Source organism: Stappia sp. G46H5W (assembly GCF_058448995.1).
The window spans coordinates 507,179-563,917 of the sequence record NZ_JBZFLL010000003.1; the positions used below are offsets into that span (position 1 = coordinate 507,179).

General features: G+C 67.9%; 48 protein-coding genes (2 of these 48 only partly in view). 19 read left to right on the forward strand and 29 right to left on the reverse strand.

Annotation, left to right across the window (positions count from 1 at the left end; translation table 11 throughout):
* From ACVJ6E_RS12550 to ACVJ6E_RS12570, 5 genes are all read right to left on the reverse strand, one after another.
* Nucleotides 1-400, reverse strand: partial view of a cytochrome b gene (locus ACVJ6E_RS12550; protein ID WP_120267004.1) — the beginning only. Its footprint begins 863 nt before the window's first position; only the first 400 of its 1,263 coding nucleotides appear in the window; it begins with the start codon at nt 398-400; the stop codon falls past the left edge of the window.
* A gap of 28 nt (nt 401-428) precedes the next feature.
* A complete protein-coding gene (gene petA / locus ACVJ6E_RS12555) occupies nt 429-989 on the reverse strand; it encodes a ubiquinol-cytochrome c reductase iron-sulfur subunit (RefSeq protein WP_491676463.1) in 561 nt (186 codons plus the stop codon).
* Nucleotides 990-1,267: 278 nt separating this feature from the next.
* Nucleotides 1,268-3,109 (reverse strand): ABC transporter ATP-binding protein, encoded by a 1,842-nt coding sequence (locus ACVJ6E_RS12560; protein ID WP_120267002.1) that lies wholly within the window; start codon nt 3,107-3,109, stop codon nt 1,268-1,270.
* Nucleotides 3,093-3,539 (reverse strand): hypothetical protein, encoded by a 447-nt coding sequence (locus ACVJ6E_RS12565; protein WP_120267001.1) that lies wholly within the window; start codon nt 3,537-3,539, stop codon nt 3,093-3,095. Before ACVJ6E_RS12565 ends, ACVJ6E_RS12560 begins: the two co-directional genes overlap by 17 nt.
* Before the next feature lie 573 nt (nt 3,540-4,112).
* Nucleotides 4,113-5,978: an ABC transporter ATP-binding protein gene (locus ACVJ6E_RS12570; RefSeq protein WP_491676464.1), complete on the reverse strand. Its 1,866-nt coding sequence runs from the start codon at nt 5,976-5,978 to the stop codon at nt 4,113-4,115.
* Nucleotides 5,979-6,198: 220 nt separating this feature from the next.
* On the opposite strand from ACVJ6E_RS12570, the gene ACVJ6E_RS12575 reads away from it, so the two are divergent.
* From ACVJ6E_RS12575 to ACVJ6E_RS12585, 3 genes are read left to right on the forward strand one after another with little or no spacing between them, the layout of a single operon-like run.
* Entirely contained in the window at nt 6,199-6,690 is a 492-nt protein-coding gene (locus ACVJ6E_RS12575) for a tRNA (cytidine(34)-2'-O)-methyltransferase (RefSeq protein ID WP_120267000.1), read from the forward strand.
* Between the two features lie 51 nt (nt 6,691-6,741).
* Entirely contained in the window at nt 6,742-7,689 is a 948-nt protein-coding gene (gene hemF / locus ACVJ6E_RS12580) for an oxygen-dependent coproporphyrinogen oxidase (RefSeq protein ID WP_120266999.1), read from the forward strand.
* Between the two features lie 15 nt (nt 7,690-7,704).
* Nucleotides 7,705-8,826 carry an AAA family ATPase gene (locus ACVJ6E_RS12585; protein WP_120266998.1) on the forward strand — a complete coding sequence of 374 codons (1,122 nt, stop codon included), beginning with the start codon at nt 7,705-7,707 and terminating at the stop codon, nt 8,824-8,826.
* Between the two features lie 18 nt (nt 8,827-8,844).
* Here the strand turns inward: ACVJ6E_RS12585 and ACVJ6E_RS12590 are convergent, their stop codons facing one another.
* Genes ACVJ6E_RS12590 through ACVJ6E_RS12605 form a run of 4 tightly spaced genes read right to left on the reverse strand, consistent with a single transcriptional unit; the run spans nt 8,845 to nt 11,690 of the window.
* Nucleotides 8,845-10,089: a CCA tRNA nucleotidyltransferase gene (locus ACVJ6E_RS12590; protein WP_120266997.1), complete on the reverse strand. Its 1,245-nt coding sequence runs from the start codon at nt 10,087-10,089 to the stop codon at nt 8,845-8,847.
* A gap of 25 nt (nt 10,090-10,114) precedes the next feature.
* Entirely contained in the window at nt 10,115-10,375 is a 261-nt protein-coding gene (locus ACVJ6E_RS12595) for a DUF6111 family protein (protein WP_199680951.1), read from the reverse strand.
* Complete coding sequence (locus tag ACVJ6E_RS12600) at nt 10,375-11,034, reverse strand: CoA pyrophosphatase (protein WP_491676465.1); 660 nt, start codon at nt 11,032-11,034, stop codon at nt 10,375-10,377. The genes ACVJ6E_RS12595 and ACVJ6E_RS12600 overlap by 1 nt, the downstream gene beginning before the upstream one ends.
* A gap of 35 nt (nt 11,035-11,069) precedes the next feature.
* Nucleotides 11,070-11,690: a DUF1285 domain-containing protein gene (locus ACVJ6E_RS12605; protein WP_199680950.1), complete on the reverse strand. Its 621-nt coding sequence runs from the start codon at nt 11,688-11,690 to the stop codon at nt 11,070-11,072.
* Nucleotides 11,691-11,896: 206 nt separating this feature from the next.
* Here ACVJ6E_RS12605 and ACVJ6E_RS12610 point away from each other — a divergent pair, with 206 nt between their 5' ends.
* The 4 genes from ACVJ6E_RS12610 to ACVJ6E_RS12625 are packed head-to-tail and all read left to right on the forward strand — an operon-like array spanning nt 11,897 to nt 18,784.
* Complete coding sequence (locus tag ACVJ6E_RS12610) at nt 11,897-12,901, forward strand: AAA family ATPase (RefSeq protein WP_120266996.1); 1,005 nt, start codon at nt 11,897-11,899, stop codon at nt 12,899-12,901.
* Nucleotides 12,902-12,907: 6 nt separating this feature from the next.
* The gene (locus ACVJ6E_RS12615; RefSeq protein WP_120266995.1) at nt 12,908-13,864 is read left to right on the forward strand and encodes a DUF58 domain-containing protein; all 957 of its coding nucleotides are present in this window, start codon (nt 12,908-12,910) and stop codon (nt 13,862-13,864) included.
* A complete protein-coding gene (locus ACVJ6E_RS12620; RefSeq protein WP_120266994.1) occupies nt 13,861-16,695 on the forward strand; it encodes a DUF4159 domain-containing protein in 2,835 nt (944 codons plus the stop codon). Before ACVJ6E_RS12615 ends, ACVJ6E_RS12620 begins: the two co-directional genes overlap by 4 nt.
* Before the next feature lie 10 nt (nt 16,696-16,705).
* Entirely contained in the window at nt 16,706-18,784 is a 2,079-nt protein-coding gene (locus ACVJ6E_RS12625; protein ID WP_120266993.1) for a hypothetical protein, read from the forward strand.
* Nucleotides 18,785-18,875: 91 nt separating this feature from the next.
* On the opposite strand, the gene ACVJ6E_RS12630 is transcribed toward ACVJ6E_RS12625, so the two are convergent.
* Entirely contained in the window at nt 18,876-19,388 is a 513-nt protein-coding gene (locus ACVJ6E_RS12630) for a GNAT family N-acetyltransferase (protein WP_120266992.1), read from the reverse strand.
* Between the two features lie 419 nt (nt 19,389-19,807).
* Here ACVJ6E_RS12630 and ACVJ6E_RS12635 point away from each other — a divergent pair, with 419 nt between their 5' ends.
* Nucleotides 19,808-20,785 (forward strand): glutathione S-transferase family protein, encoded by a 978-nt coding sequence (locus tag ACVJ6E_RS12635; RefSeq protein ID WP_120266991.1) that lies wholly within the window; start codon nt 19,808-19,810, stop codon nt 20,783-20,785.
* Nucleotides 20,786-20,789: 4 nt separating this feature from the next.
* Here the strand turns inward: ACVJ6E_RS12635 and ACVJ6E_RS12640 are convergent, their stop codons facing one another.
* Nucleotides 20,790-21,263: an NUDIX domain-containing protein gene (locus ACVJ6E_RS12640; RefSeq protein WP_491676466.1), complete on the reverse strand. Its 474-nt coding sequence runs from the start codon at nt 21,261-21,263 to the stop codon at nt 20,790-20,792.
* A 488-nt stretch (nt 21,264-21,751) separates the two neighbouring features.
* On the opposite strand from ACVJ6E_RS12640, the gene ACVJ6E_RS12645 reads away from it, so the two are divergent.
* Complete coding sequence (locus ACVJ6E_RS12645; protein ID WP_120266990.1) at nt 21,752-22,663, forward strand: metallophosphoesterase family protein; 912 nt, start codon at nt 21,752-21,754, stop codon at nt 22,661-22,663.
* 55 nt (nt 22,664-22,718) lie between these two features.
* On the opposite strand, the gene ACVJ6E_RS12650 is transcribed toward ACVJ6E_RS12645, so the two are convergent.
* Nucleotides 22,719-23,339, reverse strand: a complete 621-nt coding sequence (locus ACVJ6E_RS12650) for a hypothetical protein (protein WP_120266989.1) — start codon at nt 23,337-23,339, stop codon at nt 22,719-22,721.
* A 146-nt stretch (nt 23,340-23,485) separates the two neighbouring features.
* On the opposite strand from ACVJ6E_RS12650, the gene ACVJ6E_RS12655 reads away from it, so the two are divergent.
* The gene (locus ACVJ6E_RS12655) at nt 23,486-23,959 is read left to right on the forward strand and encodes a YbaK/EbsC family protein (RefSeq protein WP_120266988.1); all 474 of its coding nucleotides are present in this window, start codon (nt 23,486-23,488) and stop codon (nt 23,957-23,959) included.
* 42 nt (nt 23,960-24,001) lie between these two features.
* On the opposite strand, the gene ACVJ6E_RS12660 is transcribed toward ACVJ6E_RS12655, so the two are convergent.
* Nucleotides 24,002-24,625, reverse strand: coding sequence for a GNAT family N-acetyltransferase (locus tag ACVJ6E_RS12660; protein ID WP_120266987.1), 624 nt, complete (start codon nt 24,623-24,625; stop codon nt 24,002-24,004).
* 139 nt (nt 24,626-24,764) lie between these two features.
* Between ACVJ6E_RS12660 and aguB the strand changes: the two genes are divergently transcribed.
* From aguB to ACVJ6E_RS12675, 3 genes are all read left to right on the forward strand, one after another.
* Nucleotides 24,765-25,655, forward strand: coding sequence for an N-carbamoylputrescine amidase (gene aguB / locus ACVJ6E_RS12665; protein ID WP_120266986.1), 891 nt, complete (start codon nt 24,765-24,767; stop codon nt 25,653-25,655).
* A complete protein-coding gene (aguA, locus tag ACVJ6E_RS12670) occupies nt 25,652-26,746 on the forward strand; it encodes an agmatine deiminase (protein WP_120266985.1) in 1,095 nt (364 codons plus the stop codon). The genes aguB and aguA overlap by 4 nt, the downstream gene beginning before the upstream one ends.
* 147 nt (nt 26,747-26,893) lie before the next feature.
* Nucleotides 26,894-27,238, forward strand: coding sequence for a hypothetical protein (locus tag ACVJ6E_RS12675; protein ID WP_120266984.1), 345 nt, complete (start codon nt 26,894-26,896; stop codon nt 27,236-27,238).
* A gap of 60 nt (nt 27,239-27,298) precedes the next feature.
* Here the strand turns inward: ACVJ6E_RS12675 and flhA are convergent, their stop codons facing one another.
* The 9 genes from flhA to ACVJ6E_RS12720 all read right to left on the reverse strand — a co-directional run bounded on the left by flhA (nt 27,299) and on the right by ACVJ6E_RS12720 (nt 39,479).
* Nucleotides 27,299-29,488, reverse strand: coding sequence for a flagellar biosynthesis protein FlhA (gene flhA, locus ACVJ6E_RS12680; RefSeq protein ID WP_120266983.1), 2,190 nt, complete (start codon nt 29,486-29,488; stop codon nt 27,299-27,301).
* A 65-nt stretch (nt 29,489-29,553) separates the two neighbouring features.
* Nucleotides 29,554-30,927 (reverse strand): sigma-54-dependent transcriptional regulator FlbD, encoded by a 1,374-nt coding sequence (gene flbD / locus ACVJ6E_RS12685; protein WP_120266982.1) that lies wholly within the window; start codon nt 30,925-30,927, stop codon nt 29,554-29,556.
* Between the two features lie 19 nt (nt 30,928-30,946).
* On the reverse strand, nt 30,947-31,294 hold the full coding sequence (gene fliN / locus ACVJ6E_RS12690; RefSeq protein ID WP_120266981.1) for a flagellar motor switch protein FliN: 348 nt from the start codon (nt 31,292-31,294) through the stop codon (nt 30,947-30,949).
* Nucleotides 31,291-32,010 (reverse strand): FliH/SctL family protein, encoded by a 720-nt coding sequence (locus ACVJ6E_RS12695; protein WP_208996590.1) that lies wholly within the window; start codon nt 32,008-32,010, stop codon nt 31,291-31,293. Before ACVJ6E_RS12695 ends, fliN begins: the two co-directional genes overlap by 4 nt.
* A 24-nt stretch (nt 32,011-32,034) precedes the next feature.
* Nucleotides 32,035-33,099, reverse strand: coding sequence for a flagellar motor switch protein FliG (fliG, locus tag ACVJ6E_RS12700; RefSeq protein ID WP_120266979.1), 1,065 nt, complete (start codon nt 33,097-33,099; stop codon nt 32,035-32,037).
* Nucleotides 33,096-34,724 carry a flagellar basal-body MS-ring/collar protein FliF gene (gene fliF / locus ACVJ6E_RS12705; RefSeq protein ID WP_120266978.1) on the reverse strand — a complete coding sequence of 543 codons (1,629 nt, stop codon included), beginning with the start codon at nt 34,722-34,724 and terminating at the stop codon, nt 33,096-33,098. Before fliF ends, fliG begins: the two co-directional genes overlap by 4 nt.
* 871 nt (nt 34,725-35,595) lie before the next feature.
* Nucleotides 35,596-35,871 (reverse strand): CtrA inhibitor SciP, encoded by a 276-nt coding sequence (gene sciP, locus ACVJ6E_RS12710; RefSeq protein WP_067217848.1) that lies wholly within the window; start codon nt 35,869-35,871, stop codon nt 35,596-35,598.
* 306 nt (nt 35,872-36,177) lie between these two features.
* A complete protein-coding gene (locus ACVJ6E_RS12715) occupies nt 36,178-36,843 on the reverse strand; it encodes a flagellar hook assembly protein FlgD (protein ID WP_120266977.1) in 666 nt (221 codons plus the stop codon).
* A gap of 59 nt (nt 36,844-36,902) precedes the next feature.
* Nucleotides 36,903-39,479, reverse strand: a complete 2,577-nt coding sequence (locus tag ACVJ6E_RS12720; RefSeq protein ID WP_158592599.1) for a flagellar hook-length control protein FliK — start codon at nt 39,477-39,479, stop codon at nt 36,903-36,905.
* A gap of 76 nt (nt 39,480-39,555) precedes the next feature.
* On the opposite strand from ACVJ6E_RS12720, the gene ACVJ6E_RS12725 reads away from it, so the two are divergent.
* The 3 genes from ACVJ6E_RS12725 (at nt 39,556) to ACVJ6E_RS12735 (ending at nt 41,771) form a co-directional block, all read left to right on the forward strand.
* Nucleotides 39,556-39,759: a hypothetical protein gene (locus ACVJ6E_RS12725; protein WP_158592598.1), complete on the forward strand. Its 204-nt coding sequence runs from the start codon at nt 39,556-39,558 to the stop codon at nt 39,757-39,759.
* Nucleotides 39,760-39,882: 123 nt separating this feature from the next.
* On the forward strand, nt 39,883-41,067 hold the full coding sequence (mnmA, locus tag ACVJ6E_RS12730) for a tRNA 2-thiouridine(34) synthase MnmA (protein ID WP_120266975.1): 1,185 nt from the start codon (nt 39,883-39,885) through the stop codon (nt 41,065-41,067).
* A complete protein-coding gene (locus tag ACVJ6E_RS12735) occupies nt 41,067-41,771 on the forward strand; it encodes a class I SAM-dependent methyltransferase (protein WP_208996589.1) in 705 nt (234 codons plus the stop codon). Before mnmA ends, ACVJ6E_RS12735 begins: the two co-directional genes overlap by 1 nt.
* A 93-nt stretch (nt 41,772-41,864) precedes the next feature.
* On the opposite strand, the gene ACVJ6E_RS12740 is transcribed toward ACVJ6E_RS12735, so the two are convergent.
* The 3 genes from ACVJ6E_RS12740 to ACVJ6E_RS12750 all read right to left on the reverse strand — a co-directional run bounded on the left by ACVJ6E_RS12740 (nt 41,865) and on the right by ACVJ6E_RS12750 (nt 45,835).
* Nucleotides 41,865-44,036 (reverse strand): esterase-like activity of phytase family protein, encoded by a 2,172-nt coding sequence (locus ACVJ6E_RS12740; RefSeq protein WP_120266974.1) that lies wholly within the window; start codon nt 44,034-44,036, stop codon nt 41,865-41,867.
* Nucleotides 44,037-44,141: 105 nt separating this feature from the next.
* On the reverse strand, nt 44,142-44,963 hold the full coding sequence (locus tag ACVJ6E_RS12745) for a class I SAM-dependent methyltransferase (protein ID WP_120266973.1): 822 nt from the start codon (nt 44,961-44,963) through the stop codon (nt 44,142-44,144).
* Nucleotides 44,963-45,835, reverse strand: coding sequence for a metal-dependent hydrolase (locus ACVJ6E_RS12750; protein ID WP_158592597.1), 873 nt, complete (start codon nt 45,833-45,835; stop codon nt 44,963-44,965). Before ACVJ6E_RS12750 ends, ACVJ6E_RS12745 begins: the two co-directional genes overlap by 1 nt.
* A 175-nt stretch (nt 45,836-46,010) precedes the next feature.
* On the opposite strand from ACVJ6E_RS12750, the gene ACVJ6E_RS12755 reads away from it, so the two are divergent.
* The 3 genes from ACVJ6E_RS12755 to yghX all read left to right on the forward strand — a co-directional run bounded on the left by ACVJ6E_RS12755 (nt 46,011) and on the right by yghX (nt 49,565).
* Nucleotides 46,011-47,918: a PhoX family protein gene (locus ACVJ6E_RS12755; RefSeq protein WP_120266971.1), complete on the forward strand. Its 1,908-nt coding sequence runs from the start codon at nt 46,011-46,013 to the stop codon at nt 47,916-47,918.
* A gap of 266 nt (nt 47,919-48,184) precedes the next feature.
* Nucleotides 48,185-48,484, forward strand: coding sequence for a GNAT family N-acetyltransferase (locus ACVJ6E_RS12760; RefSeq protein ID WP_120266970.1), 300 nt, complete (start codon nt 48,185-48,187; stop codon nt 48,482-48,484).
* Between the two features lie 160 nt (nt 48,485-48,644).
* The gene (gene yghX, locus ACVJ6E_RS12765) at nt 48,645-49,565 is read left to right on the forward strand and encodes a YghX family hydrolase (protein WP_120266969.1); all 921 of its coding nucleotides are present in this window, start codon (nt 48,645-48,647) and stop codon (nt 49,563-49,565) included.
* Nucleotides 49,566-49,661: 96 nt separating this feature from the next.
* Here yghX and ACVJ6E_RS12770 read toward each other — a convergent pair whose 3' ends face one another.
* The 4 genes in view from ACVJ6E_RS12770 to ACVJ6E_RS12785 are tightly spaced (at most 6 nt apart) and all read right to left on the reverse strand, a layout consistent with a single transcriptional unit that may run on beyond the window.
* Nucleotides 49,662-53,336 carry a hypothetical protein gene (locus tag ACVJ6E_RS12770; protein WP_120266968.1) on the reverse strand — a complete coding sequence of 1,225 codons (3,675 nt, stop codon included), beginning with the start codon at nt 53,334-53,336 and terminating at the stop codon, nt 49,662-49,664.
* Complete coding sequence (locus ACVJ6E_RS12775) at nt 53,305-54,252, reverse strand: hypothetical protein (protein WP_120266967.1); 948 nt, start codon at nt 54,250-54,252, stop codon at nt 53,305-53,307. Before ACVJ6E_RS12775 ends, ACVJ6E_RS12770 begins: the two co-directional genes overlap by 32 nt.
* Nucleotides 54,245-55,345, reverse strand: coding sequence for a hypothetical protein (locus ACVJ6E_RS12780; RefSeq protein WP_147421798.1), 1,101 nt, complete (start codon nt 55,343-55,345; stop codon nt 54,245-54,247). Before ACVJ6E_RS12780 ends, ACVJ6E_RS12775 begins: the two co-directional genes overlap by 8 nt.
* A gap of 6 nt (nt 55,346-55,351) precedes the next feature.
* Nucleotides 55,352-56,739: the 3' portion of a hypothetical protein gene (locus ACVJ6E_RS12785; RefSeq protein ID WP_120266965.1), read on the reverse strand. 961 nt of this gene lie beyond the right edge of the window; the window shows 1,388 of its 2,349 coding nt (coding positions 962-2,349); its start codon lies beyond the right edge, outside the window; the stop codon is at nt 55,352-55,354.

Here is a 56,739-nt window from a genome sequence, read left to right on the forward strand (position 1 = left end):
TCACGACGCCGAGGATCCACGAGATCTCGCGCGGCGCCTTGTAGGAGCCGTAATACATGCCGCGGAACATGTGGATGAACACGGCGATGAAGAACATCGACGCGCCGTTGGCGTGCAGATAGCGCAGCAGCCAGCCGAAGTTCACGTCGCGCATGATGTGCTCGACGGACGCGAAGGCCATCGCGGTGTTCGGCGTGTAGTGCATCACCAGCACGATGCCGGTGATGATCTGCGCGATCAGCACGAAGAACAGGATACCGCCGAAGGTCCACCAGTAGTTGAGGTTCTTCGGGGTGGGGAAGTCGACGAAGGAACCGCGAACGAGCGAAATAACCGGCAGGCGGCTCTCGAGCCACTTAGCCGCCGCGCTCTGCGGCACGTAATTGGAATGTCCAGCCATGGCTGCCTCTCCTGTGGATTGCCGCGTATCAACCGATCTGAATCACGTTGTCCGAGATGAACTCGAACGGCGGGATCAGGAGATTCTCGGGCGCGGGTCCCTTGCGGATGCGGCCGGCCGTATCGTAGTGCGAGCCGTGGCAGGGGCAGAACCAGCCGCCGAAATCACCGGACTGACCGAGCGGAATGCAGCCAAGATGGGTGCAGACGCCGACCATGACGATCAGCGCCTCGCGACCTTCGACGCCGCGGTTGGCATCGGTCGCCTGCGCGTCGGCGGCAAGGTTGGCATTGCGCGCGTTCGTGTCGGGAAGATCGGAAATCGGGACGGCGTTCGCCTCCTCGACTTCCTTGGCGCTGCGGTTGCGGATGAAAACCGGCTTGCCGCGCCACATCACCTTGATTTCCTGCCCCTCCTCGATCGCCGAGACGTCGACCTCGATGGAGGCCAGCGACAGGGCAGACGCATCCGGGTTCATCTGGTCGATGAAAGGCCATGCGAGCGCGGCTGCGCCAACCGCCCCCATCGCACCGGTCGCGATATAGAGGAAATCGCGGCGAGTGGGTTCGACCGTATCCTGCTGTGCCAAGGTCGCGTCCTCTTTTAACCTATTTGCCCGACGAGAACGGCAAACGCCGCCGTCCCTGGCCCGGCCGAAACGGGGACGAAGGTCGGCGGAGTGCGTCGTCTGGGCGGCAGATGCGGCTGTCCGCATCTTTCCAAGCGGGGCTGTTATTGGCACCCTTGCCCGCGCTTGTCCAGATGATCATCGGTGTAGACGACTCTTTGTCGCGGTTTTTTGCCCAATGATTGCAGCAATCACGCCCGATTTTAGCCATGCGGGCGCCGCGACGGCCGCGGGCGGTATCACACCGCCTCGCGACCGCTGTCGATGAAGCCTCCCGACTGCCGGCTCCACAGGCTGGCATAGAGCCCGCCGCGCGCCAGAAGGTCCTCGTGCCCGCCATCCTCGACGATCCGCCCGCGATCCATGACGATCAGGCGATCCATCGCCGCGATCGTCGATAGCCGGTGGGCGATGGCGATCACCGTCTTGCCGGCCATCAGCTCGTTCAGGCTCTCCTGGATCGCCGCCTCGACCTCCGAATCGAGCGCCGAGGTCGCCTCGTCCAGCACCAGGATCGGCGCGTTCTTCAGCAGGACCCGGGCAATGGCGATCCGCTGACGCTGGCCGCCGGACAGCTTCACGCCCCGCTCGCCGACATGCGCCATCAGCCCTTTGCGCCCTTCCGGGTCCTCCAGGCTGTTGATGAAGCCGGCCGCATGGGCCCGCCGCGCCGCCTCCATCGCCTCCTGCTCGCCCGCGCCGGGCTTGCCGTAGACGATGTTGTCGAGCACCGAGCGATGCAGCAGCGAAGTATCCTGCGTCACCATGCCGATCTGTGCGCGCAGGCTCGCCTGCGTCACCGAGGCAATGTCCTGCCCGTCGATCAGGATGCGCCCGCTTTCCACGTCATAGAAGCGCAGCAGCAGGTTCACCAGCGTCGACTTGCCCGCTCCCGAGCGCCCGACGACGCCGACCTTCTCGCCCGGACGGATCGTCAGGTCGAGTTGGTCGATGACGCCGGACTCCTTGCCGTAGTGGAAGCGCACGGCCTCGAACGCGATCGCACCCTTCGTCACGGCCAGCGCCGGAGCCTGCGGCCGGTCCGTCACCTCCCGCTCGCGCGAGATCGTGGTGATGCCGTCCTGCACCGTGCCGATATTCTCGAACAGGCCCGACACTTCCCACAAGATCCACTGCGACATGCCGTGCAGGCGCAGCACCAAGGCCACCGCCACCGCAACATCGCCGGTGGTTACCGCCCGGGCCTGCCACAGATAGATGGACACCGCGCCGATGCCGAACAGTAGCAGCACGTTGATCGTGTGCAGCACCGTGTTGAGCACCGTCACCAGCCGCATCTGCCGGTATACGGTCTTCAGGAAGTCCCACATGGACGAGCGGGCGTAGTCTTCCTCCCGGTCGGTGTGGGAGAACAGCTTCACCGTGGAGATGTTGGTATAGGCATCGACCACGCGTCCGGTCATCAGCGAGCGCGCGTCGGCCTGCACCTGCGACAGCTGCTTCAGCCGCGGCACGAAGAAGACCAGAACCGCCAGATAGGCGAGGAACCAGAGCATCAGCGGCACGGCCAGCCGCACATTCGACTCGCCGATCAGCAGCACCGCCGAGACGAAGTAGACCGACACATAGACCAGCACGTCGAGAACGCGGGTCACGACCTCGCGCACCGCCAGCGCCGTCTGCATCACCTTGGTAGCGATACGGCCGGCGAAGTCGTTCTGGTAGAAGCCGATGCTCTGGCGCAGCAGGTAGCGATGCACCTGCCAGCGGATCGCCATCGGATAGTTGCCGAGCAGCGTCTGGTGGAACACCAGTTCCCACGCCAGCGACAGCGCCGGCATGATCACCAGGATCACCACGCCCATCCAGACGAGCCGCCCGGCATTGTCCTCAAAGAAGGTCTCGCGATCCGCCGTCGACAGCCAGTTCACCAGGTCGCCGAGGAACGAGAAGACCATCACCTCGAAGATGGCGACGGCCGTGCCCAGCAGGCACACGCACAGCAGGATCGGCCAGATCGGCCGCGTGTAGTGCCAACAGAAGGCCAGCAGCCCGGCGGGAGGCGCCGTTACCGGCTGCTCCCGGAACGGGTCGATGAGTTTTTCAAACCGGTCGAACATTGGGAAGATCCTCGTGAGACCTGCGCGTGCGATCCGTCCGCCGCTTTACCGCGTGCCGTCCGGCTGGAAACACCGGACGCTCCGCTGCCGGTGTCATCAGCACCGACAGGATGAACGCGGACACGGCGGCGGCAAGCACCGTCAGTCCCAGAAACAGGGTGAACAGCCTTTCGGCGAACTCGGTTGCGGGCACGCTGACGCCGGCGGAGACGACCGCATCGAGGCGGTCGAACTCCTGCAGGGCCTGCGGCACGAAGAGCGCAAGCGACAACGACAAGGTCAGCCCGACCGTGGCGCCGACGACAAGCACGGCATCGGTCAGGCGCCCCTTGCCATGGCCGGGGCTCTGGTTGCGATCGCGGGCACCGCTGGCTTGCGACAGCGGGGTTTCGGGCCGCGCGAACGGATCGAGCGGAAAACGGGAGTCCATGGGTAAGCTCCTGCGGAACTCGGCATCGGACAGTCCCGCAACGGACACGGACGTAAAGACCAGTGCATTCGCCGCGGATCGGCGAATTGCGTGCGGGACGGGACAGGCAGGGAACCGGCCGGAGCCGGATCGAAGGGGAAAACTAGACTGGCTGGAAAAGCTGGCGGCCTAAGCGCCGCGCACCGCAGATCCGGTCATTGGTGCCCCGGCAACCGGAGCGAGGGCGCACATGGAGGTGCGGAAATTGACTGCGATAAATGCCATCATGCACTCCCTCCTTGCTGTTGCGACCTGGTATGACCTGCGGGCTCAAAGGCGAACGGGCGTCCGCCGGCCGGTGTGCCCGCGCATCCGCGTCATCGACGCTGAGGATGCCAGGAAACCGACACCGGCGACCATACACGATGACCGTCGGTTGCAAAGCGACAATTCGAACCCGAATGATTGAAGACGAGGCACTGTTGCGTTCATGCAACGTTCTCGCGCTGGTCTTGGCCAGCGCGGGGCAACGTTCTCGCACAGGCCCCGACCAGCACGGGGCAACATTCTCGCGCATGCCTGCAGGAGAGCGGCCTAAACCACCTCTTCCGTGCCCTCCTCGTCGACGGCCAGAAAGCCGCCGGACTGGCGTGCCCACAACTCGGCATAGAGCCCGCCGCGCGCGATGAGATCCTCGTGGCGCCCTTCCTCGGCGACCCGTCCCTCGTCCAGCACGATCAGGCGGTCCATCGCCGCGATCGTCGACAGCCGGTGCGCGATGGCGATCACCGTCTTGCCGGCCATCAGCTCGTTCAGGCTCTCCTGGATCGCCGCCTCAACCTCGGAATCGAGCGCCGAGGTCGCCTCGTCCAGCACCAGGATCGGTGCGTTCTTCAGCAGGACCCGCGCAATGGCGATGCGCTGGCGCTGACCGCCGGACAGCTTCACGCCCCGCTCGCCGACCCGCGCATCGAAGCCGGTGCGGCCGCGGCTGTCGGCCAGCGCCTCGATAAAGTCGAGCGCATGCGCACGCCGTGCCGCCTCGCGGATTGCCGTCTCGTCCGCGTACCTCGCTCCCAGGCCGATATTGTCGCGGATCGAGCGGTGCAGCAGCGATGTATCCTGCGTCACCATGCCGATCTGCGCGCGCAAGCTCGCCTGCGTCACCGCGGAAATATCCTGCCCGTCGATCAGGATGCGTCCGCTCTCCACGTCGTAGAAGCGCAGCAAGAGGTTCACCAGCGTCGACTTGCCCGCCCCCGAGCGTCCGACCAGCCCCACCCGCTCGCCCGGCCGGATCGTCGTCGTCAGGTCCTCGATCACCCCGCCCTTCTTGCCGTAGTGAAAGCGCACGCCCTCGAAATCGATCCGCCCGGCCTCCACCCGCAGCGCCGGTGCCTGCGGCCGGTCGGTCACGGTCACCGGCCGGGTGATCGTCTCGGCGCTGTCCTGCAGCGTGCCCAGCGCCCGGAACAGCCCGTTGAGCGTGCCGAGCAGCCGGCCCAGCAGCACGTTGAGCCGCAGCATCAGTCCCAGCACCAGCGCCACGTCGCCGGTGGTCACCCGGCCCGCCTCCCAGGCGAACACCGCCAGCACGCCGATGGCGGCGATCATCACGCCCGACAGCACGCTCATCACGCTGCGCACCGCCGTCAGCGTGCGGGTGAACCGGCGGATCGCGACAAGGAAGGTCTCGTAGCTCTCGCGGGTGCCGATCCCCTCGCGCTCGGTATCGCTGAACAGCTTGATCGTCTGGATGTTGCCGTAGGTGTCGACGAACCGCCCCGTCACCCCGGACGAGGCATGGGCGCTGTCCTTGGCGGACTTGCGGATGCGCGGCACATAGATCACGGCCAGCCCGGCAAAGCCGACCAGCCACAGCGCCACCACCAGGCCGAACCACGGATCGAGCGCGGTCACCAGCGCCAGCGTCGACACCGCGAAGACGACGATGAACCAGATGATCTGCAGCAGACTGACCATGAAGTCGCCGGCCGCCTGTCCCGACTGCCAGACCTTCTGCGAGATGCGCCCCGCGAACTCATCCTGGAAATAGGCCAGCGACTTGCCCACCACCTGCGCGTGGCCCTGCATGCGCACCAGGTTGAAGAAGCCGGGCACCACGACCTGCTCTTCCACCAGCGCGGTGAGCGCGGCGATGAGCGGGCGGACCACCAGCACGGTCAGGCCCATCAGGATCAGGATCGTCGCGTTCTCGGAAATAAAGTCGGCCCGCGTTCCGGCCTGCATCATGTCGACCAGGTCGCCGACGAAGACGTAGAGCGCCGCCTCGATCAAGGCGGTGATGCCGCCGAGCACCAGCATCACGAGAAAGGTCAGCCGCGCCTGCGAGACGAAGAACCACAGATAGCCGAAACCCGTGCTCGGCACCGGACGGTCGGGGAGCGGGGCCAGCGGGTCGAGCCGCCCTTCGAACCAGGCGTAAAGTCTTTCGAGCACGGAGGGCGGGTCCTTTGCTGTTGCCGGGAGGGCGAGGCGCGGGCAAGAAGGGGCGCAAGGGAGGTGCGCCCGAAAGCCTGCCCGGGAAACAGCCCCGGAAAACAGTCGGCAACCGATGGCGAAAGGCTACGGTCTGCGCCGGCAGGATGCAGGCGGATGGCGCTGCCCGCAACTGCATATGGGGCACCTCGCCCCGCTTCCAAGTCCGGACCTTACGCGCATGCCCGACCTTGTGCTTTTCCAGCCCGACATTCCGCAGAACACCGGCACGATCCTGCGGCTCGGGGCCTGTCTCGGGGTGACCGTGCATGTGATCGAGCCGGCCGGCTTCCCCCTGTCCGATCATGCCCTGCGCCGCGCCGGCATGGACTATCTGGAGCGCGCCGCCATGGTCCGCCATGTCGACTTTCCCGCCTTCGAGGCCTGGCGCAGGGAGCAAGACCGCCGGCTGGTGCTGCTGACCACTTCCGGGGCGACCTCGCATCTTTCCCATGCGTTCGAGGAGAGCGACCTGCTGATGTTCGGGCGCGAATCCTCCGGTGTTCCGCAAGACGTCCATGCCCTTGCCGATGCCCGTGTCACCGTGCCGATGGTCGCCGGCATGCGCTCGCTGAACGTGGCGATCACCGCCGCCATCGTGCTCGGCGAGGCGCTGCGTCAAACCGGCGCCTTTCCCCCTCTCTCCCCCGCCTCCCCTTCCACCGGGCAATGAGTTCTGCCATGAAGCGGGGACAGGACGCCCCATAGGACGAGGATTTCAGGAATGAGCGCAGCAACCACGGAAACCAGCGGCGAGACGCGCGGGGGCGCCATTCCGGACGGGATCGACGACAAGAAGGTCCAGGCCGAGACCTGGTTCCGCAGCCTGCGCGACCGCATCTGCGCTGCCTTCGAGGCGATCGAGGACGATGCCGCCGAGCACGCCGCCCTGCCGGGCGAGCTTGCCGATGAGCCGGCCGGCCGCTTCGAGCGCACGCCCTGGGAGCGCACCGATTCGACCGGGGCCAAGGGCGGCGGCGGCATCATGTCGATGATGAAGGGGCGGGTCTTCGAAAAGGTCGGCGTCCACATCTCCACCGTTCACGGCGAGTTCTCGCCCGAGTTCCGCGGCCAGATCCCCGGCGCCTCGGAGGATCCGCGCTTCTGGGCGTCCGGCATCTCGCTGATCGCCCACATGCACAATCCGCATGTGCCGGCGGTGCACATGAACACCCGCATGGTGGTCACCACCCGCCAGTGGTTCGGCGGCGGCGCCGACCTGACGCCGGTGCTGGATGCCCGCCGCACCCAGGAGGACGCCGACACGCTCGCCTTCCACGCAGCCATGCAGGGCGCCTGCGCGGCCCACGCGGTCGCCGACTATCCCCGCTACAAGAAGTGGTGCGACGAGTACTTCTTCCTCAAGCACCGCAACGAGGCGCGCGGCATCGGCGGCATCTTCTACGATTATCTCAACTCCGGCGACTGGGACGCGGATTTCGCCTTTACCCAGGATGTCGGCCACGCCTTCCTCGACATCTATCCCAAGCTCGTGCGCGCCAACTACCACAAGCCCTGGGGCGAGGCGGAGCGCGAGGAACAGCTGATCCGCCGCGGGCGCTACGTTGAGTACAACCTGCTCTACGACCGCGGCACGATCTTCGGCCTGAAGACCGGCGGCAACGTCGCCTCGATCCTCTCGTCCATGCCGCCCTTGGTGAAATGGCCCTGAGGCGAGGCTGATCCCATGTCCTTGCCGCCGCTGACATCCCTGTCCGTCACCGGCTACCGCTCCTTGCGCGCGCTGCACATGCCCGTCGGCGCGCTCAACGTCTTCGTCGGCCGCAACGGCACCGGCAAGACCAATCTCTACCGTGCCCTCTCCCTGCTGCAGCAGGCGGCCCTCGGCCGCATCACCCGCGCCATCGCCGAGGAAGGGGGCGTGGAGAGCGTGCTGTGGGCCGGCACCCGCAAGCGCGGCGCGCCGGTGCGGTTGATCCTCAAGGCCCGGCTCGGCGACATGACCTATTCCATCGAGGTCGGCCTGCCGAACAAGATCTCGGATGCGGCGCTGCCGCTGGAACCGCTGGTCAAGGAAGAGAGCCTGACGCTCGCCACCGGCGCCCGCGAGGTGACGTTGATGCAGCGCGGCGGCCCCACGGCCTGGCTGCGCGCCGCCGACGGCACGAGGCTGACCTACGAGAACGAGCTTCTCGGCTCGGAAACGGCGCTCGGTGCCTTTCGCGACGGCGCCCGCTTTCCCGAGCTCGACATCGTGCGGCGCACCTTCGCCGACTGGCGCTTCTATCACGGCTTTCGTACGGACGAGGCCTCGCCGCTGCGCCAGCCCGCCCTTGCCCTGACGACGCCGACCCTCTCGTCCGACGGCTCGGACCTTGCCGCCGTCCTTGCGACGCTGACCCTGGTGCGGGGCGATGCCCGCGACATGGAAACCGCCATCGACGATGCCTTTCCCGGCGCCCGCCTCGGGGTCGAGGTCGTAGAGGGAACGGCGCGCCTGTCGCTGCGCTTTGCCGACATGCCGCGCGACTTCTCTGCCCGCGAGCTGTCCGACGGCACGCTCAACTATCTGGCGCTGGCCGGCGCGCTGCTCGCCTACCGGCTGCCGGCTTTCATCGCGCTGAACGAGCCTGAGGCGAGCCTGCATCCCGAGCTCCTGGCCCCGCTCGCCCGTGTCGTGGCGCGGGCCTGCGAACGCACGCAGGTCTGGATCGTCACCCATTCGCAGGACTTCGCCGAGGCGCTGGCGCGCGAGGCGGGCGCCGTACCGCGCACGATCCTCAAGACCGAGGGCGCAACCAGCGTCGAGGGGCTGAAGATCACGGGCGAATTCGCCGACGACGACTGATTGTGTGCCCGAGCCGTCTCAGGCCCGGCCGAGCACCGCCGAAACCAGCGCCGCCCGGTCCAGCGAGAAGCCGCTGTCGATCCAGCGGCTCTCGGCCAGCCGCAATCCCTCGCCGACCTTCGGCCCCGGTGCGACGCCGGCCTTCGTCAGGTCGCCGCCCGTGACCGGCAGCCTTGGAACATCGAGTGCCGCCACCGCCTCCAGCAGCGCGCGAAGGCCCGCATCCTCCGCGGCCAGTCCCGCCTCGGCAGCGGCCAGCAGCACACCGTCGCCCGCCGCCTCGCGGCCATGGCGGTAGAGCAGCTCCAGTGCTGCAAGGCGCACGGCCTCAGGATCGGTGTTCCATGGCTTTGCGCGCGCCATGTCGGCCGCAAGTCGGGCCGCCTTCATCCGCCGCCGCTCGGCATTAGACAGCCGCAGCCGGTCGGCCAGCGCGTCCAGCTCCGCTTCACCTCCGTCGCTGAGGGCAGCAAGCGCCAGTGCCGGCTCGCGCGTGTTGGCGCCAAGCCCATCGAATGCCCGCAAGCCCCTGAACGGGGCGAGCCCGCCATGCGGCACCATCACCAGCGGCATGATGCCGGCGTCCGCCATCGCCTCCAGCGTCGCGACCGCGCCGCGCGCGCCGACCAGCTTGCGCATTTCCATGCCGATGCGCTCGGCCGAAAGGCCGGACAGCCCGTCCTTCAGCCTGGCACAGGCGGCCAGTCCCTTGGCATCGGGCGTGCCTTCGCCGTATTGGGCATGAAAGCGGAAGAAGCGCAGGATGCGCAGGTAGTCCTCGCCGATGCGCCGGTCCGCCTCGCCGATGAACCGCACCCGCCGCGCCGCAAGGTCGGGCAACCCGCCGACCGGATCGAACAGGGCGCCGTCGCGTGCGGCATAAAGCGCGTTCATGGTGAAGTCGCGCCGCTCGGCATCGTGCTGCCAGTTGCGGCCGAAGCGCACGGTGGCGTGCCGTCCATGCGTCTCCACGTCCTCGCGCAAGGTGGTGACCTCGAACGGGCGCCCGCCGCTGACCACCGTTACGGTGCCATGGTCGACGCCGGTCGGCACCGCCTTCAGCCCCGCCGCCTCGACCCGCCGGATGACGGTGGCAGGCTCGGCCGTGGTGGCGATGTCGATATCGCTGACGGGAACGCCGAGCAGCGTGTTGCGCACCGCTCCGCCGACCACCCGTGCCGCATCGCCCTCCTGCTCGAGCGCGTCAAACACGGCCTGCAGGTCGGGCGCGCCCAGCCAGTCGGCCTTGATCAAATCGTCCATGCCGCCTCCCAGCGACTGCTGCCGGCTATTCGTAGCGGCCGGGGATGAACTGGCCGTCGCGCATTTCCGCCGGCCGATAGCTCATCCCCTCCGGCAGGCCGCCATGCACCGTCAGCATCACCAGGCCGCCGATGACCAGCAGGCCGCCGGCAATGACCAGCCACAGCATCGGCCCATCGCGCCAGTTCTCGGAGGTCTGGGCCTTCTTGTTGAGGAACAGCCAGATCGCGAAACCGATGAAGGGCAGCGAAAACAGCAGGAGTTGAGTGAGAATGATACGCAGCATCAGCGGCACACCGTGTCATAGAGGAGACGGAGGATACCGGCGGTAACCCCCCAGATGTACCGTTCGCCATAGGGCATGGCATAGAAATAGCGGGGCTTTCCGGCGAAGATCCGGGACTGCCGGAGGTGGTTGACGTCGTTCATCAGGAAGCGCAGCGGGACCTCGAAGACCTCCGCCACCTCGTCCGGATTGGCGGAGATTGCCGCTTTCGGCGACACCAGGCCCAGCACCGGCGCCACCCGGTAGCCCGAGCCGGTCAGATAGGTCGGCAGCACGCCGATCGGCTGCACGGCCCGCGGCGCAAGGCCGATTTCCTCGTTCGCCTCGCGCAGGGCCGCATCGATGGGCCCGTTGTCCTCCGGGTCGATCTTGCCGCCGGGCAGCGAGATCTGCCCCGCATGGCTGGTCAGGTGATCGGTGCGCTGGGTGAGAATGATGGAGGCCCCGGCCGGCCGGTCGACCACCGGGATCAGCACCGCGGCATCGCGCGGCGGGCGCTTGGCGAAGGCGAACGGCCCCATGTCCGGATTGAGGATGTGGTCGCCCACCTCGTCCATCGCGGCAAGCGCAAGACGCAGCCGCGCCTGCTCGGCAAAGGCTTGGGCACTGTCCAGCACGGCGGCCATCTCCGGCGCCATGCTCGATGACAGGTCCGCCACTGCCCGCTCCTTGCGTTCCCGCTCGATATCCAGGCTCACCCTGCCCCGCCCGTTTCCATATTCGCCTCGCCGGCCGCAACCGCCGGAAAGAAGACGCCGCCGCTCCATACGCCGAGCATGGCGCGTCCATCGACGTTGTGTTCCTCGAAGAGTTCGGCCAGCTCATAAAGGAGCGGCCGCGCCATCAGCGCATCCAGCCCCCCACGCACCCTGATATAGGGTTTCAGGCCGTCGGTACCAACTTCCCGTTCGAAACGAAGGGGATGGTCGGCATCCGCCTTCACCACATCGCCGACATTGGTGCGCAGGGTCAACAGCCGGTCGCGCCCCTCGCCTTGCGCATGCATCTCCACCGCGATGAAGGGCGCATCCTCAACCGTGATGCCTACCCGCTCGACCGGCGTCACCAGATAATGCCGCCCGTCCTCGTCGCGCCGCAGCACGGAGGCGAACAGCCGCACCAGGGCCTCGCGCCCGATGGGCGAGCCCATGTAGTACCAGCGGCCGTCGCTTGCGATCCGCATGTCGATGTCGCCGCAGAAGGGAGGATTCCAGCGTTCGACCGGCGGCGTGCCTCGCGTTTTGCCGGCGCGGGCGACGAGATCGGCCAGTCCGGCGGGCATCGTGCTCGTGTCCTCCGCCTGCCTTCGCGTCATCCCTGTTACATCTCCCATTGTCGCCGCCATCATTTGGCCCATACCCTATCATGACATGGGTTACCATTGCCGCATGGCTGGGTGAGTCCCGGACCGTTTCCCGCCGCAAGACTGCAACGGGGAGACGGCGGATGGCAACCGCGGGCCGGCCCCGGCGGAACGAGCGATGTCGCAGCTGCCGCGTGATCAGGAGGTATGAATCGACCATGAGCGCCGTCACTTCACCGGAAGTTGATCACGAGCAGGTCGCCCGCGATGCGGAGGCTGCGATGGAAAAGATCACCGCCGCCCGCACCGAGATCGCCCGCATCATCTTCGGCCAGGAAAGCGTCGTCGAGCGCGCGCTGGTGACCTTGCTGGCCGGCGGCCACGGCCTGCTGGTCGGCGTGCCCGGCCTTGCCAAGACCAAGCTGGTGGAAACGCTCGGCACCGTGCTCGGGCTCGATGCCCGGCGCATCCAGTTCACGCCGGACCTGATGCCCTCCGACATTCTCGGCGCCGAGGTGATGGACCAGGGCCGCGACGGCAGCCGCGCCTTCCGCTTCATCAAGGGGCCGATCTTCTCGCAGGTCCTGATGGCCGACGAGATCAACCGCGCCAGCCCGCGCACCCAGTCGGCCCTGCTGCAGGCGATGCAGGAATATCATGTCACCGTCGCCGGCCAGAGCTACGACCTGCCGCGCCCCTTCCATGTGCTGGCGACCCAGAACCCGCTGGAGCAGGAAGGCACCTACCCCCTGCCCGAGGCGCAGCTCGACCGCTTCCTGATGCAGATCGACGTGCACTATCCCGACCGCGAGGCGGAACGGCGCATCCTCATGGAGACGACCGGCGCGCAGGACGCGAAGGCGACCGCCGTCATGTCGGCGGAGGATCTCGTCACCTGCCAGCAGCTCGTGCGCCGCATGCCGGTCGGCGAGAGCGTCGTCGAGGCGATCCTCGAGCTCGTCCGTTCCGCCCGGCCGGGCGAGAGCGACGACGAGATCACCAGCCAGATCGCCTGGGGTCCGGGGCCGCGCGCCAGCCAGGCATTGATGCTCACCGTGCGCGCCCGCGCCCTGGTCGACGGGCGCCTCGCTCCTTCCGTCGACGACGTGCTGGCGCTGGCCGAGCCGGTCCTGCAGCACCGCATGGCGCTGACCTTCGGCGCGCGTGCCGACGGGCAGACGATCCGCGGGCTGATCGGCCGCATCAAGAGCCGGATCGGATAACGGCTCATGAGCGGCCTTGGGCGCTTCTCGCTCTCCTCGCCAGGCTCCGCGGCGCAGGACGATCATCAGGGAGCCGCCTGGCCGCAGGTCGTGGCCGGGGCGCGCTCGCTCGCCGAGGCCCTGCCCGATCTGCTGGTCGAAGCCCGCCAGGTGGCCATGACGATCAATGCCGGCTGGCACGGCCGCCGCCGCTCCGGCACCGGCGAGAATTTCTGGCAGTTCCGTCCCTTCATCGCCGGCGAGCCGGTGCGCCGCATCGACTGGCGCCGCTCCGCACGCGACGATCATCTTTATGTCCGCGAGCGCGAATGGGAGGCCGCCCACACCGTCTGGCTCTGGGCGGATCTCTCGCCCTCCATGGGCTTTCGCTCGCATCTGTCGCAGGTCCTGAAGCGCGACCGCGCCCTCGTGCTGCTGCTGGCGCTTGCCGACCTTCTCGCCGATACCGGAGAGCGCATCGGCCTGCCCGGCCTGCGCCGCCCCGCCGCCGACCGTCACGCGGCCGAGCGCATCGCCGATTCCCTCGGGCATCTCGCCGACCCGGTCAGCCTGCCGCCGACGGAGGACATCCGCCGTTTTTCGGAAGTGGTGCTGATCGGCGACCTGCTCGATCCGGTCGAGGAGACGCTGACCTGGATGCGCAAGGTCGCCGCCACCGGTGCCCGCGCCCATGTGGTCATGGTCCTCGATCCGATCGAGGAGACCTTTCCCTTCACCGGCCGCACCGAGTTCCGCGATCCCGAAACCGGCTTCAAGCTGACCAGCGGCAAGGCCGAGCAGTGGCGGCGCGCCTATCGCGACCGGCTGGAGGCGCACCGGCAGGCGCTGTCGGATGCCGCACGCCGCGCCGGCTGGACCTTCGTCGTCCACCACACCGACCGCCCGGCATCCGAGCCGATGCTGCTGCTGCACAGCCGCCTCAGCGGCATTCCGATCCACGGACCGGGAGGCGCCGGCCGATGAGCTCCTTCCTGCCCCTCGGCTTCACCGCGCCGCTCGTGCTCGCCGCCCTGCTGCTGCTTCCGGTGATCTGGTGGCTGCTGCGGCTGATCCCGCCGAGCCCGCGCCGCGTCTCCTTTCCGCCCGCACGCCTCCTCGCCGATATCGACAAGCGCGAGGAGACGCCGGACAACAGCCCCTGGTGGCTGACCCTTTTGCGCCTGCTGCTGGCCGCCGCGATCATTCTTGCCCTTGCCGGGCCGATCTGGCGTCCGCTTGCCGATGCACCCTCCGGCTCTGGCCCCCTATGGATCGTCCTCGACAACGGCTGGGCGTCCTCCTCGGGCTGGGAAACCCGCCGCCGCACGGCAGAACGGCTTGTCGAGACCGCCGCCGACACCGGCCGCCCGGTCCTGCTCGCCGCAACCGCGGAAGGGGCCGACCAGCCCCTCGTGCCTCAGAACGCCCGCGTCGCGCTGGAGCGGCTGCGCGTGCTAGAGCCGCGCTCCTGGCCGGCCAACCGGGGCGAGCTGACCATCGGCCTGCGCAAGGCAGCGCAGGAAACCCGTCCCGGTTCCATCGTCTGGCTGGCCGAGGACGCGGCGAATGCCGGCACCGCGCGCTTCGTCGCGGATCTCGGCGCCCTTGCCGGCGAGAACGAGCTCACCGTCATGACCGGTCTCGGCCGGCCCACCGTGCTCGCCGATGCCCGCAACGACATCGAGGCGCTGACCGTCTCCGTGCGCGCGGACGCCCCGTCCTCCACGCCGCGCACGATCCGCGCGCTCGACATGCGCGGCCTCACCCTGGGTGAAACGGATGCCTCCTTCGACGAGGACGGCGTGACAGGATCGGCCCGGTTCGACTTCCCCGTCGAGCTGCGCAACGACGTCGCCCGGCTGGAGCTGGTCGGCGAGGACAGCGCCGCCGGTGTGCAGTTGCTCGACGACCGCTGGCAGCGCCGCACCGTCGGCATCGTCTCCGGCGCCTCCGCCGATCAGGCACAGCCGCTGCTGTCGCCGCTTTATTATCTGGAGCGTGCGCTCTCGCCCTTTGCCGAGTTGCGCCGCCCGCGCGAGGAGAACCTCGCCGAAGCCCTGCCGGACCTGATCGAGCAGGGCGTCTCCGTCATCGTGCTGGCCGATGTCGGCCGCCTGCCGGAAGGCGCGCTGGAGGCGGTCGCGGCCTGGGTCGAGCAAGGCGGTGTACTGGTCCGCTTCGCCGGCCCGCGCATGGCCGGCGGCACCGACGATCTGGTGCCCTCGCCCCTTCGCGCCGGCGACCGGACGCTGGGCGGCAGCCTGTCCTGGGAACAGCCTCAACCGCTGGCAAGCTTTTCGGACACCTCGCCCTTCGCCCGCCTTGCCGTTCCGGCCGACGTGACGGTCAACCGGCAGGTGCTGGCCGAGCCCGGCCCCGATCTTGCCGACCGCACCTGGGCCTCGCTGGCCGACGGCACGCCGCTCGTCACCGCGTCGGCGCGCGGACGCGGCACGCTGGTCCTCTTCCATGTCACCGCCGACACCGGCTGGTCGAACCTGCCGATCTCCGGCACCTTCGTCTCCATGCTGCGGCGGATCGTGGCGCTCTCCTCGGCCTCCGGCGCAAGGGGCGATGGCAACGGCACCGCCTCCGCCTCGGGCACCGTGCAGGAACCGGCAGAGGTGCTTCTGCCGCCCGTGCGCGTGCTCGACGGGCGCGGCCGTCTCGGCCCGCCGCCGGCCTCCGCCCTGCCCGTCTCCGCCCGCCAGGGTGAGGTCGAGGCCAGCCGCCGTCATCCTCCCGGCCTTTACGGCAGCGACGATGCGTTCCGCGCGATCAACCTCTTCACCTCCCTCGATCAGGTCATGCCGCTCGATCTTGCCCCGATCGAGGGCGCCGCGACGGTCGCGCGCTATCCCACGACAGAGGCAACGGACCTGCGCCCGCTGCTCTTCATCGCCGCGCTGCTTCTGCTCTTCGCCGACGCAATCGCGATGATGTGGCTGCGCGGCGATGCGCAGGGGCTGCGCAGCCGCCTGTCCCGCGGCGCGGCCGTGCTGCTTCTCGCCGGCATTGCCGCAGCGCTCGCCCAGCCGCAGACGGCAAGGGCGCAGGACACGTCCGACGATCTGGCAGCGCTGGAGGCGACGCTCGACACCCGCCTTGCCTATGTGCTCACCGGCCAGCCGGACCGCGACGCCACCAGCCGCCAGGGCCTGCTCGGCCTCACCCGCTACATCTCCACCCGCACGGCGCTGGAGCCCGAGGCGCCCGTCGGCGTGGACATTGCGACCGACGAGCTCGCCTTCTACCCCGTGCTTTACTGGCCGATTTCCGAGACGACGCCGGTACCCTCGCCCGAGGCGCTGGCACGCATCGACACCTATATGCGCAACGGCGGCACCATCCTGTTCGACACCGCCGACCAGCTTTCGGCCGGGATTTCCGGTTTCGGCACCTCGCCGTCGGTGCTGCGCCTGCGCCAGGTGCTCGACGGGCTCGACATTCCCCCGCTGGAGCCTGTGCCCGCCGACCACGTGCTGACCAAGGCCTTCTATCTGCTGGAGAGTTTCCCCGGCCGCTATGCCGACGGGCCGCTCTGGGTCGAGGCGACGGAAACCCAGACCGCCGGTGACCGCCCGGTGCGCGCCGGCGACGGCGTCTCCCCGCTCCTGATCACCGGCAACGACTTCGCCGCCGCCTGGGCCGTGGACGAGGCCGGCAACCCGCTGTTCCCGACCATTCCCAACGATGCCATGCAGCGCGAATACGCCTACCGCTCCGGCGTCAACATCGTCATGTACGCCCTGACCGGCAACTACAAGGCCGACCAGGTGCATGTTCCGGCATTGCTGGAACGGCTCGGCCAATAGGAGCGATCCATTGATCTGGTCCCTCTCCTTTGCCCCTCTCGTGCCGCTCTGGGCGCTCATTGCCGCCGCTGTGGCGGCCTTGCTGCTCGTCGTCGGCGCGCTGGTGCTGCGCCTGCCGGCCTGGCCGTTGCGGGCGCTCGCCATGGCCCTGCTGCTTCTCGCGCTGACCGGCCCGGCGCTCGAGCGCGAGGACCGCGAGCCGCTCTCCAGCGTCGTCTCCGTCATCGTCGACGAGAGCCAGAGCCAGCGCCTTGCCGACCGCACCAGCGCCGCCGCCGAGGCCCTGACCGCCCTGGAACAGCGCTTCGCCGGCCTGCCCGGCTACGAGGTCCGGGTGACGCGCGCCGGTCGCGGCGACGGCGCCACGGCCGATGGCACGGCCCTGTTCTCCGCGCTCGCCGACAGCCTGTCCGACGTCCCCCCGGATCGCATCGGCGGCGCGGTGATGATCACCGACGGCCAGGTGCACGACATTCCCGCCCGCGCGGCGGACCTTGGTTTCAACGCGCCGCTGCACGCGCTGATCACCGGCCATGAGGACGAGATCGACCGCCGCCTTGCCATTGGCCGCGCCCCGAAATTCGCGCTCGTCGGCTCGCAGCAAGTCGTCACGCTGCAGCTGCAGGATCGCGGCGTGACAGGCTCCGGCGGCCGGGTTCCCATCGTGGTGCGGCGCGACGGCGAGGTCGTGTCCCAGCAGATGGCCCAGCCCGGCGCGAGCATCGACATTCCCGTCACCATCGCCCATGGCGGCAACAACATCTTCGAGTTCTCCGCCGAGGTGCTGGACGGCGAGCTCACCGACATCAACAACCGGGTCGTCGTCACCATCGAGGGCATCCGCGAGAACCTGCGCGTCCTGCTGGTCTCCGGCAGCCCGCATGCGGGCGAGCGCACCTGGCGCAACCTTCTGAAGTCCGACGCCTCCGTCGACCTCGTCCACTTCACCATCCTGCGCCCGCCCGACAAGCAGGACGGCACGCCGATCAACCAGCTCTCGCTAATCGCCTTCCCCACGCGCGAGCTGTTCTCGGTGAAGATCGACGAGTTCGACCTGATCATCTTCGACCGCTACGAGCGGCGCGGCGTGTTGCCCCTGCTCTATTTCGACAACATCGCCCGCTATGTGCGCGAGGGCGGCGCCGTGCTCGTCGCCGGCGGCCCCGACTACGCGGAAGGCGGCAGCATCTACCGCACGCCGCTCTCGCCGGTCCTGCCGGCAGAGCCCAGCGGCATGATCTACGAAGAGCCGTTCCGCGCCGGCATTTCCGAGGTCGGCAATCGCCACCCGGTGACGCGCGCCCTGCCCGGCTCCACGTCGGAGCCGCCGGCCTGGAGCCGCTGGTTCCGCCTGGTCGATGCCACCATCCGCAACGGCGAGACGCTGATGACCGGCGCCGAGGACAAGCCGCTGCTGGTGCTCAGCCGCGAGGGCGAAGGCCGCGTCGCGGTGCTCCTGTCGGATCATGTCTGGCTGTGGGCGCGCGGCTACGAGGGCGGCGGCCCGCATGTCGCGTTGCTGCGCCGCCTCGCCCACTGGCTGATGAAGGAACCGGATCTGGAGGAAGAGGCCCTGCGCCTCACCTCACGCGGACCAGAGGTCGTCGCCGAGCGCCAGACCATCGGCGAGGCCGTCGGCGACATGACGCTGACCCTGCCGGGCGGCGAGACGCGCAACCTCACCCCGACCGAGGTGTCGCCCGGCCTGTGGCGCGCCACCGCCCCGGCCCCCGATCTCGGCCTTTATTCCGTCGACGACGGCACCCGCAAGGCGCTGGTCCATGTCGGCCCGCCAAACCCGCGCGAATTCACCGACGTGCTGTCGACGGTGGAGACGCTTGCCCCCGTCGCCGGCGAAACCGGCGGCAGCGTCCGCCGCCTCGCGGGATCGGACGACCGGATCGTCGTGCCCCGGGTGGTGCCGATGCGCCGCGCGACCAGCTTTGCCGGCGACGGCTGGATCGGCTTCCGCACCACGGAAGCCAGCATCCTGCGCGGCATCGACCGCTATCCCCTGTTCCAGGGCCTGCTCGGCCTCGCCCTGCTGCTCGGCGGCGTGTCATTCTTGTGGTATCGCGAAGGGCGCTAGGCCGCGCTCCCTCGCAGGCCGCGCTCCCTCGCAGGGCCTGCGGTATCGCGGGATGGGGGCGCCAGGTCGCGCTATCGGGCGTGAAGGCGTATCAGGCCGCGACCGCGTCGCGGCCGCCGCGCACCTTGCCATGCGGCATCTCGCTGCCCGGCACCAGATTGGCGACCAGCAGCCGCGCCGGATCGACCGGCCCCGGCAGGGTGATCCGCCCCATCGGCACCGGCGCAAAGCCAAGCGGCCCGTAATAGGGCGCATCGCCGACCAGAAGCACGCTCTTCTCGCCCAATGCCTGCGCCGTCTTCAGCGCCTGGTTGACCAGCAGCCGGCCCAGTCCCCGGTTCTTGAAGGCCGGTGCCACCGCCAGCGGGCCGAGCAGCTGCGAGGGTGCATCGCCGATGGTGATCGGCGTCAGCCACACCGAACCGGCGAACACGTCGCCGCTCATCCCCACGAAGCTCAGCCGACGGTCGTGCTCAATCCCCTCGCGCAGACGGAAGGCCGTCTTTGCGAAGCGGCCCGGGCCGAAGGCTTCGGCCTGCAGCTCGAGAATGGCGGGAAGGTCGGAAGGCAGTTCGTTCCGGATAAGCCAGGACAGTGCGAGCATGGGTCGGATCTCGGTGATCGGTACGGTCAGGCGGAAACTTGTGCCCTCGATCCGCTCCGCCGGTTCATCCCCAACGCTCTAGACGGATCTCAAGGCACACGTGTGACGACGCGCGAGGGCTGGCCTCGTCGCAAGTCTCGTCGTCGCTGCCGTTCGATCCTGTTCATCGCGTCCTGCTCTCGCGGCATGCCATTCGGCATCCGCAGCAACCGGTTTCGGCCCGACCCGCATCCCGTGACTGGAATGGGTATCATGACCGGATGGGGTCGGTATCATGCAATGCCCGGACCGTAAAGCGCTTTTACGGCCCGAACAATCGTTCACTCTCCGTGAATGGTCCATTCGCGCGGTTGAAGGCGCGCGCCATGGCCCCATCTCCTATCGTGAACGAACAACGACACGGAAAAGGGACGCGCGACATGGGCATGCTGGTGGACGGAGTGTGGAAGGACGTCTGGTACGATACCAGCTCGACCGGCGGACGGTTCGAGCGAAAGGAATCCTCCTTCCGCAGCTGGGTCACCCGCGACGGCGCGCCCGGACCCAGCGGCGACGGCGGTTTTGCCGCCGAAAGCGGCCGCTATCACCTGATCGTCTCGTTCGCCTGTCCCTGGGCGCACCGCACGCTGATCTTCCGCAAGCTCAAGGGCCTGGAGGACAAGATCTCGCTTTCCGCGGTCCAGCCCCTGATGCTGGAGAACGGCTGGACCTTCGCGGAAGCGGAACCCGAGACCGGCGCCGAGGCCGCCTGGCAGGTCTATGTGAAGGCCAACCCCGACTATACCGGCCGCGCCACCGTGCCGATCCTCTGGGACCGCAAGACGCAGACCATCGTCTCGAACGAATCGGCGGAGATCATCCGCATGTTCAATTCCGCCTTCGACGACCTGCCCGGCGTCGACAGCGGCCTGGACTTCTTCCCTGAAGACCTGCGGTCGGAGATCGAGGAGGTCAACGCCCGCGTCTATGACGAGGTCAACAACGGCGTCTACAAGGCCGGCTTCGCCACCACGCAGGAGGCCTACGAGGAGGCGGTGACGACCCTGTTCACCGCGCTCGACTGGCTGGAGGACCGCCTGTCGCGCCAGCGTTATCTCGTCGGCGGCCAGCTGACGGAGGCCGACTGGCGGCTGTTCACCACGCTGCTGCGCTTCGATCCGGTCTATGTCGGCCACTTCAAGTGCAACATCCGCCGCATTGCCGACTATCAGGCGCTGTCCGGCTACCTGCGCGAGCTCTACCAGCACCCGGGCGTCGCCGACACGTGCGACTTCGCCACCATCAAGAAGCACTATTACGGCTCGCACGACACCATCAACCCGACCGGCATCGTGCCGCTCGGCCCGGTGCTGGACTTGGGCCGCCCGCATGGCCGCGACGCCCTCCCGAAGGGCTGATATCCTACCAACAGGGCGACGGCGGGCTTTCTCCGGAAAGCTCCGCAATGCGCCTCAGCGTCGCCGGGCTGGTGTCCGGCGGCAGCGCATCGGGCGCGAAGAACCCGGCCTCGCGGATCTCCCGATTGGGCGCCAGCGCGCCGTCGGGCACCTCCGCCACCGCCACCCGGTAGAGCGCGACATGGTCGCGGATGTGGTTGCGCCGGTTGTGGTAGACGGCGAACAGCACCGGCTCGCCGCCGATCACGCCGGTCTCCTCGTGCAGCTCGCGCAGCGCGGTCTCGGCCAGCGTCTCGCCCGCATCCACCGCCCCGCCCGGCATGTACCAGCCGGCCAGATAGGTGTGGCGCACCAGCAGCAGCCGCCCCTCCCCGTCCGTTGCCGCAACGCGCACACCGAGCGTCATCGCCCGCTGATAGCGCGTGAGCGAGAGCGCCAGCCGTCTCAGCGCCGTCATGCCCGGCAGGCTTCGCCTCATGCCTCGGTGTCCCTTTCCATGGCTCCCGCTTCCCATCCGGCGGGCAGAACCGCAAGGTTTGCTTAACCCACCATGCGCGCCCTGCATGGGAGCACTGCCCGAATCGCGCTTGTTCCAGCGCCCGATTCCGCCAATTGTGCCATCGCAGCCGAAGGAGCGGCACCCGGACGAGAGCCCGATGATACGGGCGCCGGGACGAAGCCCGTCTCCAAGCTGCGTTCTCGAAGGAGAGACCCATGTTGTCGGCCCTGTTCCCGGCCTTCGCCCGTCGCCGCTATGTGTGGCGCCCGGCGGTCGACCTGACCAACCCGCGCATCGCCGCGGTGCTGACCACGTTCAGCAGCAACTGACAGGACGCCCGGCAAGGCGCGCATCGCGCCGCCGCCGAGCCTTTGTGAGCACCGTCCGCATGGGACGGATGGAAGCGCCCGGACCCTCCGCGGCGCTTTTTGCTTGACCGCTCCCCCTCCTGTTCCTGATGTGGGCACATGTTTCGCCTCGCCCATCTTTCGGATCCGCATCTGGGGCCCATGCCCGATGCCAGCTTCCGCGATCTCGTCTCCAAGCGGGTCATCGGCTACGTCAACTGGCACCGCTCGCGCGCCCGCTCGATGACCGCCAGCTGGCTGGACCTGTTGCTCGACGACCTCAAAGCCCAGTCACCGGACCACGTCACGGTCACCGGCGATCTGGTCAACATCGCCCTCGACATGGAGATTTCGGCCGCCCGCCACTGGCTGGACGATCTCGGCCGCCCCGACGATCTCACGGTCGTGCCCGGCAATCACGATGCCTATGTGCCCGGCGCCCTGCGCCGCGCGGCGCACGCGTGGGGGCCCTACATGACCGGCGACCTGCCGCTGCAGGAGGGCTTTCCCTTCATCCGCCGCCGCGGCGAGGTCGCCCTTGTCGGCGCCTCGAGCGCCAGGGCCAGCGGGCCGTGGTTCGCCACCGGCCGCCTCGGCAGCGGCCAGTCCCGGCGCCTGCGCGATCATCTCGGCCGCCTCGGCGAGGAAGGCGCGTTCCGCGTCCTGCTGATCCACCATCCCCCGCAAAGCGGCGCCACCTCGTGGAACAAGCGGCTGACGGATGCCTCGCGCGTACGCGCCGCCGTCAAGCGCGCCGGCTGCGAGCTGGTGCTGCACGGCCATACGCATCTGGCGACCCGCACGCAGATCGAGGGGCCGAACGGCCCCGTGCCGGTGATCGGCGTGCCGTCCGCCTCCAACGGTCCGGGCCGCAAGCGCCCGGCCGCCCGCTACAATCTCTTCTCGATCTCCGGCGAGCCCGGCGCCTGGCAGTGCGAGATGGAGGAGCGCGGCATCCCCTCGACGGCCGGCCGCGACGGACCGGCCGGGGTCGAGGCCATCGCCCGGCACCAACTGAAAATACCCGGCTGACGCGGCTGCGTCCCGGGCACCGGCCTTGCGCCGGAGGCTGTCCGTTGGGAAAGCGTCAGTTCAGGGGATTGGCGAACCACGCATAGCCGACCAGCGCCGCGGCGCCGACCAGGATGCCGATGGCAAAGGCCGCGAACGGGCCCCACAGGCCGCGCACCGTCGGAACGGTGCCTGCGGCCGGTGCCGCCGGCTGCGGCTGCACGGCGGCCTCGGGCTGCGTCGTGCGCGGCGGTTCCTTCAGCCGCTTGTTCAGCCAGTCGCCCTCGACCGCGCGCTCGCGCTCCAGCACCCGCTCGGCGATGTATTCGGTGATGCAGTCGGCCATGTCGTCGAGCTCGGGCGTCTCGAGGATGACCGTGCGGCCGAGCCTGGTGTCCTTGACGAAGCGATAGGTGCGCTTGTCGCGGCCCATCGCCACGTGGCTGGTGATGTCGATCCACAGCCGCGGCAGGTTGCCCGGCACGATCTGGAAGGAGAACTGGTCGTCGTCCTCCGGTACTTCCTTGAAGACGTCCTGCAGCTCCTCGGCGAGGAGTTCCAGACGGGCCCGCTCCGATTCCTGCAACTCCACCACCACATCGGTGCGCTCGACCTCGGCGAACTTGACCTTCCGGATTGCCTCCCGAAGGCTGCGCACCTTGGCGTGCGGCACTACATTGTCACGCGGTCTGGTCATACATCGTTCCGATTCGAGTCAGGTAAACGAACCCTTAATAAAATTTGTACCATAGACTCGCATTAACCGCAGCATCGCCAGGTGCTCAACACGATTCGTCCACGGACAAACAAGTAGACATGGTTAACGGGGATTAAGACTTCTCCATGGCAACAAGCAGTACAGACCGCGTCCGCCAGGCCGCCGCGGAGGCCGGCCTCACCATCGAGATCCGCGAGATGCCGTCCTCCACGCGCACGGCGGAAGATGCGGCCAATGCCTGCGGTTGCTCCGTCTCCGAAATCTGCAAGTCCCTCGTCTTCCTCGGCAAGTCCAGCGGCGAGATCGTCCTGCTGCTGGTCAGCGGCTCGAACCGTGTCGATGAAGCCGCCGTCGCCCAGCGCATCGGCGAAGAGCTCGGACGGGCCGACGGCCGCACCGTGCGCGAGCGCACCGGCTTTGCCATTGGCGGCGTAGCTCCCCTCGGGCACCTCGCGCCGGTCAAGGTCTATCTCGACGAGGACCTTACCCGATTCGAAGGGATCTGGGCGGCCGCAGGCGCGCCCAATGCAGTGTTTGCCACAACTGCGAGCGATCTTCTGAAAGCGACGGGCGCCACCGTCATCCGCATGACGCCCTGACCGGGGCGTCGCCCCGCCTCGCTTGCCGCCTCGCTCGCCCCCTCACTCGCCTTCAATCACCGGAACATGGCCTGCCGCCTCGCGCGGCAGCACGCCGGCAAGGCGCGGATCGTCGGCGATCTCGATGGCCCGCTTGTAGGGCGTGAAGCCGCTCGCCCGGTAGAAACCCAGCGCCTGCGGGCTGTCGGCGGTGCAGGTATGCACGAACAGCCGCCGCGTCTGCGGCCGCGACCAGACCTGCGACAGCGCCTCGTTCATCAGCCAGCGTCCCGCGCCGTTGCCGATTTCCTCCGCGACCAGCCCGAAATAGGCCAGCTCCACGTCGGCCGGGTTGCTGAAATCCAGTTCCAGCAGGCCGACCGGCTCGCCGCCGCGGCCCTTTCGGCAGAAATAGACCTCGTGCCCCGGCCGCGTCAGGTCGGCGACGAGATCCGCATCGCTCCCGGTCAGCCGCCCGAACCACAGCCACTCGTCGCCGATCCGGCGGAACAGGGCACGATATTCGGTCGGGTCCGGATGCTCGATCCGCTCCAGCGACAGATCCGGCCGCTCGGCCCGGCGCGGCAGCGGGCGGGCGTGCATCTCCAGATAGGTGACGATGGTCGCGACCTTGCCGGCCGGCAGGTCGGTATAGCCCGACAGGTCAACGGTGATCGACGACGTCATTCTCGCTCCTTACGCGCTGCGATGCGGCACGGCTTGAGGTAATCCGTCCCGCCCCGGCGATCAAGCGCCCCGCGTTGGCGCGGGGCACCACCTTGCGCTAGGCTCCCTCGCGAAAGCGCCGCCCGCCAAAGGAGCCTCGATGAGACAGGTCACCCTAGCCGCCCTGCAGATGGCCTGCAGCCCCGACCGGCAGGACAATCTCGCCCGCATGGAGAGCCTGATCCGCAAGGCGGCGACCAGCGGCGCCAATATCGTGCTGCCGCAGGAGCTGTTTGAGACCCCTTATTTCTGTCAGGACGAGGCGCCCGACCTGCTGCTGCACGCGGAACCCGCCGAGGACCATCCCGCGATCACGCGCATGCAGGCGCTGGCCGCCGAGCTCGGCATCGTCATTCCGGTCAGCTTCTACGAGCTCGCCGGCCAGGCGCGGTTCAACTCCATCGCCATCGTCGATGCGGACGGCACCAACCTCGGCATCTACCGCAAGAGCCACATCCCGCAGGGCTCGGGCTATCAGGAGAAGTATTACTTCTCTCCCGGCGACACCGGCTTTCGCGTCTGGTCCACCCGGTTCGGGCGCATCGGCGTCGGCATCTGCTGGGACCAGTGGTTTCCCGAGACCGCCCGCGCCATGGCGCTGATGGGCGCCGAAATGCTGTTCTTCCCCACCGCCATCGGCTCGGAGCTGCTGGACCCGCAGTGGGATTCCGCCGCCCACTGGCAGCGCGTCATGCAAGGCCATGCCGGCGCCAACCTGATGCCGCTGGTCGCCTCCAACCGCATCGGCACCGAGCCGGGGCGCAGCGGCACGCAGCTGACCTTCTACGGCTCCTCCTTCATCGCCGATGCCACCGGCGCCAAGGTCGCGGAGGCCGACCGCACCTCCGAGAGCATCCTGCTGCACACGTTCGATCTCGACGCGCTCGCCGCCTTACGCGCCTCATGGGGCGTCTTCCGCGACCGGAGGCCGGAGCTTTACGGCCCGATCGCCAGCCTCGACGGCGCCACCCCCAAGGGCCCTCGCGCATGAGCGCACCGCTCGCCTCGCTGCCCGCCGCCGACGGCTTCCGCATGCCCGGCGAGTTCGCGCCCCATTCCGGCTGCTGGATGGCCTGGCCGGAGCGGCCCGACAACTGGCGCGAGGGCGCCGGCCCCGCCCGCCGTGCCTTCGCGGCGATTGCCGCTGCGATCCACGCCAGCGATCCGGTCACCGTGACAGTCTCCTCGGCGCAAGGGCGCGAGAGTGCGCAGGCCCTGCTGCCCGCCGGCATCCGCATCCTCGACATTCCGTCAAACGATTGCTGGATGCGCGACATCGGGCCGACCTTCCTCACCGGTCCGGGCGGCAAGATCCGCGCCGGGGACTGGCGCTTCAACGCCTGGGGCGGCGAGGTGAACGGCCTCTACTCTCCCTGGGACCTGGACGATGCCATGGCCGCGCGCATTGCCGAGGTGGAAGGGGTCGAGCGCTACCGCGCGCCCTTCGTGCTGGAGGGCGGCGCCATCCATGTCGATGGCGAGGGCACGGTCTTCACCACCGCCGAATGCCTGCTGTCGGCGGGCCGCAATCCGCAGATGACCAGAGCTGAAATCGAACAGGGGCTGAAGGACTGGCTCGGCGCCACCACCGTCGTCTGGCTGCCGCGCGGCGTCCATCTCGACGAGACCGACGGCCATGTCGACAACCTGCTGCATGTCTGCGCGCCGGGCACCGTCGCACTCACCTGGACGGACGACAAGGGCGACCCGCAATACGAACGCTCGGCCGAGGCGCTGGAGCATCTTTCCGCCTGCCGCGATGCGCGCGGCCACCCCTTGCGCATCGTGCGCCTGCCCATGCCCGGCCCGCTTCACATGAGCGCGCAGGAAGCAGCCGGCATCGCCGCCGGCGACAACGGCATGGCCCGCAGCGCCGGCGAGCGGCTGGCCGGCAGCTACGCCAATTTCTACATCGCCAACACGCGCGTGGTGTTTCCCCTGCTCGACGAGCGGACCGACACGCAGGCCGCCGCCATTCTTGCGGAGCTGTTTCCGGGCCGCGAGATCGTCGGCGTGCCGGGGCGCGAGGTGCTGCTCGGCGGCGGCAACATCCACTGCATCACCCAGCAGGTCCCGGCCTGAGGGTCGGGCCGCGCTCCCCGGGGTCGCATTCCGCAACAAAGTGCCGATACGGCAGGTTTTTTGCTAAGACTTTGTTAACCGGATTGCGGCGAGACTGGTCCCGAACATCTCGCACTCGCACAGGCTCAGGGACCTCATTCCACCGCCATGCCTCTCATCGGAAAATCTTTTGGCGGCGGCTATGGCAGCACCAAGAAGGTGTCCGGCTATCAGCAGATCCAGCAGTGGAAGGCCAAGCAGAAGGCCCATTCCCAGAAGTTTCTGAATCAGCAGGCCGTTGCGAGCAACGTCTTCTCCGTCGGCGTCAGCGAGACCCAGACCGCCACCGAGATGCTGTTCAACAACGTCGCGGCCCGGGTGAAGAAGGCCGCCCAGGCCAAGATCGCCGAGCAGAACGAGGGCATCGACAAGGCCATCGAAACTCTCGATCTCGCCAAGTCCGACAGCAAAACCGACGAGAAGAAGACCGAAGGCGTCGACGTCACCGTCTGATCGCCGGTCCCCCGATACCCGATCGCGTTTCCGGCGCTCCGCTTGCGGGGCGCTTTTTCGTTACACCGATCCGACCGTCTTCAGCCTTGCACGCGGATGCACCTCGTTCTGGCTCATCACGGTCGTGTGGGCGCGGAACCGCTCGACGATGGAGCGCACGAAGGGCCGGGTCTGCGGCGAGGTCAGCAGCACCGGCACCTCGCCCAGCTGCGCCGCCTGCTCGAACGCGTCGCGCACCAGACGGACGAATTCCTGCAGTTTCGACGGCGCCATGGCCAGCGAGCGTTCCTCGCCCTCGCCGACGATCGACTCGATGAAGGCCTGCTCCCACTGCGGCGACAGGGCGATCAGCGGCAGGTAGCCGCCCGGCGCCTGGTTCGACGCGGTGATTTGGCGCGCCAGCCGCGAGCGCACGTGCTCAGCGATGGTGGCCGGATTGCGGGTGAAGCCGGTCGCCTCGGCAATGCCTTCCAGGATCGTGCCGAGATCGCGGATCGAGATCCGCTCGGCCAGCAGCGCCTGCAGCACGCGCTGGATGCCGGAGACGGTGATCAGCGAGGGCACGATGTCCTCCACCAGCTTCGCCTGCTCGCCGGGGATTTCCTTCAGCAGCTTCTGAACGTCCGCATAGGTCAAGAGCTCGGAGACATTGCCGCGGATCGTCTCGGTCAGGTGCGTTGCCAGCACCGTCGCCGGGTCGACGACCGTGTAGCCGCGCAGCGCCGCATCCTCGCGATACTGCCCCTCCACCCAGGTCGCCGGCAGGCCGAAGGTCGGCTCCGTCGTATGGGTGCCCGGCAGCTTCACCTGATTGCCGCTCGGATCCATCACCATGTAGTGGTTCGGGTAGAGCTGACCGCTGCCGGCCGGCACTTCCTTGACCTTGATGACATAGTCGTTGGCACCCAGCTGGATGTTGTCGAGGATGCGCACCGGCGGCATCAGGATGCCGAGATCGGAGGCCAGCTGGCGGCGCAGCGCCTTGATCTGCTCGGTCAGCTGGTCGCCTTCCGCGCTCTGGTTGATCAGGGCCAGCAGCGCATAGCCGAGTTCGATGCGCAGCTCGTCCATCTTCAGCGAATCCGTCACCGGCGGCTCGCTGGGCTTCGGCGGCTCCGCCGCCGCCACCTCGGCGATGCGCACCTGTTCGGCCGCCACCTTCTGCGTTCTGCCGGAGCGATAGGCAAGATAACCGGCAAGGCCGGCAAGGCTGAGGAACGGGATCATCGGGATGCCCGGCAGCATCGCCAGCGTCGCCATCACAAAGGACGACATGCCGAGCGCCTTGGGATAGCCCGAGAGCTGCTGGCCGAGCGCCTTGTCGGCCGAGCCGGCAACGCCCGCCTTCGACACCAGCAGGCCGGCGGCGGTGGAGACGATCAGCGCCGGGATCTGCGACACGAGGCCGTCGCCCACCGTCAGCAGCGTGTAGGAGGCCGCCGCCTGCGAGAAGCTCAGCTCCATCTGCGCGACGCCGATGATGATGCCGCCGATAACGTTGATGAAGGTGATCAGCAGGCCGGCGATGGCATCGCCCCGGACGAACTTCGAGGCACCGTCCATGGCGCCGAAGAAGGAGCTCTCGTCCTCCAGCTCGCGGCGGCGCTGGCGCGCGGTCCCCTCGTCAATGAGACCGGCGGACAGGTCCGCGTCGATGGCCATCTGCTTGCCCGGCATCGCATCCAGGGTGAAGCGCGCGGCCACTTCCGCGATACGGCCCGAACCCTTGGTGATGACGACGAAGTTCACGATCACCAGGATCGCGAAGACGATGATGCCGATGACGAAATTCCCGCCCATCACGAAGTTGCCGAAGGCCTGGATGACCTCGCCGGCAGCGTCCGTGCCCTCGTGGCCATTGGCCAGGATCAGGCGGGTGGAGGCAAGGTTCAGCGCCAGCCGCAACATGGTCGCGATCAGCAGCACGGTCGGGAAGGACGAGAATTCCAGCGGCTTCTGGATGAACAGGCCGGTCATCAGGATCAGCACGGAGAAGATGATCGAGATGGCCAGGAACAGGTCGAGCATCATCGCCGGCATCGGCAGGATGAGCACCACCAGGATGACCATGACGCCGAGCGCCAGCGCGATGTCGCCGCGCCGGATCGTGTCCCAGGCAGCGGCAAGGTTCAGCCCGCCGAGAGACATGCGGAAACTGCCGCCGCCGGTGCCGCCCGGCGCCGGCTGAGATGCCGGAACCGGGGCCAACCCCTGGCCGCCCTTGCCCTCGCCTGCGGTCACATCGCTCATGCCACGCCCTTCGTCACAGCTTGCGGCCCGCCCGGGCCGTCAACAGAACCACTTCTCCGCCGCCCTCAGGCGACGGCGACCCGCGCCTCGCCCGGACCGGGGACGTTGACCCCTTCGTCGGTATACTGATTCAGCTTGTTGCGCAGCGTGCGAATGGAGATTCCGAGAATCTTCGCCGCATGGGTGCGGTTGCCGAGGCAATGGTCCAGCGTGTCGAGGATCAGGTCCCGCTCCACGTCGGCGACCGTGCGCCCGACCAGCGCGCGGCTGACCGCCTCCGCCGTTGCCGCGACATCGGCGGCAAGGCGCGCATCGGCGCTGCGGCCCGGTGCGATCGGGCTGCCGTCCGGCATGCGGATCGCGTCGACATCGATCTCGTCGCCCATCGCCAGCAGCACCGCGCGGTGCATGGTGTTTTCCAGCTCGCGCACGTTGCCCGGCCAGGGATTGGCGAGCAGCATCCGCCGCGCCTCTTCCGAGATCGGGCGCCGGCGCACGCCGTTCTCGCGGGCATAGCGCTCGACGAAATGCGAGGCGAGCTCGACAATGTCCGTCGGCCGCTCGCGCAGCGGCGGCAGCTTCAGGTTCACGACATTGAGGCGGTAGAGCAGGTCCTCGCGGAACGTGCCGGCGCGCACCGCCTCGGCAAGGTCGCGGTTGGACGTGGCGATGATGCGGATGTCGACGGGCACCGGCTTGCCGCCGCCGACCCGGTCGATCACCCGCTCCTGGATTGCGCGCAAGAGCTTCGCCTGCAGCCGCACGTCCATCTCCGAGATCTCGTCCAGCAGCAGCGTGCCGCCATTGGCTTCCTCGAACTTGCCGATGCGCCGGGCGATGGCGCCGGTGAAGGCGCCCTTCTCATGGCCGAACAACTCAGATTCCAGCAGCTGCTCGGGGATCGCCGCGCAGTTGATGGAGATGAACGGACGGTTGGCGCGGGACGAGCGGGCATGCACGTAGCGGGAGATCACCTCCTTGCCCGAGCCGCTTTCGCCGGTCACCAGCACCGAGGCATCGGACGGCGCGATCTGCTCGGCAAGCCGCACCACCGCCCCCATCGACGGGTCGCGGTAGATGATGCTCGACTGGTCGCGCGCCACCGCCGCCAGCACGGCGGCGATCATCTCCGGATCCGGCGGCAGCGGGATGTATTCCTTGGCGCCGGCGCGGATCGCCCCGACCGCCGCCGTCGCATCCGTCTTCACGCCGCATGCGACCACCGGCAGATGGAAGCGCTCGGCCTCCAGCCGCTCGATCAGGTCAGCGATGTCCAGCCCGACATCGGCCATCACCAGATCGGCGCCGCGCCCGGCGCGCAACACCTTCAGCATCTCCTCGATGGTCGCCGCATGGGTGACGGAGGCGCCGCGGTCCATGGCGATCTTCGAGGCGGTGATCAGCTGGCCTTCCAGCGTGCCGACGATCAACAGTCGCATGGGTCTTCTCCTGTTCCGATCAGCGATCGGACTTGATGATTTCCGTCATGGTCACGCCGAGCTTGTCCTCGACGAGGACGACTTCGCCGCGTGCCACCAGCCGGTCGTTCACGTAGATGTCGATGGCCTCGCCGACCTTGCGGTCGAGCTTCAGCACCGTGCCCGGCGCCAGCCGCAGCAGCTCCGACACATGCATGCGCGAGTGTCCGAGCACGGCCGAGATCTGCACCGGAACGTCGAACACCGCCTCCAGATCGGCGGCGCTGCGGGCCTGCGAATGGTCGCGCTCGCCCTCGCGGGGGGCGTCCTGCGCTTCCATGTCGGTGAGCTGGAAGCCGGTTTCCTGCACTTCGTTGGTATCGCTCATCCGTCACTCCGCTCCTCGGCGGTCTCCTGGTTGAGGGCCGCTTTGTGCCCCTTGCCGGCGCGCCGGCCTTCGAAGTAGCGCTTGGCGGCCTGATCGACCTGCCGCTCGATCGCCTTGCGGTCGCGCACGATGCCCCCGTCCGCCCATTCGATGCGGCAGTCTCCGGCGGCGATGTCCGGCTCGCCGAGCAGCACCAGCCGCCCGTCGAAGCCCTTTTCCGCGACCAGCGGGTCGAGCCGCGGCTTCAGGTCCGCCAGATCGCTGTCGCGGACCCGGATCACCAGATGCGGTGCCCGGCGCAGCGGGCCCAGGCACTCCGAGATCAGCGCGATCACCTCGCCCAGCGGCTCGCGGGCGATCAGGTGGGCGCAGATCCGCCGCGCCACCAGAAAGGCCAGGGCCACCGCATCCTTCTCGTGCCGCGCCTGCTCGACATCGAGCTGGCCGATCAGCGCCGAAACGGATTCGGCCAGGCGCTCGGCCTCGTCGGCAAGGCGGCTTTCCTCGCTCTGCTGGCGCTCGCCCAGCGCCTCGGCCCGCCCGCGCTGGAACGCCGCCTGCTCGGCGATGGCCAGCAGCGCCTTGTGCTCGGCCAGCGTCATCGTCGGCTCGACCGGCTCGATGACCTCCTCGACCTCTTCCTCTTCCGGAAGCTCGACCGCCGCGAAGTTGCGGTCGAAGAGGAAACGGTGGACCTTCATTTGCGTGCTCGCCATTCTCGTCGCCATTGCTCAGGCCACTCAGTAGATGATCTCGTCGTCGCCCTTGCTCTTGGAGAGCATCAGCTCCCCCTTCGCGGCGAGATCCTTGGCCGTTGCGACCATGCCCGACTGAGCCTCGTCGACATCGCGCAGGCGGATCGGCCCCAGCGCTTCCATGTCGTCCTGCAGCATCTTCGCGGCGCGCGACGACATGTTGGAGAAGAAGAACTCGCGCACCGATTCCGAGGCGCCCTTGAGTGCGATGGCCAGGCGATCCTTCTCCACGTTGCGAAGCAGGGTCTGGCAGCTGCCGGCATCCAGCTTCATCAGGTCGTCGAAGGTGAACATCAGCGTCTTGATGCGTTCGGCCGAGTCGCGGTTTTCTTCCTCCAGCGCGGCCAGGAAGCGGGCCTCGGTCTGGCGGTCGAAGTTGTTGAAGATCTCGGCCATCATCTCGTGGCTGTCGCGCCGCGAGGTGTTGGTCAGGTTCGACATGAACTCGACGCGCAGCGTCTGCTCGACCTTCTCCAGCACTTCCTTCTGGATCGCTTCCATCTTCAGCATGCGCGAGATCACCTCCAGCGCCAGTTCCTCCGGCAGGATGCCGAGGACCTTGGCGGCATGGTCGGGGTCGATCTTCGACAGCACCACGGCGACGGTCTGCGGGTATTCGTTCTTCAGGTAGTTGGCGAGAACGTTCTCCTGCACGTTGGAGAGCTTCTCCCACATGTTGCGGCCCGCCGGCCCGCGGATCTCTTCCATGATCAGCGACACCCGGTCGCGCGGCAGGAAGCTCGACAGCAGCCGCTCGGTCACGTCGACATTGCCGTTCAGCGCGCCGTTGCTGGAGATCTTGCGCACGAAGTCGACGAACAGCTCGTCGAGCATGTTCGGCGTCACCGGACCCAACCGCGACATCGCGGCGGAGACCTCGCGCACCTCCATCTCGTCCAGCTGCTCCCAGATGCGCCGGCCGTGCTTTTCGCCGAGCGCCAGCAGCAGCACGGCGACGCGCTCGACGCCGCGCAGATCGCGCTCCTTCTCGGTCGCGCTGATCGTCAGATGGGTGCCAGGGCCGGCCTGGATGCTGCCTGCGATACTCATGCTGCCTCATTCATCCAGCCGCGGATGATCCCCACTGCCTCGTTCGGATACTCGTCGATGAGGGCGCCCACCTTGGCGATGGTTGCGACCTGCACGGCGCCCTGCGCCTGAGCCTCTTCCAGCCATTCGATGCGCGGCGTGCCGTCGCCCTCGTCCTCGCCGGCGCCCGCCGAATGATCGGCGAGCAGCGCCGGCTCCAGCGGCTGGCCGTCGGCGCCCAGCAGCACGGGAGCGGCCTCTTCCTCCTTGGCCAGGATCCGCTTGACCAGCGGACGCACCGCAAAGAGCGTCAGCAGCAGGGCGATCAGGAACAGCACGCCCAGCTCGACGAAGCGCATCAGGTCGGCGCGGGTGAACTCGAACAGCCCGGCATCTTCCTCGCCCGCCAGCATGTTCGGCGCCTGTGCGAAGCGCAGGTTGACCACCTCGACCTTGTCGCCGCGCCGGTCGTCGAAGCCGACCGCCGACTGCACCAGGGTCTGGATGCGCGTCAGTTCCTCGTCGGTGCGCGGGGTGTAGACCATGTCGCCATTGGCATCCGGCGCATAGACGCCGTCCACCAGCACCGCGACGGACAGCCGGCGGATGCCGCCTGCTTCCACCACCTCGGTCTTCACCGACTTGGAGATCTCGTAGTTGACGATTTCCTCGGACTGGTTGGAGAGGTCGCGGTCGCCGCCCTCGCCCGTCTGCTGGTCGGCACCCGGCACCTGGTTGCCCGCGGTCACGCCGCCCTGCCGGCCTTGCGTCGAGGAGTTCTCCTCCCGCGACTGGGTCGAGCGGACCACCTGGCCTTCCGGATCGAAGGTCTCCTGGGTCTCGGAAATGCGCGTGTGGTCGAGTTCGAGCGCCACCCGGACCCGCGAGCGGCCGACGCCGACCACTGAGTTCAGGATCTCCTCGATCTGGTTGCGCAGCCGCGCCTCCATCGACTGGGTGCGCTCCTGCAGCGAGGAGGCGAGGAAGCCTTCGCCCTCGTCGCCCGCGCCGCTGGCCAGCAGCCGGCCGGTCTCGTCGACGATGGACACGAAATTCGGCTGCAGCCCTTCGACCGCAGTTGCCACCAGGTGCTGGATCGCACGGATCTGGCCCGGCTCCAGGTCGCCGCGCACCGACAGCACGATGGAGGCCGACGGCGGCTGCGAGTCGCGCTGGAACAGGCGGCGCTCGGGCAGCACGAGGTGGACGCGGGCCGACTTGATGCGGCCGATGGAACGGATCGTGCGGACCAGCTCGCCTTCGAGTGCCCGCGTGCGGTTGATGTTCTGGACGAAGCTGGTGGAGCCCAGCGTGTCGGCCTTGTCGAAGATCTCGTAGCCGACCGAGCCGCCGAGCGGCAGGCCCTGCTCCGCCAGCCGCATGCGGGTGCGGAACACGTCGGCCTCCGGCACCAGCAGCGTCGCCCCCTCGTTCTGGATCTGGTAGGGCACCGCCAGGCTGTCGAGCTGGGAAATGATCGCCGAGGAATCCTCGAACGTCAGGTCCGTATAGAGCGGCGTCATCTGCGGCGTGGTCACACGCAGCATGATGAAGGCGAAGACGCCCACCAGGATCGCCGCCACGGCGCCCATGGCGCCCAGGCGCGCCGGGCCGAGTGCTTTCACAAGATCCGCAAGTCCGTTCACGTGCCCACCCGTCGATGCTGTCGCGGAAACCCTTTGGCGAGACCGGGCCACCCAGGGCAGCTTCTGGGGATGAGGGGATGGAAAAAAGCCACCCCGGATGGCCGGTAGGCAATTTTTGCCCGCCAGATGGTAAACGAGTGGTTAACGCGCGTTAGGAAAGGGTAAATATCTCGGGATTTCCATCGGTTATCGTCGCGAAATGCGATAGGCAACCGGCAAAATCGACCGGGTTCCGTTAACCTTTCGCCAAGCGTAATGAGTCGCGGCACCGCCCCCTCGGCCGTCACCCCGGCCAAGCGAAGCGCGCGCCGGGACCGGAGAGCCGAGGGCGTATGAGGTGCGCTTCGGAACCATGCCACGACCACGGTGCCTCCCCGATCCCGGATCTTCGGCCTTCGGCCTCGTCCGGGATGACGCCACGCAGAGGCCTCCCGCCACACGCCGGCTGAGGGCACCAATGGTTCCCGGCTCTCCGGCTTCGCCTGCGGCCGGGATGACGTCGGAGAGTAGGGCGCGGCCGGGAAGAGAGCCGAAAGCGACGGAATGCCGGGATGACGGCCTGAGAATGACGCACCCGCCCGCATCCCCTCGGCCGTCACCCCGGGCAAGCGCAGCGCGACCCGGGGCCTATTGGTTCCCAGAGCGCCAGCCGTCTCCCACCGCCCCCTCTTTCGTCATCCCGGGCAAGCGCAAGCGCGACCCGGGACCGGAGAGCCGAGGGCGTATGAGGTGCACTCCCCAACAAGACGGCCGCCGCTGTGCCTCCCCCGCAAACGTCAAAAGGCCGGCACAGCGGCCAGCCTTCTGGAGATGTCTTCGTACTTGATCTGCGGGACGGGCCGTTGCGGGGAAGCGAGCCGGCCGGGTCCGGTCAGTTCCGGTATTGCTGGACGCGCGTCGCGCGCAGTCCGGCAAGGCCGTGACGGTCGATCGAACTCTGCCAGGACAGGAATTCCTCGACGGTCAGCGTATACCGCTTGCAGGCCTCGTCGAGGGACAGCAATCCGCCACGGACAGCAGCCACCACTTCGGCCTTTCGCCGGATCACCCAGCGCCGGGTTGTCGCCGGCGGAAGATCGGCAATCGTCAACGGCGAACCGTCTGGGCCGATTACATATTTGACACGCGCACTCGCTCGGTCGGTCATTGTACACTCACACTCAACATGACCACGTTGACTATGAATGTAACGGTTTGCCTTTAAAAATTACCTAAGCGAGAAGCAACAATTCGGTAAGAATTTGAACGACTCGACACCGGCAAGACATGTCGTAAGCCGAGGGAAACCCTGCCTCCGTGCCCAAAAGGCCCAAGTCGCAAAATGGGAGGAAAGGAACGCCGACGAAAATTTCTCAGCCCTTCGCAAGATTTCGACGGGCAAGGAATCGCCGGACCGGCATCTGCTGCCGGCCCGGAATCGGGCGAGAAAGAATCGGTGAGGGGAAAACTCGGCTCAGTCCCGGTTGACCGAAAGCACCGCGCCGGCGGACACGTAAACGCCGCCGATCTTCAGCACGGCGCCGGACGAGGTGAACTCGATCCCGTCGACGGTGCCGGAAATTTCGGTCGCCACCGGCACGGTCGGCCGGTTGTTGGCGTCATAGCGAGCGATGGAGATGGTGTATTCGCCTTCAGGTGCCGTCGATCCGGCCGTCGTGCGCCCGTCCCAGCTGTAGGTATTGCGCCCGTAGGACAGTTCCGCGTCCTCGGAAAACACCACCGCACCGAGATTGTTGCGCACTTCCACGCGCGCCTTGCCCGATTCCGGCGTGTCGTAGGTCCACTCCGCCTCGCCGTCCTTCAGGCTGGTGGTGTTGCCGGCGGCGGTAACGTGCGTGCCCAGGTAGCTGACATAGCCGGAGGCGGTCGTGGCGGCCATCACCGACAGCAGGTCGCCCAGCTGATCGTTGGTCTTGATCTGCTGCTCGACCGAGGAATACTGCACCAGCTGCTCGGTATATTTGGACGAGTCCATCGGGTTGAGCGGATCCTGGTTCTGGATCTGCGTCGTCAGGATCGACAGGAACAGCTCGTAATTGTTCGACAGCGCCGCCAGCGAGGAGGACGTTGTCGTCGCCCCGCCGCTGGTGCCGTTTCCGCTAATGCCGCTCGTCGCCATCTCGTGTCACTCCTGTCGCCGCCCGCCTGCTAAACTGCGGCGCCACCGTTCGAGCGTTTTCAGATCTGTATGTCGAGGGCGCCGCTCGCGCCGCTGACATAAGCCCGCGCTGCCGCACTCGGCAGCGTGTCGCCGTCCTCCTTCTGGAGGCCGCCACCTTCTCCCGAGGCGAAGCGGCCTTGACCGCCCTCGCCCTGGTCGAACCCGGCGAAACCATTCTGGTTTTTCAGCGACATTTCCAGTCCTCCGCTCTCCAGCTTGAGGCCGGCGGCATCGAGTGCCCGTTCCAGCCCGCGCTGGTCGCGCAGGAACATGTCCAGCGTCTCGCTCCGCTCCACGGAAAGGTGTGCCTTCACCGTGCCGTCGCGCGAGACTTTCAGTTCAACGTCCACCCGGCCGAGTTCCGGCGGGTCCATACGGATCTGGAAGCGCGTTTGCCCCTTCTGGGCAAACCTGGCGACTTCCGCCGCCAGATGAGCGCTTGCCACTGCCACATTCTGTGGCAGCGCCGCCGTCGATCCGCGCAAGGCGGCGGTTGAAACATGGGCCTGCGCCTCGGCGCGGCCGATCTCTATGCGTCCATCGAAGCTGCCGTCCAGCGACGCTTCGTTGCCGGCGGTATCGCCCGGCCGGTCGGACATGGCCGCGGCGAAGGCGAGCGCGGCAGCGCTCACGCCCGGCCGCTGCATGTCGGCGGCGGCGGTGCCCTGCGTTGTCTGGGCCTGCGGCTTGGCGCCCGGCACCGGCGTGTCGCCGTCGCCATCGCCGCCATCCGAAAGGCTGGCGCTGAGGTCGGCCGCCGCAAGGCTCTCCGCCTCGCCGATCGCCATGTTGCGCGCCTCGGCCGAAGCCGTCCCGCGCGGCAGCGCCGCAGCTGCGGCAGCTTCCACGGCCGGCATCTGCGCCTGGGCTGCAGCTGTCTGCGGCCGCGTTGCGGATGTCTCGGCCTTTGCAGCGCCGGCGGCATCGCCGTTGTCGACCGTTACCGACGCCTTCGCATCAGCCGGCATCCCGTTATTCTGGTCCGCGCCGCCGCTCACCGCCGCGCGGGCGGCAACAGCTGCGCCCGCTGCCCGTGCCGCCGCCTCGCTGACGCTGATGGTGACGCCTTCCGGCTTGGCCTGCTCGCCGGCCTGCCGGGCGCTCGCCGCGCCGGCCGAAGACTGGTCATTGGTCGCGGCGGAAACCGTCGCCTCGGCCGCGGCTTGACCGGCGGCACCTGCCGCCGTCGACGCCGTGACTGCGACCTGCGGAGAAGCTGCCGGCGCAGATGCAACGGCGACCTCGGCGGCCACTGCCGATGCGCTCGGCACTGCCGGTGCGGATGCCCGTACCGGCGAAGCCTGGGCCAGGGCCTGCTCGCGCCTCATCCGGGCCACATCCGCCTGCACCTGGCTCGCCGTCACCTGGCCTGTGCGGCCTGTCGCCTGATCCTTGCCGGCCTGCACCGAAGCAGCAACCTCGGCGGCGCCACTGCTGCCCGTCGTTGCGGCGCCGGGCTGCGGAGCTGCCGCCGTCTCGCCTTCCGCATCTCCATCCGTGCCGGCGGCAAGGCCGGCCGCAATCGTTGCCGGCCCGGCCTGCGTCTCGCGCGCCGTCGTTGTTTCGCCCGCCGTCTGCTGACCGGCAACCGGCTGCGGCGTCGGCGCGCTGGTGGCGATCGTCTCGCCGCCGCGCTTGGCGGCCATGGCCAGCCTCAGCGCTTCCGCAGCGGCATCGCCCTCGCCTTCGCTGGTCGTCGCCACGGCCTCGGCCCCGGTCCCGGCTGTCGTCCCGCCGCCCGTGGTGATCGTACCCGCAGCCTCGCCCTCGCCGGCCTTGTTGCCGGTTCCGGCGGCGCGCTCCAGATCGCTGGCAGCGCCGGCAGCTTTCGTAGCCAGCGAGATCGCGGCAGCATTGTCCGCCTCACCGGCGGCCTCGCCCGCAAGCCCGATCACGGCCACGCTCCCCGGCACAGACGTTCCGCCAGCCGTCTCGCCCTCCGGCGAAGGCGCCGTCACCGCACCAATAACGGCGGCCGATGCGTCCTGCCTGGCGCCGGCCGGCGTCGTCGGCAGCACCTCTGCCGCCTTGCCGTTCTGCGCGATCAGTCCAGAGAGAATGCCGGCGATCCCGGTGGCGCCGTCGACCTTGCCCCGACCGACCGCGGCCGGATCGCTATCGCCCGCCCCCGCTTCGATCTGGCCGCCCTCGGGATCGCCCGCACCGATGTCGCCAGGTGCGGTCTCGCCGATCACGAGCGGGAAAGTCACCTCGCCGCCTGCGGCAAGCTCGGCCGGCAGGTCCCGGCCCGTTCCGGCCATCAGGCCTTGCAGAAAGTCCAGCGGCAGGGCGCTGCCCGTCTCGCCGAGCTCGACCCGGGTCGCGGTCGCGGCCTGGATCTCCCGCCCGGCCGAAACCGGCACCGAGCCAGAGGCAAGGCGCGCGAAGCCGTTGGCGATGCCGGCGACCGCCGTGCCCGCCGCCTGCACGGTTCCCTGCGCTGCCGCGCCGCCGGGCACCGCGCCCAGCAGGGCCGCGAATGCCGACATGGCGCCGGACGCACCGGCCGGGCTGTCGCCGCCACCGGCAAGGCCGGTACGGGCAGCCGCCATGACGCCTGTCGCGATCATCGGGATATGGCCTGCGAGGTTCACGCGTTTCTCCGCCACACTCTCGGCACGGGCATCGGAATGTCTGCCTCGCGCCATCTTTCGCAAGGAAGGAGAGCAAATGCCGGGCCAGATCGAAAAACGCGCGGAAATGCTCGCTTTTTCGGTGAACGACCTCTTGCGGAATCGCCGCATGCGCCTCACATGCCGGGTAAAGTTTGCCGGGTATGGCAAGCTTTGCCGGGCCCAATGGGTGAAAAGCGCCCTGTCGCGCGTCGGCGTCCCCTTTCCCATTGACCGGGTGATCCGCTATAGTCGCGGGTAACAGAAGCGGGCCGCCAGATACAGTGACCTCACGCGCGTCCTCCAGCACCGTCCGCGCAGAGCCCCGAAGCCGCCGCGCAGCGGCCGCCGGCCCGCATTCCGACAGGACCGCAAGGTGACATTCATGCTCAACAGTCTCGACATCCCGAAGCGACCGGAGGACACCCGCGTCGTCGTTGCCATGTCCGGCGGCGTCGATTCCTCGGTCGTCGCCGGGCTGATGCAGCGCGAGGGCTACGACGTCATCGGCGTCACGCTGCAGCTCTACGACCATGGCGAGGCGGTGCACCGTGCCGGTGCCTGCTGTGCCGGCCAGGACATCCAGGACGCCCGCCGCGTCGCCGAGCGCCTCGGCATCCCGCATTACGTGCTCGATTACGAGGACCGGTTCCGCGAGAAGGTGATCGAACGCTTCGCCGAGAGCTACATCGCCGGCGAGACGCCGATCCCCTGCGTCGCCTGCAACCAGACGGTCAAGTTCTCCGACCTGCTGGAGACCGCGCGCACGCTCGGCGCCGACGTGCTGGCCACCGGCCATTACGTCCGCTCCCGCCTCCTCGACGGTCACCGCGCGATGTTCCGCCCGGTCGATCTCGACCGCGACCAGAGCTACTTCCTCTTTGCCACCACCCAGGAGCAGCTCGACTTCCTGCGCTTCCCGCTCGGCGGGCTGACCAAGCCGCAGACGCGCGAGCTCGCCCGCGAGTTCGGCCTCACCGTCGCCGAGAAGCAGGACAGCCAGGACATCTGCTTCGTGCCGCAGGGCCGCTATGCCGACGTCATCGAGCGGCTGAAGCCCAATGCCGCCGAGCCGGGCGAGATCGTCCATGTCGACGGCCGGGTGCTCGGCAGCCACCAGGGCATCATCCACTACACGATCGGCCAGCGCCGCGGCATCGGCATCGCCACCGGCGAGCCGCTCTATGTGGTGCGCCTGGATGCCGAGGGGCGGCGCGTCGTCGTCGGCCCGCGCGAGGCGCTCGGCACCCGCGAGATCGTGCTGCGCGAGGTCAACTGGATCGGCCCCGGAAGCCTTTCCGACATCCCGCCGGAAGGCATCGAGCTGCACGCCAAGGTTCGCTCCACCCGTCCGCCCAAGCCTGCCGTTCTGCGCCTCGTCGAGGGCCGGGCGGTGATCGATCTCGTCGACGGCGAGACCGGCGTGGCGCCGGGCCAGGCCTGCGTCTTCTTCGACGACGACGGCGATGGCGCCCGCGTTCTCGGCGGGGGCTGGATCGAACGTACCATTCCCGTCAATTCCGGCCTCGCCGCCCCGCGCGCCGAGCCCGCCACAGCGGTATCCCTGTAATGAGTGTCGAGTTCTTCCCTGTCAGCCGCCTGCGTCGCCTTGCCGAACGGGTCGCCAAGCGCCTGGGCCTTGCCCGCGTCGCCGGCCTGTCCACCGGCTCGGTGGAAAGCGCCTATGCCCGCTGGGCGCCGGTCTATGACTGGGTGTTCACCGCGCCGCTGGTCTTCGGCCAGCGCGCCGCCGCGCGCGAGGCCAACCGGCTGAGCGGCGAGCTGGTGGAAGTCGGCGTCGGCACGGGCCTGTCCCTGCCGCTGTACGGGGAGAACCTGACCGTTACCGGCATCGACCTGTCGAAGCCGATGCTGGAGCGCGCGCGGGAGCGCGTGCGCCGCAAGAAGCTGAAGAACGTCGCCACCCTTCGGGCGATGGACGCCTCCGAGATGGATTTCGACGAGGCCCGCTTCGACATCGCCACCGTCATGTATGTGATGACCGTGGTGCCCGATCCCTCCGCCGTGCTCAAGGAGCTGGAGCGGGTGGTGAAGCCCGGCGGCACGGTGATCATCGTCAACCATTTCGCCGCCGACAAAGGCCTGCTGGCGCTGATCGAGCGCGGCCTTGCCCGCTTCGCCTCGACCCTCGGCTGGGACCCGCTGTTCCGCCGCGAGACGGTGCTCGACAACACCTCGATGGAGCTGGTCCAGGAAGAGCGCCTCGGCCCGCTCGGCCTCTTCACGATGATGGTCTTCCGCCGCCAGGCCTGACCGGCCACACCATCAGACCGGCACCCATGATCGGCAACCGCTGAGCGCTCCCGCCGCCGCCTTTTCGGGCGACGGCGGCAGGCCTGTGCCGTGTCACATCTTGCCGGTTGAGAAGAACAGCGTCTCGCCGTTGCTGTCGTCGACGCCGTCATTGTCGGTGACCGCATAGCCGGTGCCCGAGGCATCGACCGTGAAGCCCTCGATCTTGTCGACCACATAGCCGCCGGTCGCCTTCAGGTCCGGGATGAAGTCGCGCACCTCTTCCTTGGCAACCAGCGGCAGTTCGCCGCCGAGCGGGGCCGGCACCAGCGCGGAGACCGGCACGCGGTAGAGCTTCTTCAGCCGGGCATTGTCGCCGATCTGGTTGTCCCGCTCGATGAGGTAGACGTGCTCGCCGTGGAGCGCGATCTCCGACAGGCCGACCCAGCCCGTCTCCGCCCGCTCCAGCGGATAGCGCACCGCGCCCCATTCCTTCGTGGCGGTGTTGTAGGAAACCAGCTTCACCGTGTCCTTCGGGTCGTCCTTCCACGGGCGCTGGATCGCGATCCACAGCGTGTCGCCGATCAGCGTCACGCCTTCGGCGCCGAAGCGGGTCTCCCCCGCCAGCAGCTCAGGCGGGAAGGCGACCTGCGCCTTGATCTCGCCCTTGCCGTCGACGCGGTAGAGCGCATGCGGCACCAGCTTGTCGGAGCGCCCTTCCGAGGCGAGCCAGAACCCGCCCTTGCCGTCGGCGACGATGCCTTCCAGATCGAGCAGCTGCGCCGGCTGGCCGGCCCGCGTCACGCGGATCGCATCGGTGATGCGGGCGGGATGGGCGCTTGCATCGATGCGGAAGATCGTCGGCTGCATGGCGTAGGCGCTGTCGTTCACCGCATAGAGAATGCCCGGCTCGCTCGGGTCGGCGGCAAGGCCCGACAGGGCGCCGAAGCCGATCGGCCGCCCCGCGTCATCCATCCGCGACACGATCATCGGATAGGCGGCAACCCCTTCCGCCCGCTCATAGAGCGTCACATGCGAGCGCAGGCCCGTCTCCTCGACGAGATCCGCCTCGTTGGAGACGGCGAAGAGGTTGCGTCCCGGAATGGCGACCGCCCCTTCCGGCGCAACGCCGGTCGGCAGCAGCTGGACGAAGTCCGGCGCCGCGCCCGTATCGCGATAGACGCCGATGGCCGAGCCGCGCTCGGACAGCACGAAGATCAGCGTCTCCTCGCCGAAGCGGTCGACCTCCAGCCCTTCGGGTTCGGCGCCCTTGTTGCCCGAACGCTTCTCCGGATAGTGGCCGGCCATTGCGACGCGGTACTCGAAGTCGAGACCGCTCTCGTGGAGCACCTCGCCGGACTTGGATAGAATTGTGAAGCCGCGCGAGCCGCCCTCGTAGTCGCCCTCGTTGGCGATCACCAGCCGCTCGCCGTCCAGCCACTTCACCGCATCCGGCTCTCGGGCAACGCCAGTCAGCGTGCCGTCGAAGGTCAGCGCGCCCTCTTCCTCGACGTCGACATTCTCCAGATCGACGGTCCCTGCGGAGAAATGCGAGAGGATTTCGCCGCTGGCCCCGTCGACGATGACGATGTGGTTGTTTTCCTGCAGCGTCACCGCGACCTCGTTGGCCGCGTTGATGTCGACGAACTCCGGCTCCGGATCCTCCGGGGCGATGGCAGCCAGGCCCGTCAGGTCGACCTTGCGGGCATTGGCGCAGTCGGGCAGCCCGTCCGTCACCGGCAGCAGCACCAGGAAGCCCGCCGGCATCTGCGGCAGCGCGCCGTCGTTCAGGTCCTCGTCGCGCTCGTTCTCGATGGCGACGGCAACGAGGTCGCCGGAGGGCGACAGGGCGACGGAGTCGGGCTGGCCGCCCAGATCGCAGGACGCCCCGACCTTGCGTGTGGCAATGTCGATCGTCACCAGCCGGCCGGACGGCGCGGTGTAGCTCTTCGAGGTGTTGACGCCGGCGAAGACCTGTCCGCCCAGCACCGCTACCGAGGTCGGCTCGCCGTCGAGGCCGACGAAACCGGCCGGCTTCGGCGCTGCCGCATCCGTGATGTCGATAAAGCCGACGCCGCCCAGCGGGCTGTCGGAATAGACGAGCATCATCCCGTCGGCGGTCGCGGCGATGATCTCGGCCGAGGTTTCGGTCTTGCCGTCCGTGCCGGCCGGCAGGTTGGTGTTGACCGGGAAGGAAGCGACCCGGTTGAACACCGGATCGGCGGAGGCCGCGACGGTCGAGCCGAGAAGCGCGGCGGCAAGCGCGCCGAGCACCGAGAATTTCATGGATGTTTCCCCCGAAAATGGCAGGCGGCGCCTACGCCGGTCCGGCAGTGTTACGGGGTGGACATGACATCTGCTTGACAGCCGGAGCGGGTCGCCAAAACCCTTTTACGCCAGGGGTTTGCGGTAGCGACGGGCAAGGTACACGACGGCTCCGGACTTCAAGGTGCCATAGAGGATCGAGCCCTTGGCGCCGGAAAACTCCTTCAAGAACCGCCGCATCATGGCGGTCTTCTGGATGCGGCTCATCTTGCGCTCGTTGACCGCGTCGAGCGCGCTGACCACGCCCGGCGACAGGTTGGTTTCGCTCTCCAGCACCAGGCCCGATGCGCCGAGATCCCGGTCCAGCCCTTCGATCATCGTCGAGGCACGCATGTCGGCCCAGGTGAAGCAGCCACCCGGCGCCAGCACCCGCGCCACTTCGCGGGCGAAGGCCGGCACATTGGCGTAGCAATGGGAGGACTCGATGTTGACGACGATGTCGAAGCTTGCGTCCGCAAAGGGCAGCGCCTCCGCATCGCCCACCTCGAAGGTAAGGTTCGGCGTGTCGCTGTTGAGCTGCCGCGCCCGCCGCACCGTCTCGGGCGAGTAGTCGAGGCCGGTCACCGCGGCCGGCGCCATGTAGCGGGCGATGTAGCGCGCTCCGCCGCCCCGGCCCGAGCCCACTTCCAGAACGCGCGCGCCCTCGACTGCGAGCCCGGCCATCGCCTGATGGTAGAGCCCGATGAAGGCGCGCTCCGGCTCATCCTCCGCCGTCAGCGGAAAGGCGTCGCCCGCCGGCATGTAGCCGTAGTTCATGAAGCGCCAGTCGCTGTCGCGCCAGGTTCTGGAGAGGATGTTGTAGAGCCGCTTCCACGCCCATTTGCGGCTCTTCGGGAAGGCGCCGCGCTCGACCGCACGCAGGATGTAGACGAAGGCGCGGCTGGTCATCAGGCGGGGGTCTCCTGCGCCGCGCTGTCGGCGGCATACTCGTTGGCGAGCCAGGCCCGCCCCTTGCGGATGAGGTCGCTGTCGTCGACCTTTCGCGGATCATAGCCCGGCAGGTAGTAGCACAGGAAGGACCAGAGGCTGACCCGCGTATAGCCGGGCGAGACCATCTGCAGCCAGGCGAAGCGCGACCAGAACCGGAAGCCGGTGCGGATGCCGTCGGCCTGCGCGTGCAGGCGCACGTTGCGCAGGAAGATCCGCACGAAATGGACCGCCGTGAGGTTCATCGCCGAAACGCGAAGCCCGTAGCGCTTCCAGGCCGGCATGCCGGCCGCTGCCCGCTTGTAGACGTCGAGCGCGACCGCCTTGTGTTCCAGTTCCTCCAGCGCGTGCCACATCCACAGGCGCCGATAGGCCGGGTGCGCGTTGGAGAGGATTTTCTGGTGGCGCAGCGTCATGGTCGAGAAGTTTGCCGTCAGATGCTCGACCGCACAGGTCACCGCCAGCCGCAACAGGGGCACGTTGACGCTGCCGAGCACCGACTTCACCGGCCGCTCCATCGCCTCCACGTCGTAGCCGAGCCTCGCCAGCGTGCGGTTGTAGTCTTCGTGCTCGCGCGTGTGGAACGCCTCCTGCACCGCGTAGCCGTTGATTTCCTTGATCAGTTCCGGGTCGCCGAGCTTGGACGCATAGTGCTTCAGCGAGCGGATGAAGAACCGTTCGCCTTCGGGCAGGAAGATCGAGAAGGCGTCGAACATCGCGGTGCGCATCGGATCGCCGTCGAACCAGTGGCGCTCCGGATTGCCGGAGATGTTGAAGCGGATGTCGCGCGGCACGATCTCGTCGTCGTCATGCTCGCCTGCCCAACCGGGCATGGTTGCGCTCGTCATTAATACGGACCTTATGGAGTGTTGGACGTAAGGTAAAATGAGCGAGTTGCCCTTGCAAGACGTCCCGAGCCTCCGTCACACATATGAGTCACACCGGCGCTAGGGTCCAGCCAGAGGCCGCCGATGCGGCCCGCTTCCGGCCAGCGACAGGAGAGCCAGCATGGATCGCGACACCCAGCCCGACATCGATTTCGAGGACTTTTCCTTCGACGCATTCGACGAGGCCCGCCGGCCCGGCCCGCAGGCAACCGGCTTCGACCAGGTGGTCGAGCGCGCACTGAGCCGCCGTGGTTTCCTGGGCGTTCTGGCCTATGGCTCGGGCGCTGCCGCCATGGGCCTCGGCACGGGCATGACCGGCCTGCTGTCGTCCGTCTCGGCCGAAGCCGCGACCTCGCGCTTCGCATTCACGCCGATCCCGATCGCCACCGACGCCACGGTCCACGTGCCCGAGGGCTACACCTGGCAGGTGCTGGCGCGCTGGGGCGACCCGCTGTTTTCCGATGCCGCCGAGTTCGACCACGCGACCGGCGGCGATGCCGCCACCTCCAGCCGCGTCTTCGGCGAAAACACCGACGGCATGGAGCTGTTCGTCGTCGGCGGCCGCCAGGTGATCGCGGTCAACCACGAATACGTCAATCCGAAGCTGAACCTGCCGAAGAACGACAAGGGCACGCCGGCAAGCGCCGAGGACGTGCGCAAGCTGCAGAACCTGCAGGGCGTCACGGTGATGGAAGTGACCGAAAGCGAGACCGGCTGGCGGATCGTCGTCGACAGCCCGCTCAACCGGCGCATCGACCACAACACGCAGATGCGCCTTTCCGGTCCGGCCGCCGGCCACGACCTCCTGAAGACCGAGGCGGATCCGACCGGCACCGCCTCGCTCGGCACCTTCAACAATTGCGGCGCGGGCCGCACGCCCTGGGGCACCTACCTGACCTGCGAGGAAAACTTCAACGGCTATTTCGGCTCGACCGACGAGGCCTTCGCCCTGCCCGAGCACTACAAGCGCTACGGCATCGGCGCCAAGAGCGTCTATTCCTACGAAAAGTTCGACGCCCGCTTCGATGTCTCGAAGAACCCGAACGAGCCGCACCGCGCCGGCTACATCGTCGAGATCGACCCGTCCGACCCGGCCTCCGTTCCGGTCAAGCGCACCGCCCTCGGCCGCTTCAAGCACGAGAACGCGGCGCTGACGCTGGCCCGCGACGGCCGGGTCGTCGTCTATATGGGCGACGACGAGCGCGGCGAGTTTCTCTACCGCTTCGTCTCGAGCGGCCTCTACACGCCGGGCGCCGATACCTCGGCCCTGCTGGACGAGGGCACGCTCTCCGTCGCCCGCTTTGCCGACGACGGCAAGGGCGAGTGGGTCGCGCTGACGCCGGAGGCGACCAGCATGTCGGCGGCCGAGATCGCCGTCTTCACGCGCGTCGCCGCCTCGAAGGTCGGCGCCACCACGATGGACCGTCCGGAATGGGTCGCGGTCAACCCGGTCGCGGTCGAGGCCTACTGCGCGCTGACCAACAACACGCGCCGGGGCGTGAAGCCCAATGCCGGCGGCGACGAGACGCCGGTCGGAGGGCCGAACCCGCGCGCCGAGAACCAGTACGGCCAGATCGTGCGCTGGTATCCCGAGAACGACGACCACGCCGCCGACAGCTTCGCCTGGGACCTCTTCGTCATGGCCGGCAACCCGGCCGTGCACAAGGATGCCTATGGCGGCTCGGACAACGTCAACGAGGGCAACATGTTCAACTCGCCCGACGGGATGATGTTCGACACGACGGGCCTTCTGTGGATCCAGACCGACGGCGACGACGACAACGAGGGCGACTTCGCCGGCCAGGGCAACAACCAGATGCTGGCTGGCGACCCGGTGACGGGACGCATCGAGCGCTTCCTGACCGGCCCGAACGGTTCGGAGGTGACCGGCCTCACCTGGTCGGCCGACCGGCGCACCATGTTCGTCGGCATCCAGCATCCCAAGGCCCCCTTCCCGGATGGGGAAGGCACGCTCGGCCGCTCGAGCATCATCGCGGTGAAGCGGGCGGACAACGCACCGGTCGGCTGAGGCTGCCCCGGATCGCACTTATCCCCGCCTTATCTCCGTTTCGGGGCTGGGCGATATTCTCCGGCGCGCCGGGAAATCGGCGCGCCGGATTTCGAGACGATTGAGAGCGTTTGGAGCGCCGTTTCTCGAAATTTCGCAAAATTTTGCAAAATCGCTCTCAAGGCGTGCCGAAAGGCGATTTCGAGCCGGCGCTTGCGCCCGCGCCTTCCTAGCTGACAGGATTGCGATCGCGAAACGGCCACAAGGGCCGGTCCAGGAGACAGACGATGACCGACGCGATCACCATCGAGCTTGAGCAGTCCGGCAGCAAGGGACGCTACGTCGCCCGTGTCGAGGGCCGCGAGGGCGAGGCCGAACTGACCTTCTCGGTCGCCAGCGACACGCTGGTCATCGCCGACCATACCGGCGTTCCGGAGACCATGCGCGGCACCGGCATCGGTCTTGCCATGGTCGAGCGTCTGGTTGCCGACGCGCGCGAAAAGGGCTTTCGCATCATGCCGCTCTGCCCCTTCGTCAACGCCCAGCGCAAGAAGCACCCCGAGTGGGCGGACGCCTTCAACGTCTGACTGTCCCGACAGCCTTGCCGACCCTCATCCCGGGCACTCCGTCGAAAACACCGATGGAAAGGAGCTTTTTTCCGTCGAACTCCATGTCATAGTCTGCAGTCTCACCACATCACGGGAGTCGGCGGCGCTGGACGGAGCCTCGCGCGACGGAGGAGAACCGATGGACGACTTGTCTGGGATCGACGGCGCGCCTGCCCGGCGGAAGACCGCGAAGGACTTTCCGCAAGAGCTGCTGGAGCTCTACGATTTCTACGCTCACGGCCGGATCGATCGCCGCGAATTTCTCGACCGCGCCGCAAAGTTCGCCGTCGGCGGCGTCACCGCGCTGGCGCTGCTGCGCCAGCTTTCGCCCGACTACGCGCTCGCCCGGCAGGTCGCCCCGGACGATCCCGCGATCCAGACCTCCCGAATCGCCTACCCCTCTCCGAACGGCCATGGCTCCGTCGACGCCTACCTGGTGCGCCCGGCCGGCATCACCGGCAAGCTGCCGGCGGTGCTGGTGATCCACGAGAACCGCGGCCTCAACCCGTATATCGAGGACGTCGCCCGGCGCATGGCCAAGGCCGGCTTCATGGCGCTGGCGCCCGACGGGCTGAGCTCGGTCGGCGGCTACCCGGGAGACGATGATCGCGGCCGCGAACTGCAGCGCACGGTCGATGCGACCAAGCTGCTGAACGATTTCTTCGCCGGCTTCGAGCATCTGGCCGCCCGCGACGACAGCACCGGCAAGGTCGGCGCCATCGGCTTCTGCTATGGCGGCGGCGTGGTCAACGCGCTGGCGGTCGCCTATCCGGAACTGGGCGCGGGCGTCGCCTTCTACGGCCGCCAGGCGCCGATTGACGGCGTATCGTCGATCGAGGCACCGCTGCAGCTCCACTATGCCGGCCTCGACGAGCGCATCAACACCGGCTGGCCCGCGTATGAGGCGGCCCTGCAGCAGCACGGCAAAAGCTACGAAGTGCACTTCTATCCGGGCGCCAACCACGGCTTCCACAACGACACGACGCCGCGCTACGACGAGACCGCGGCGAAGCTCGCGGAAGAGCGCACCATCGCCTTCTTCCGCAAGCACCTGATCTGAAAAGAAAAAGCGGGCGGCGCGTCGCCCCGCCCGCTTGCCGGGATGGGTCCGGGAGAAGGGCGCCGCCCCTCCTCCCGGACCGCCGCTGGCGCCGTCTCACTCGTCCTTCACCACTTCCGTGAGTTCCCAGACGGCGACGCCGGCGGAGCCGAGATTGCCGACGACGATCAGCGCCTCGCCGATGATCGCCGGGATGTAATAGGTCGCTTCCTGGATATCCGGAACGAACAGGAAGCGGGTGGCCTGGCCCGGAATGACATTGGTCAGCGCCCTGGAAAGGCCGAGCTTGGCAAGCTTGTCCTTGTTTTTGCTGGCCGCGTAATTCCATGAGATCATTCCGATATTGGCAAAGCCCCACAGCGTGATGGTCAGCTCCGCCGTATAGGTGCGCGCCTTGCCGCCCGGAAACGCCAGGATGAGCAGTCCGCGCGTCGGCCCGGCCAACACCTGACAGATCCAGATGACGCCGGCAAAGCCGGGGTCGCCGGCCGGGCAGTTCGGCGCCGGCGAGCCGGGCCGGATCAGCCAGGGCATGGTCGCGAAGGTGGTGACATAGCGCATCAGGACGGCAGCAAGGCCGGCGAGGTTCTTGCCCTTCGGCGTCCAGCTCTTCGAGTAGGTCTTCAGCCCCTCCGGCACCTTGCTGCCCTGATCGGGGATCGCCCCGGTGGAGCTGAGGAAGCCGGTGAGCCCGTCGGTGAAGATGCGCACGACCATGGCGGCGGCGTAGATGCCGAGCGAGACGCCCGCCACCACCTTCTCCGAGGTGCTGTCGAGCAGCACCTGCTTCTGCGTCGTCATGCCGAACTTCGATTTCACCCAGTCGACGGTGACATAGTTCTTGTAGGCATCGAGCGAGGCCTGGTCGGGGAACGGCGCCTTGCCGGTGGCCAGCTTGTAGATCAGCGTTGCCGGGATCGCGACCAGCCAGGACGCGATCTGGCTGACCCGGATCGACAGGCTCTTGCCGGTAAAGAACTTGTAGAGCTGCGACAGGACCGGAATTTCCCATTCCGCGAACAGCACGTCGCGAAAGGATTCCACCACCTCCCGCACGAGATCCATCAGCGTCGCGATGACGCCCTTGGCCGCGTCGAGCGCGAACAGGGCAACGCTCTCCATCAGCTTGATGACGCCGCTCATCAGGAGGTTGAGGGCATCATTGGGATTGTCGCCGATGGCGGTGAAAAAGGTCAGCGCCTCGTTGAAGGCTTCCTTGCCGTCGCCGAACTGGAAGTTGTTGGCAAGGTCCTCCATCATCGCGACCAGATCGTCGAGCGAACTCGACAGCGCGCTGGAACTCATCAGGCTGACCGCTCCGCTGCCGCCTTTCTCTTCCGCCTTGCCGCCATTCTGCTCGTAGGCGTTGGAGAACAGATTGTGCTCCATTTCGTAGGCCTGATCGTCGGTCATCTCCTGCTGCGACGAGAACTGGTCGTAGGTCGGGTTGTCGTCCTTGTTGAGCTCGTCGATCATCGTGTCGACGACCGACTGGAGCGAGTCTTTCAAGGTGTCGATGCCCGACAGGATCATGTCCTTGACGTGGTCGACCCCCGCCGCCGTGAAGTCGAGCAGAACCCGGGTGTTGTGTTCCACCGCCTCGGCCATGCGCTGGAAGTCGCCGAGGTTGAACAGGAAGGCGAGCCACTCGAACAGCTGGCGCAGCTTCACCTTCAACCAGTTCCAGACCCCTTGCACGAAGTCGAAGGCCTGCTGGACGAACTCAATGATCGCCTCGAACACCTTGCCGGCGATCTCGAACAGAACCCGGCCGATACCGTCGATGATCTCGACGACGATCTTGGTCAGCCCGTCGATGACGTAGTTCGCAGCGTTCTTGATGCCGTTCCAAACATCGCCCCAGTCGATGCCGAGGAACCCGGCGACCTCGGCGCTGTCGTCATTGGCCGCTGAGGCCCGCATCACTGCCAGCCGCTCGCCCTTCCAGTCGGCCACCTGCGCGAGCGTCATCGGCTGATACTGCGGAAACCCGGAGGTGAAGTCGATGGACCAGGCCGTGCCGGACATGGCCCTGAGATCCAGCCGCGGGTCGAAGCCCCGCGCCGCCTTGCGCCGGGAGACCGTGTGGTAAACCACCCGCGCGGCCGGCGTCTCGCGCTGGCCGGCGATCTCCATCGAGGCCTGGGTGATCTGCTGCAGGCTCTGCGCATACTCGTCGCTGCTGCGATATTGGGCCGGCAGCAGGTAGTTGCCGGCCGCATCCTTGGCGTTCTTGATGTCGGTGACCGAAAGGCTGGCGAGCTTTTCCTGCAGCTGCAGGTTCGGCTCCACCACGATGGGCGTGCCGGCCAGCGTTCCCGGCGTCTCGATATAGACCGTCGCTGCTGCCAGCGCCGTCGCCTGCTGGTAGATCACCAGCTTGCCGCCCGGCCCGGTCTGCGCCGCAACCCGGTTGAGCTGGCTGCAACGGTAGGAGCGACCGTCGACGAACAGGGTCACAAGGAACGAGGCCTGGATCGAGACCGGCGCGAAGGACAGCGGCATGCCGTCTTCGTCCAGCACCACAATCTCCAGCGCATGGGTCTCCACCGGCACCATGTCGTTGTCCTGGCGCAGCAGGTCGATGCGCTGGTCGAACCACTGGCGCGAGGTCGGCGACTGCCAGAAGCGGGTGAGATCGCCGCCCGCCGAAACGGTATAGGCCTCCGCATAGCCCGCCCGGTCGCGCCCGACGGTGAAGATCGTCGCCTTGGAGCCCGGATCGGCCGGGATCTCGTTGCCCAGCGGAAACAGCGTCTGCCACACAGGCTCGGCGCTGCGACCGCTGCCCGCGGCCTGCCCGGCGCGCCACAGCCGCCCGTCGGTGCCGATGCCGAACACCTGCAGCAGGTCGTCGAAGGTGACGGAGGCGTAGATCTCCGTCAGCGGCACGCTCTGCGCGGGATCGACCTGGATCCAGTCGTCGAACTGCTTCACCGTGCCCGACTGGTACTTTTTCTCCTTCTTCAGCAGCAGCTTGCCGGTGCCCAGCTCGACCGCGAAGATTGCCAGCCGGTCATTGGCATCCGCGACGACATAGAGCGCCGTCGCCTTCTTCGGCCCGAGCGCGCGCAGCGCCGAGGTGCGGTCGCTGGTCTCGCTGAACAGGACCGAATTGTCCTTGCCGATGGCGAAAATCGCCGACTGCACGGAGCTGTTGGCCACCATCGCGATACTCTTGACCTGGGCCTGCGTACCGCCCGGCCCCATCACCGGCGCCCAGACGGGACCTGCCCATTCGCTGGTGCCCGGCTTGAAGAAATTGTTGGCGAGCAGGCCGTAGTCCTCGCCCGGCACGTCCAGCATGACGTTGATATAGACATTGCCGGTGATGCCCCGCGCACCGCGGAACTGGCGGATCGTCTCGCCCGCATCGCGCGGCTTGGTCTCGCGCTGGTAATAGGTGCCGGTGGTCGCCTGGTGTTCGGCCAGCGACAGCTGCCCGCTGTCGCCCAGCGTCATTATGTTAGGCGTGTCGCTGCCTTCCGTGCCGGAGGTGTAGAGGAACAGCTGACGGCCGCGAATGTGCAGGTCGGTGTCTTCGTAGGGCGCCATCGACTTCTCGCCCCGGCGCAGGCGGTAGATCTCGCCTCCCGTACCGATCGTGTAGAGGTCGAGATCGCCCGCGCCATTGGCGTAGGTGACGATATCGGTGCCGCCGAGTGCCGGCCGGGAGAGCTGGAAAGTCTCCATGTATTTGGTGCTGGCGCGCGCCGCCGGGCGCTCGCCCGTATCGAGTTCAGCAAAAACGGACCTGGGCATCGCAATCATGGAAACCTCCCGAAAATCTGGCCGGTGAAAGAGACAGGTCGAAAGGGGCCGACGCCCGGTCGGCAAGTTGCCGGGCGAGTTGCAGCGCCGGTGCGCGCCAGAGCGGGCGGCCGTGGGCGTTGCAATAGAGCGGACGGTCCTGCGGGCGGCGGGCGGCGCGGTCGCGCGCGTCGACCGGGGCAAGCGATGCGGCCATACCGTCGAGACCGGCAGCCCCGCAGGCCCTCGCCCGCAGCGCGGCGATCGCCAGTTCCGCCGGATCGGCGTAAAAGGGGCTGAGCACGCGCATCGCCGAGCGGGTCGGCGCATGCGGCGCAAAGGCTGCGGAGATGCGCCCGGCGAGCCGCGGCATCAGGGCGGTCAGCCCACAGCCCGAGCGCCCCGCACCGCAGGCGCCGAGCGCCGCCAGCACGTTGAGATTGACCGTCAGGTCGACGGGGCCGGTATCGCTTTCCTGAAACCAGGTGCGCAGGAGCGGCGCCCGCGCGAACGGCGGATCGCCGCGGCGCAGCGGCCCGCAGGCAAGGCGCGGCAGCAGGCCCGCGAGCCGCACCAGCCCTTCGCGCGCCTCCCGGCGGCGGCCTGCAACCAATGCCATCCAGGCGAGCGCCGTGTCGTCCGCATCCGGCGGCAGGCCGTCGATCAGGCGGGGGCCGCTTCCCCCTTGCGGATAGAAGCGGAAGGCCCCCGGCAGGCTGTCATCCTCGCAAGTCTCGAGAAAATCGAGCGCCCGCGCATGGGCATGGGTCGCCGCCTCGCTGCGGCCCAGCGCCGCGAGCAACAGCGCCACCTGCGCGGTGACGAAGCAGCTTTCGTCGGCAACACACCCTGCCGGCGTTTCCACCTGCGAGGGGAACGCCCCGGACGGAGCCTGCAGGGCCAGAAGATCGGCAAGACGCGGAGCCGGCTCAACCATGACCGGGCTCCCTCTGATATCCCGGCAGGGCCAGCGTTGCCGTCACGCGCGGCGGGGCCTCAAGCGCCAGCACCATGCCGATGAGCCCGTGCCGCTGCAGCGGGGCCTCGCCCTCGCCGGGCCGAGTGTCGCAGGCCGCGAAGGCCTGTCGGTAGGCCGTCATGTCCCAGCTGCGCGCCGCGCCCTCGGCGAGCAGCGCATCGGCGATGCGTGCGTCCGGGCCGAGCACGGCGGCGGCGTTCGAATAGAAGGTGAAGGCGGACGCGTGGGCGCGCCGCAACCTGCCCTCGCCCGCCATCCGGAAGGCGACGGAAAAGCCGATGTCGCTGGAGGGGATCTCGAAGCGGACGCTGCGCCCGGTCAGCCGCTCGACCAGCCGGCGGACCTCCTGCCCCTGCGGGACAAGGCCGAACCGGCGCATCAAGGTGTCGAGATCGCCGGGAAACAGCGGGTCGGTGCGATAGTAGAGCTCCAGCAGCCCGCCGTCCGGCGTCAGCCCAACCATGGTCGGCCTCAGGTTCCGACCCGTAAGAACCGGCGGCGCGCCGGCAAGCCGCTCCTCGAAGCCGGCCCAGAGCGGGAGGCCCCGTGGATCGGCGACAGGCGCCACCTCAAGATAGAGCTTGGCCGCAAGGCCGCCGGCCTCGCCCTGGCGCAGGCCCGCCCAGGCGCCATAACGGCACCCCGCCCGTTGCTGCCAGCAGGACAACCGCGCGGCGAGCCGCAACACGTCGGGCGCCAGCTCAGTGCCGGAGACCGCCCGGCAGAGCGACAGCGCGGCCTTGAGCCGGCTTTCGGGCTGGGCCCCGGGAGCAGGGTCGAGACTGATGCGCGGGTCGCAGCCGGCTTCACCGTCGGCCCAGACGAAGGCCGCCTCGACCGGCGCACCCGAAGGCGTCAGGTTGCTTGCCGGATGGCCCGCGTCCAGGAGTTCCAGCGGCAGCACCATACGGACAGCTGCGAGCAGGCGGTCGAGCGAGGAGACGGCCGCAGCCGGGTCAGCCCCCGCCCGCAAGGAGGGGAGCGGTGCCGGGGGTGCGCCCCCCGGCCCCTGCTGCAACCGCACGCTCCCGGAGGAGATCGGCGGATGCATGACAGATCATCCGCCCTGGCGCATCCGCGCAGCCAGCGCCTCAGGCTCGATCACCTGGTGCACGAGGCCGGGCGTCACGGTCGCCGGCGGCAAGGCCGGCAGTTCCACCGATAGGCGGCCCGAGACTTCCTGGTTTGCCAGCTCGCGGGTCGTGCCGTCCTTCAGCACATAGACGGCCGTGTAATAGAACTCGATCGTCGGTTCGGCGATCGGCCGCTGGATGCCGTAGAACCGCTCCAGATCGTCGACGACGACACCGGACGGCGCTCCCAGCAGGCTGAACAGGATGACGTTCTGCTGCGAGGCCTCGGCTTCCACCCGCTCCGCCCGGCTCATCTCGTGGCGCGGCCGGGTCAGGAAGGCCGGCAGGGCCTTGCCGAAGGTCTTGCGAGCCTGCGGCTTGAGTTGAAACATCGTGAGATTGACGCTGGAAACCTGCGTCCAATCGATCAGGCTGCTGTCGACCTTGATGCTGTAGTTCTGCACCGTGTTGGTGACCGTCATGGTCTTGTATTCGCTCGACTGGCGATAGCCGTCGAGGGTGAAGCTCTCGCCATTCGAATAGAAGATCGTGCCCGAAATGTTGAAATAGGCGTTGTTGGTGTTGTCGACCGCCTGGAAGTTCCAGCGCGGCTCGGCGAAACTCAACAGCCCCGTCGGCTGCCAGTTCGACCAGGTGTTCTCCGCCAGCCAGCTGTCGCCGTTGTTGATCGGGTCGAAATACTGGGCGTTGACGTCGACCAGCAGCAGCGTGGTCGTTTCCGTGGTGTAGTTGAACGCACGCAACGTGAACTGGGTGAACAGCCCCTTCGGATCGGCCACGAACACGATGTCCGCATTGCCCGATCCCGTGAAGTCGGGTGCCGACGACAGGGCGCCGGGCGGTTCCGAGACGATCTCGCTGTTGTCGGCCATCTGGTAGCGCAGCCGATAGCTGTAGTTCTGGCCGATGGGCAGATTGTAGAAGCTGTCGAACCGGACGCCGTTCTCCACTCCGTTGCCGGTCAGGGTCTTGGTCTGGACGATGGCCGGGTTGCCCGCCGGCGGCGCGAAGAAGAAGTCGATATTGACCTCCCGCACGCCGGCCGGACCGGTAAAGGGAATGTTCTGGCCGATGAAGGTCACCTGCCGCGTTCCGAAAACGTTCGGTGTGATGTTGACCAGCGTTTCCGTCGTGGTGATCGGGTCGCCCTGGAAGGTCTTGCCGTCCTTGAAGTTGATCACATAGCTGTAGGTGAATTCCGGATTGTAGCTGCCCCCGGAAAAGTCGCCCGGCGCCTCGTAGATCTTCGAGGACTTGTCGCCATCGGTGACGATCAGCGTGAACGTATTGTCGGTCTTGCGGCTCGGATAGGTGACAGTGACCGTCACCGTCTCGGCAACCGGATCATCGG

Excerpts from the sequence above, each read along its gene's own strand:
- ACVJ6E_RS12560 (WP_120267002.1), bottom strand. The coding sequence starts at position 3,109 with ATGTTCGACCGGTTTGAAAAACTCATCGACCCGTTCCGGGAGCAGCCG.
- ACVJ6E_RS12565 (WP_120267001.1), bottom strand. The coding sequence starts at position 3,539 with ATGGACTCCCGTTTTCCGCTCGATCCGTTCGCGCGGCCCGAAACCCCG.
- ACVJ6E_RS12575 (WP_120267000.1), top strand. The coding sequence starts at position 6,199 with ATGCCCGACCTTGTGCTTTTCCAGCCCGACATTCCGCAGAACACCGGC.
- hemF (WP_120266999.1), top strand. The coding sequence starts at position 6,742 with ATGAGCGCAGCAACCACGGAAACCAGCGGCGAGACGCGCGGGGGCGCC.
- ACVJ6E_RS12585 (WP_120266998.1), top strand. The coding sequence starts at position 7,705 with ATGTCCTTGCCGCCGCTGACATCCCTGTCCGTCACCGGCTACCGCTCC.
- ACVJ6E_RS12590 (WP_120266997.1), bottom strand. The coding sequence starts at position 10,089 with ATGGACGATTTGATCAAGGCCGACTGGCTGGGCGCGCCCGACCTGCAG.
- ACVJ6E_RS12595 (WP_199680951.1), bottom strand. The coding sequence starts at position 10,375 with ATGCTGCGTATCATTCTCACTCAACTCCTGCTGTTTTCGCTGCCCTTC.
- ACVJ6E_RS12605 (WP_199680950.1), bottom strand. The coding sequence starts at position 11,690 with ATGACGCGAAGGCAGGCGGAGGACACGAGCACGATGCCCGCCGGACTG.
- ACVJ6E_RS12610 (WP_120266996.1), top strand. The coding sequence starts at position 11,897 with ATGAGCGCCGTCACTTCACCGGAAGTTGATCACGAGCAGGTCGCCCGC.
- ACVJ6E_RS12615 (WP_120266995.1), top strand. The coding sequence starts at position 12,908 with ATGAGCGGCCTTGGGCGCTTCTCGCTCTCCTCGCCAGGCTCCGCGGCG.
- ACVJ6E_RS12620 (WP_120266994.1), top strand. The coding sequence starts at position 13,861 with ATGAGCTCCTTCCTGCCCCTCGGCTTCACCGCGCCGCTCGTGCTCGCC.
- ACVJ6E_RS12630 (WP_120266992.1), bottom strand. The coding sequence starts at position 19,388 with ATGCTCGCACTGTCCTGGCTTATCCGGAACGAACTGCCTTCCGACCTT.
- ACVJ6E_RS12635 (WP_120266991.1), top strand. The coding sequence starts at position 19,808 with ATGGGCATGCTGGTGGACGGAGTGTGGAAGGACGTCTGGTACGATACC.
- ACVJ6E_RS12640 (WP_491676466.1), bottom strand. The coding sequence starts at position 21,263 with ATGAGGCGAAGCCTGCCGGGCATGACGGCGCTGAGACGGCTGGCGCTC.
- ACVJ6E_RS12645 (WP_120266990.1), top strand. The coding sequence starts at position 21,752 with ATGTTTCGCCTCGCCCATCTTTCGGATCCGCATCTGGGGCCCATGCCC.
- ACVJ6E_RS12650 (WP_120266989.1), bottom strand. The coding sequence starts at position 23,339 with ATGACCAGACCGCGTGACAATGTAGTGCCGCACGCCAAGGTGCGCAGC.
- ACVJ6E_RS12655 (WP_120266988.1), top strand. The coding sequence starts at position 23,486 with ATGGCAACAAGCAGTACAGACCGCGTCCGCCAGGCCGCCGCGGAGGCC.
- ACVJ6E_RS12660 (WP_120266987.1), bottom strand. The coding sequence starts at position 24,625 with ATGACGTCGTCGATCACCGTTGACCTGTCGGGCTATACCGACCTGCCG.
- aguB (WP_120266986.1), top strand. The coding sequence starts at position 24,765 with ATGAGACAGGTCACCCTAGCCGCCCTGCAGATGGCCTGCAGCCCCGAC.
- aguA (WP_120266985.1), top strand. The coding sequence starts at position 25,652 with ATGAGCGCACCGCTCGCCTCGCTGCCCGCCGCCGACGGCTTCCGCATG.
- ACVJ6E_RS12675 (WP_120266984.1), top strand. The coding sequence starts at position 26,894 with ATGCCTCTCATCGGAAAATCTTTTGGCGGCGGCTATGGCAGCACCAAG.
- flhA (WP_120266983.1), bottom strand. The coding sequence starts at position 29,488 with ATGAGCGATGTGACCGCAGGCGAGGGCAAGGGCGGCCAGGGGTTGGCC.
- flbD (WP_120266982.1), bottom strand. The coding sequence starts at position 30,927 with ATGCGACTGTTGATCGTCGGCACGCTGGAAGGCCAGCTGATCACCGCC.
- fliN (WP_120266981.1), bottom strand. The coding sequence starts at position 31,294 with ATGAGCGATACCAACGAAGTGCAGGAAACCGGCTTCCAGCTCACCGAC.
- ACVJ6E_RS12695 (WP_208996590.1), bottom strand. The coding sequence starts at position 32,010 with ATGGCGAGCACGCAAATGAAGGTCCACCGTTTCCTCTTCGACCGCAAC.
- fliG (WP_120266979.1), bottom strand. The coding sequence starts at position 33,099 with ATGAGTATCGCAGGCAGCATCCAGGCCGGCCCTGGCACCCATCTGACG.
- sciP (WP_067217848.1), bottom strand. The coding sequence starts at position 35,871 with ATGACCGACCGAGCGAGTGCGCGTGTCAAATATGTAATCGGCCCAGAC.
- ACVJ6E_RS12715 (WP_120266977.1), bottom strand. The coding sequence starts at position 36,843 with ATGGCGACGAGCGGCATTAGCGGAAACGGCACCAGCGGCGGGGCGACG.
- ACVJ6E_RS12725 (WP_158592598.1), top strand. The coding sequence starts at position 39,556 with ATGCCGGGCCAGATCGAAAAACGCGCGGAAATGCTCGCTTTTTCGGTG.
- mnmA (WP_120266975.1), top strand. The coding sequence starts at position 39,883 with ATGCTCAACAGTCTCGACATCCCGAAGCGACCGGAGGACACCCGCGTC.
- ACVJ6E_RS12735 (WP_208996589.1), top strand. The coding sequence starts at position 41,067 with ATGAGTGTCGAGTTCTTCCCTGTCAGCCGCCTGCGTCGCCTTGCCGAA.
- ACVJ6E_RS12740 (WP_120266974.1), bottom strand. The coding sequence starts at position 44,036 with ATGAAATTCTCGGTGCTCGGCGCGCTTGCCGCCGCGCTTCTCGGCTCG.
- ACVJ6E_RS12745 (WP_120266973.1), bottom strand. The coding sequence starts at position 44,963 with ATGACCAGCCGCGCCTTCGTCTACATCCTGCGTGCGGTCGAGCGCGGC.
- ACVJ6E_RS12750 (WP_158592597.1), bottom strand. The coding sequence starts at position 45,835 with ATGCCCGGTTGGGCAGGCGAGCATGACGACGACGAGATCGTGCCGCGC.
- ACVJ6E_RS12755 (WP_120266971.1), top strand. The coding sequence starts at position 46,011 with ATGGATCGCGACACCCAGCCCGACATCGATTTCGAGGACTTTTCCTTC.
- ACVJ6E_RS12760 (WP_120266970.1), top strand. The coding sequence starts at position 48,185 with ATGACCGACGCGATCACCATCGAGCTTGAGCAGTCCGGCAGCAAGGGA.
- yghX (WP_120266969.1), top strand. The coding sequence starts at position 48,645 with ATGGACGACTTGTCTGGGATCGACGGCGCGCCTGCCCGGCGGAAGACC.
- ACVJ6E_RS12770 (WP_120266968.1), bottom strand. The coding sequence starts at position 53,336 with ATGATTGCGATGCCCAGGTCCGTTTTTGCTGAACTCGATACGGGCGAG.
- ACVJ6E_RS12775 (WP_120266967.1), bottom strand. The coding sequence starts at position 54,252 with ATGGTTGAGCCGGCTCCGCGTCTTGCCGATCTTCTGGCCCTGCAGGCT.
- ACVJ6E_RS12780 (WP_147421798.1), bottom strand. The coding sequence starts at position 55,345 with ATGCATCCGCCGATCTCCTCCGGGAGCGTGCGGTTGCAGCAGGGGCCG.